Here is a 56,593-nt window from a genome sequence, read left to right as displayed (position 1 = left end):
GCCAGGAGGGCGATGGGGCGGAGCACGGCGATGTGCGGGAAGACGGCCGCGAGGAACCCCGGGACGAAATCCGTGACAACCTCGGCGATGACGAAGGCTGGTTTGCCGAGGGCAGCTACCCTTCCGCCTCCCGGGACGAGGAAGAGGATTCCGACTTCCAGGAAGTCCAGGCCGCCACCACTTCCCTGCGGGAACACCTGAACTGGCAGCTGGGCCTCATCCAGTTGTCCGAGCGGGACCGCCAGCTGGTCAGCTTCCTCATCGAAGCCCTGGACGAGGACGGCTACCTGACCCAGTCCCTGGAAGAGTTGCAGGAAGCCCTGCCGGAAGAACTGGAAATCGAACTGGATGACCTGCAGATTGCCCTGCGCCACCTGCAGAACTTCGACCCCACCGGGGTCGGCGCCCGTACTCCCGGAGAATGCCTGGCCCTGCAACTGGCCGCCCTGCCGGTCGACGAAATTCGTAACCAGGCCCTGACCCTGGTGCGTCAACACCTGGAACTGCTGGCCGGCCGGGATTTTGCCAAGCTGAAGAAGCTGCTGGGTTGCGACGACGAACGCCTGCGGGCCGTCACCAACCTGGTGCGCAGCCTTAATCCCCGCCCTGGCGCCCAATATGCCCCCCTGGATGCCCGCTACATCACCCCGGACGTGGTGGTGAAGAAGATTCGCAACCAGTGGACCGCCAGCATCAACCCGGACGCCTATCCCCGCCTGCGCATCAACCGGCTCTATGCCGAGATTCTTTCCAAGCAGCGCGGCTCCAGCCTCTCCGGCCAGCTGCAGGAAGCCCGCTGGCTGATCAAGAACGTGCAGCAGCGTTTCGATACCATCCTGCGGGTTTCCCAGGCCATCCTGGATCGCCAGCGCCAGTTCTTCGAACACGGCGAAGTCGCCATGCGCCCCCTGGTGCTGCGGGAAATCGCCGAAACCCTGGGCCTGCATGAATCCACGGTCTCCCGCGTGACCACCCAGAAATACATGGCCACGCCCCGGGGTATTTTCGAACTGAAGTATTTCTTCGGCAGTCATGTGGCCACGGATACCGGCGGAGCCTGTTCGGCCACCGCCATCCGGGCCCTGATCAAGCAGCTGGTGGCTGCCGAAGACGCCAAAAAACCTCTTTCGGACAGTCAGATTTCCGAAATTCTCGGCCAGCAGGGCATTGTTGTGGCGCGTCGAACCATTGCAAAATACAGAGAAGCGCTCAATATCCCGCCAGCCAACCTACGCAAGTCCATCTAAAAAAGGAGCGAGCCATGAACCTGCACATCACCGGCCACCATCTGGAAGTCACCCCGGCGATCCGCGACTACGTTACGAGCAAGCTGGAGCGTGTGACGCGCCATTTCGACAGCGTTATCGACGTCAACGTCATCCTCACCGTGGAGAAGCTGAAGCAGAAGGCCGAAGTTACCGTGCGCGTGCCGGGCAAGGACATCCACGTGGACGCTGAAGACAACGACCTGTACGCCGCTGTGGACAGCCTGATCGACAAGCTGGATCGTCAGGTGCAGAAGTACAAGCAGAAGGCCCAGGACCACCACCACGACACCATCAAGAACCACGTCAGCGAGTAATCCGAACCCCCTCTTTTGAGTCGGATGAAAGTCATAGGCGGCGGGGTCGATTTCCGTTATGATCCCGCCACTTTTCTTTCGCCATCCTGCCTGAATTCCCCTGCCTGAACGCCTGTCGCCCACCGGCACTGGTATTCAGTCACCATCCCGCTGCATCGGGGAAGGTCATTGCCCCATGGATCTCATCGCCAAACTTCTGCCTCCCGCCCATATCGTGTTGGGCCTTGATGCCAGCAGCAAAAAGCGGGCATTCGAGCAGGCCGGCCTGCTCTTCGAGAATCATCTGGGCATTGCCCGGGCCACGGTTTTCGACAGCCTGTTTGCCCGGGAGAAGCTGGGTTCCACCGGCCTGGGTCAGGGTGTGGCCATTCCCCATGGCCGCATCAAGGGGCTGAAGGATGCCGCCGGCGCTTTCCTGCGCCTGGCCGCTCCCGTACCTTTCGACTCGCCCGATGGCAAGCCTGTCGGGTTGATGTTTGTCCTGCTGGTGCCGGAGCAGGCCACCGAGCAGCATCTACAGATTCTTTCCGAACTGGCCCAGCGTTTCTCCGACCGGGCCTTCCGCGAGGCTTTGGGCGCCTGCGAGAGTACCGACGACGCTCACCGCCTGTTCACCGATTGGGGGAACCATGCGGCAAATCTCCATCACCCAGCTGTTTGAGGACCACCAGGACAAACTGTCCCTGACCTGGGTTGCCGCCCAGGGTGCCGAGCGTTCCATCGAGATTCGCGAGCGCGGCAACTATGGCGCCGATGTGGTCGGCCACCTCAACATCATTCACCCCGAACGTCTTCAGGTCATCGGCAGCGCCGAGCACCAATGGCTCAGCCGGGTCTCCCAGGAAAAGCTGAAGACCCAGATGAACGACATCTTCGCGGCCCAACCTCCGGCCGTGATCGTCGCTGAGGGGCTGACCCCCCTGCCGGCTGTGCTGGAAGCCTGCGAGGCCACCGGCACGCCGCTGTTCACCACCGCCAAGCCGTGTTCGGCCGTCATCGACCTGCTGCGCATCTACCTTTCCCGCCGCCTGGCCGACACCGTGTCGGTACACGGCGTCTTCATGGACGTGCTGGGCATGGGCGTCCTGATCACCGGGGATTCCGGTGTTGGCAAATCCGAACTCGCCCTGGAGCTGATTTCCCGGGGCCATGGCCTGGTGGCTGACGACGTGGTGGAACTGGCCCGCATCGCCCCTACCACCATCGAGGGGCGCTGCCCTGGCATGTTGCGCGACTACCTGGAAGTGCGGGGCCTGGGGCTGCTCAACATTCGTACCATCTTCGGCGAAACCGCCTCCCGGCGGAAAATGAAGCTCAAGCTCATCGTGCACCTGCAAAAGCCCCTGGCCGGTGTCGATGCGCCCCGTTTGCCCCTCGATGCCCAGACCCAGGAGCTGCTCGGTGTGCCCATCCGCAAGGTGGTGGTGCCCGTGGCCGCCGGCCGCAACCTGGCCGTGCTGCTGGAGGCCGCCGTGCGCAACTCCATCCTGCAGCTGCGGGGCATCGACAACATGCAGGAATTCATCACCCGGCAACAGAAACTGTTGCTCGACGACGACGCTTGACGCCCCACCGGGGCCGCCCCCATAGTGGCATTCCGTATTCAACCTGACGGAGACTCCCTATGCAGAAAATCCTGGTAGCCCTCATTTCCCTGGCTTGTGTCGGCCTGAGCCTGCCCGCCTCCGCCGCCGAGGGCAAGCAGCCCACCGCTCAGCAGGAGCGCATGAAGTCCTGCAACAAGGAGGCCGCCGACAAGAGCCTCAAGGGCGACGAGCGCAAAGCTTTCATGAAGTCCTGTCTTTCCGGCAAGACGGCGGAAGCCCCCGCGGCTCCTAATGCCGAATGCCAGGCCAAGGCCGCAGAGAAAAAGCTGGCCGGTGCCGCCAAGGGCAGCTTCATCAAGAAGTGCGAAGCTGACACCAAGGCAGCCCAGTAAGTCTTCGCCAGACTTTGCCAAAAAAATGCCAGCCGATTGAAGGCTGGCATTTTTTTTGACAGAATGACCCGCCGTTCCTCATTACCCATGTCGCGCCGAAAGCTCCGGCGTCTCTCAGGAATTCCCGGTCATGAAGTCTATTCCAGCGTTATTGCTTTGCTTTTCCGGGCTGTTGTCGGTGCCGGCGGCCCAGGCCTTCAGCTTTGACGATGACGAGCGGCAAGGGGCGGCCGAAGGCGCGGCGCTGCGTGCCAAGACCAGCCAGCAGCTGGCCACCCCCTGCAAGAGTGCCATCAAGGACAAGGGCATCCTGGTGGCCTTTGCCGACCAGACCGCCAATGGCTACCAGTTGCAGACCAGCAAATATGGCCGCCATACCGAGGTGATCAACCAGAAGCTGAAAGCCCTGGGCCTCAAGACCTATACCCCGGAAGAGCAGAAGGCACGGATCGCCCAGGCCGAGATGGAAGCCTATTTCCGCAACGATCCTGATGCCGCCCTGGCGGCCTCAAGCAAGATGGGCGCGGCCTTCATCCTCAAGGGCGGCATTTCCACCCGTACTGCCTACAACCAGATCGTGCGCCTGCCCGAGGTGTATGTAACCCTCAACTTCACCCTGGCTGCTGCCGATGGCCGCACCATCTCCAGCGCTTCGGCCAAGGCCGAGTCCTACTCCGGCAACGATACCGCCGGCATGGCCCTGGAGCTGATCAACGAGCAGGCCGATGGGGTGGTGGCCAAGCTCTACGCTGACTATTGCCGTGCCGCCGGCAGCAAGAAATAACCTTCGGAGTCTTCCCATGCGCCATCTTTCCCTGACGCTCGCCCTGGCCCTGGGGCTCTCCGCCCCCGTGCTGGCCCAGCCGGTCTTCGACAATCCGTCACCAACGGCAGGCAGCAGCACGTCCCAGCAGGCCAACGACATGGCCGACAAGGGCATGTACAAGGCTGTCGAATATGCCAATGCGGCAAAGAAGGGGCCGGCCCTGGTGGTTATCCCGGGGGAGGTGAAATCCAACAATGCCAGCTTCACCCAGAAGTTCGGCCCCAACAATATCGCCGACTTTGCCGAACTGGAGCTGGGCAAGGCCAACTTCAAGGTGCTGGAGCGTAGCGACCTTGGCCCGCTGCTCAATGAATTCACCCTGGCCTATTCCCTCGGCGATCCGGGGGAGGCCCGCAAGTTCCTGCAGAAGGGCAAGCTGAAGAGCACCAAGTGGGTGGTGAAATTCGACATTCTCAAGGCCGAGCAGGTGGCCCAGGCCCAGCAGGGCTTCGACGGGCGTTCCGTGGGCAAGCTGCTGGGGGTCTTCGGCGCCTTCTCCGGTTCCATGGGCGGTGCCCAGGCCGGCGCGGTGGGGGAAACCGTGGTGGGTTCGGTGCAGACCCAGGAGAACACCGGGGTGTGGATCATCGGCATGCGCTACAAGATCATCGACGCCAGCACCACCGAGCAGGTGGCCACCGGCTATACCGAAGAGAAAATGGAACTGGGCGCCAAGGGCACCTCCGTCATGGGTGTCTCGTCCGGCGCTTCCGGCGGCCTGACCCTGGATGGCATGGTGCAGCGCCTAGTGCAGAAGAATGTCTGGGAAATCGACAGCAAGTACAAATAGGCGATTCCCTCCGACCGCGCCGTAAGCCGGCCTCGCAGCCGGAACTCCGAGAAACCCAAAATAATCCTTACACAAGGGAGCATCACATGTCCGCCACTCGTCTCTTTGCCCTGTCTGCCATGGTCCTGGGGTTGGTTGCCTGCCAGAGCAACCCCTCCAAGTGCGATCCCAACAACCCGTCTCCCACCTGTGGCGGCTCCACCTCCGACCAGGCCAATGCCATGGCTGACAAGGCCATGTACAAGCCCATCGAGTACGTCAATGCGGAGAAAAAGGGGCCCCAGATCATCGTCATCCCCGGGGAGATCAAGAGCAACAACGCCAGCTTCACCCAGAAATTCGGTCCCAACAACATTGCCGACTATGCCGAGCTGGAGCTGGGTAAGGCCAATTTCAAGGTGCTGGAACGGGCCGACCTGGGTCCCCTGCTCAACGAATTCACCCTGGCCTACACCATGGGTGACCCCTCCAAGGCCCGCAAGGTGCTGCAGAAGGGCAAGTTCAAAACCACCAAGTGGATTCTCAAGTTCGACATCCTCAAGGCCGAGCAGGTGGCCCAGGCCAACCAGGGCTTCGATGGCCGCGCCCTCGGCAATGTGGTGGCCATTGCTGCCGGCAGCCGCGGTGGCGCCGTGGCCGGTGAAGTGGTGGGCTCCGTGAAGACCGAAGAAGCGACCGGGGTGTGGATCATTGGCATGCGCTACAAGCTGATCAACGCCAACACCACCGAGCAGGTGGCCACCGGCTACACCGAAGAAAAGATGGAGCTGGGCTCCAAGGGCTCTTCCGTCATGGGCTTCTCTTCCGGCCAGTCCGGCGGCCTGACCCTGGATTCCCTGGTGCAGCGTCTGGTGCAGAAGAACGTGTACGAGATCGATAGCAAGTACAAGAAATAATCACCAAGGAGTCGGCCATGGCTGAAGCAATGCCGCAAAAGCTGGGCAAGTACGAGGTCCGCCGGGAACTGGGCCGGGGCGCCATGGGCGTGGTCTACGAGGGCTTCGATCCGGGCATCGCCCGGCGCGTTGCCCTGAAGACCGTGCGCAAGGACCAGTTGGAGAAGGATGAAGCCCTCGAACTGCTCAGCCGCTTTCGCCGCGAAGCCCAGGCCGCAGGCCGACTCAATCACCCCAACATCGTCGCCATCTACGAATACGGCGAGGATGAAGGGACCGCCTTCATCGCCATGGAATTCGTCGAAGGTCGGGAATTGAAGGATTACTTCGACCACGCCGAGCGTTTTCCCCTGGCCGAAGTCTCTCGCCTCATGGGGGAGCTGCTGGGGGCCCTGGAGCATGCCCACGGCAACGGCATCGTGCACCGGGACATCAAGCCGGCCAACATCTTCCTGCTCAAGGACGGCCGCCTCAAGGTGGGGGATTTCGGCATCGCCCGCATCGAATCCTCCAACCTCACCCAAGCCGGCTCCGTGCTGGGCACGCCAGCCTACATGTCGCCGGAACAGTTCATGGGCCAGACGGTGGACGGCCGCTCCGACCTGTTTTCTGCCGGGGTACTGCTGTACCAGTTCCTCACCGGGGAGAAGCCCTTCACCGGCCAGCTCACCACCATCATGCACAAAGTGCTGAAGGAAGAGCCGATTGCGCCTTCCGAGCTGAATGTGCAGGTGCCACGGCCTTTCGATGCCGTGGTGCGCAAGGCCCTGGCCAAGCGGCCCGATGAACGCTTCCAGAGCGCTGGCGAGTTTGCCCGGGCCCTCCAGGCAGCCGTTTCCTCTAGCCCCGTGGATGAGGAGGCGACTCTCTGCAATACCGCCGAAGACGCCACCGTCCTTTCCGGCAACGCCGATGCCACCCTGCTTTCCGGGGCAGAGCAGACCCTGGTGTCGGCGGGGGCAAGTACCGCGGCCCGCCATGCCGCCGAAGCGACAAAGATTTCCACGCCGTCCGGCGGTGCCTCTGGGGGGGCTACAGGAGCCGCAACCCAGGCCGCGACAACAGCCGCAGGGGGCGGCGCCCTACCGGCCAAGCGCCGGAATCTTGCCTTGGCGGCCGGTGTGGCTGCCCTGGCGGCGGTGGGGCTTGGCGTCTACCTGCTCAAGCCCGGCAGCGGTACCCCATCGGAGACACCGGTTGCTGCCGCTGCGGCTGCCCGGGCTGTCGATAACGGCACCATCGTCATTTCCGCCGTCGGCATGGCGGACCCCAGCGATGCCCGCCTGGCGGGGGATCCCGGCCTGCTGCAGGCCGCCCTGCGGGAAGATGCCCGGCGCCAGCTGGTGGAAAAGGCCGTGGCCCTGAACATCCAGTCCGCTTCCTTCTCCCAGCACTACGATCTGGTATCCGCCAAGCTGCTCTCCCGCAGCGGTGACTTCATCGAATCCGTGTTGCAGGAAGATGCACCCCAGAAGGGGGCCAGCGGCGTGGCTACCCTGACGACCCGGGCGGTGGTCAAGGTGCGGGAGGTGCAGAAGAGCCTCAACCAGATGTCGGAAGATGAGCGGGTGGAATTCATCCGCAACAACGGTGATCCGGGCATCTCCGTCACCATCACCACCCGGGGTGAAAGCGGTGAGGCCCAGCGTTCGCCCATCGCCGAGAACATTCTCAAGGAACGTGTGCAATCCTTCGGTTTCCGCACCTGGGGCGAAGCCCCGGCCAAGGGCCAGAAGGGGGCCGATTTCGCCATCGAGGGCGAGGCCCGTTTCAAGAAGCTTTCCGCCACCCTGCCGGCCTCCGGGCTGACCATCGAGAAGTACGTCATCACTTCCTGGACGGTGAAGTGCATCGACAAGGCCACCGGCGAGGAAATCTACTTCAACACCACCTTGCCCCAGAATGGCAGCTGGGCCACCGAGGAGGCGGCCCTCAAGGATGTGGGCCGGTTGGTGGGCGAGGAGTTTTCCAAGACCTTCTTCCTGCAGCACTTTCGTTTTGCCGGCCAGAAGGTGCGCCTGAAGTTCGGCGGCCTGCCTGACAAGTCCGTACTGCCGCGCCTGCAGCGGGAGCTGACGGGCCTGCGGGCGGTCTTGGGTACCCGCCAGGATGGGGATGTGCTGGAAGCCGAGCTCTCCGGCAGCAGTCCGGCCTTGGGCGAACTGGTCCAAGGCACCGTGTTGCAGCCCCTCAACCGCAAGCTGGGCAAGAACTGCCTGTCCGTGGTGGGGGCGACCGCCCAGGAGGTGACGGTGGGCTTGGCCGCCAACTGCACCGATACGGCCACCCTGTCCCGCCTCGAGGACATTCCGCCGGCCGCCCTGTTCGAGGCGCCGGCAGGGCGCCGGGCCGAAGTGGTGAAGAACCCGGCAGTGCTGCGCAAGCTGGAAATCTAGCGGGCTGCCCTGGCCGTGCGGCCAGGGTGAATCCGTCACCGCAGAAACCGGAAGCCTCGCGCTTCCGGTTTTTTTTCGACATCAGGCGCCGGCCGGCTGGGCCTGGGCATTCTGGATATAGCGGCTGAACTCCGCCGCCGGCAAGGGGCGGGCGAAGTGGTAGCCCTGGGCTTCGTCGCAGGCCATGGTCCGCAACAGTGCCAGGATTTCCGCCGTTTCCACCCCTTCGGCAATGGTCTTCAGGCCCAGGCTATGGGCCATCTGGATGATGGCGCGGACGATGGCCGCATCTTCCGGGTCGCTGGCCAGGTCGCGGACGAAAGACTGGTCGATCTTCAGCTTGTCCACAGCGAAGCGCTTCAGGTAGGAGAGGCTGGAATAGCCGGTGCCGAAGTCGTCGATGGACATCTGCACGCCAATGGCGTGGAGCCGCTGTACCGTGGCAAGGATGTTCTCCTCCCCCTGGATGAGGATGGATTCGGTCAGTTCCAGCTCCAGGTGACGGGGTTCCAGGCCCGAGCCGGCCAAGGCCGAGGCAATGGTGCCCACCAGGTCGCCGCGCATGAACTGCACGGCGGAAAGGTTCACCGCGATGACTAGCTCCCGAGCACCGGCGGCCTGCCATTCCACGGCCTGGCGGCAGGCGGTGCGGATGGCCCATTCGCTGATGGGCACGATGAGGCCGGTTTCCTCGGCGATGCCGATGAAACGCCCGGGCGGCACCATGCCCAGCTCCGGGTGTTGCCAGCGGATGAGGGCTTCGGCGCCGATCACCCGGCCGCTGGCCAGGTCGATCTGGGGCTGGTAGTGGAGCAGGAACTCGCCCCGTTCGAGGGCCGGCCGCAGGTCGTTGCGCAGGCGGAGGCGGGCGTCGGCGTCCTTGACCATGTCCTGGTCGAAGAAGCAGTGGCCATTGCGCCCCGCCGCCTTGGCGCGGTACATGGCCGTATCCGCCTTGCGCAGCAGGGTCTCGAAATCCTGGCCATCATCCGGATAAACCGCCACGCCGATGGAGACCGAGGTGGACAGGTCATGGCCGCCGATGGCGAAGGGAATCTGCATCTGCTCCAGGATCAGGGCCAGGCGTGCTTCGATGGCAAGCCGCCCGGCCGGGACCGGCAGCACGACGAGGAACTCGTCGCCCCCCTGGCGGCCGATGGTTTCCTGGGGCGCCAGCTGTTCCCGAAGGCGGGCACCGATGGCCTGGAGCAACTGGTTGCCCATGCTGTGACCGAGGGAATCGTTGATGGTCTTGAAGTTGTCCAAATCCAGATAAGCCAGGGCCACCTGGCCATCGTGTTCCCGGGCCTCTTCCCGGGCCGCCTCGAAGCGTTCCCGGGTCAGCAGCCGGTTGGGCAGGGTGGTTACCGGATCATGGTAGGCGAGGAACTGGATGCGCGCTTCGGCCACCTGGCGCTCGTCGATTTCCTGGGCCAGGCGCTGGTAAGGCTCCCGGATGCTGGCCACGAACACTGCCCGGTAGATGCAGAAGTAGGCGATGACCTTGTAGGTGTGGCCGACCAGGGAAAAGATGTCGTTGACGTTGGAATAGAGGGTGAAGCACAGCTCCGACAGGGTGGTGATGAGGGTGGCCGTGAACAGGTTGGCCGCGTCGAAGGTCTGGGGGGTCTGGGTCTGGCGGTAGAGCAGCCAGGCGGTGAGGCCGAGGATGGCGATGATGCCGTATTCGGCGGCGATCTTCAGGCCGCTCAGGCCTTCGCCGGGAATGAACATCACCGGCCAGACTTCCGGAGTCAGCAGCTGGAGGCCGTAGATCAGTGCGCTCAGGGCAAGGCTGCCGGCCATCAGGCGGTAGCGGGTGCCGGGAGTGGCGAAGGGGGTCCAGGGCCGCAGGGCGACGATGAGCAGGGTGGCGGCGGCGACGTAGCGGGCGGCCAGCCAGAAGACGATGGCCTTTTGCGGCGAGGCTGGCGTGACGAAATCCGGCATGCCCCGGTAGGAGAGCATGTGGGCAAAATCCAGGAGTCCGACGGCGAGGAAGCCGCAGGCAATGATGCTGATGTTGCCGGAGCGGGTACGGTCGTAGGTATGCCAGGAAATGGCAAAGACCAGGATGGAGACGATGACGGCGAAGCTTTCCTCGATGGTGTGCAGGGTCAGGGGAAAGATGCTGGTGCTGTGCTTCAGCATATCCAGGGGCGGGAATTGCCAGAAGCCGAGAAAGATCACCGATAGCACGACGATCAGCCCCCAGGGAATGGGGCGCAGCCGGGGTGTCGGGGCGCCGTGGGCGGCGGTCACCGGCAGGGGCGGCGCCATGTCGTTTTTCCGGGCGAGCATCATGGTGAACTTTCTGGATGAGTTCCTTTGGCGGGGAGCTATCGCCATCGTGTTCGGAATTGTCCTGGATCAAGATTGCAGTATTGGAACAATAGCGCATTTTTGTGGCGTTTCGCTTGCAAAACCCCGCCCAGAGCCACTCTTGCCGCGATGGCCGTTCTTTTCGGGAAAACATTGCCACACGTCCTGTGGGGCCTTTTTTGTGCTTTTGATTTGCATCATAAACCCCGTTTCTGCTGGGGGAATAGAGTGCTTTGACATTGATTCGGCGCCGTTTTTCAGGAGCGCCGGACATTCCTCTGGGGGAGTCTCCGTGAATATTTCCAGCATTCTGGTCAACGCCGGGCCGCAGCAGATTTCCGTGGTCGAGGCGGGGCTGGCCACTCTGGCCGGCGTCGAAGTTCATGCCGTATCCGACGAAGGCCGCATGATCGTCACCATCGAGAGCGACGGCGACCGGGAAACCACCCAAACCTACGAGGCGATACAGCAACTGCCGGGCGTCATGTCCCTGGCCATGGTGTATCACCACTTCGAACCTGATCCCGAGAAGGAGTCCTGAGATGAGCCTGACCCGTCGCGACTTTATCAAGAGCAGCGCTGTCGCTGCCGCCGCCAACGCTGCCGGCATGGCCGTGCCCGGCGTATCCGAAGCCCTGGCCCAGCAGAAGAATGATGGCATCCGCTGGGACAAGGGCACCTGTCGCTTCTGCGGCACCGGCTGCGGCGTCCTCATCGGCACCAAGGATGGTCGCGTCGTGGCCACCCAGGGCGACCCGGAAGCACCGGTCAACCGGGGCCTCAACTGCATCAAAGGCTACTTCCTCTCCAAGATCATGTACGGCAAGGACCGCCTGACCCAGCCCCTGCTGCGCATGAAGAACGGCCAGTACGACAAGAACGGCGAGTTCACCCCCATTTCCTGGGACCAGGCCTACGACATCATGGCCGACAAGTGCAAGGCGGCCTTGAAGGCCGGCGGCCCGCGCAACATCGCCATGTACGGCTCCGGCCAGTGGACCATCTGGGAAGGCTACGCCGCCGCCAAGCTGTGGAAGGCCGGCTTCCGCTCCAACAACCTGGACCCCAACGCCCGCCACTGTATGGCTTCGGCCGTCACCGGCTTCATGCGCACCTTCGGCATCGACGAGCCCATGGGCTGCTACGACGACATGGAGCACGCCGACGCCTTCGCCCTGTGGGGCTCCAACATGGCGGAGATGCACCCCATTCTGTGGTCCCGCATCACCGATCGCCGCCTCAATGCCAAGCACGTGAAGATTCACGTGCTGTCCACCTTCTCTCACCGCTCCTGTGAGCTGGCTGACAACGAACTGATCTTCAAGCCCCAGTCCGACCTGGCCATTCTCAACTACATCGCAAACTACATCATCCAGAACGGCGCGGTGAACCAGGAGTTCGTTAAGAACCACGTCAAGTTCAAGAAGGGCGTCACCGATATCGGCTACGGCCTGCGTCCCAACCATCCCCTGGAGCAGGCTGCCGGCAACAACGGCTACCCCGGCCCCGACGGTAAACCCAAGGGCGACCCCAACAAGGCCACCGACATTTCTTTCGAGGAATTCAAGGCTTTCGTCGCCGAATACACCCTGGACAAGGCCCACGAGATTTCCGGCGTGCCCAAGGAAAACCTGGAAGCCCTGGCCAAGATCTACGCCGACCCCAAGACCAAGGTGATGTCCCTGTGGACCATGGGCTTCAACCAGCACACCCGGGGCACCTGGGTGAACAACATGATCTACAACGTGCACCTGCTGGTGGGCAAGATCTCCGAGCCGGGCAATGGCCCCTTCTCCCTCACCGGCCAGCCCTCCGCTTGCGGTACGGCCCGGGAAGTGGGCACCTTTGCCCACCGCCTGCCCGCCGACATGATGGTAGCCAATCCCAAGCACCGGGAAATCGCCGAAAAGGTATGGAAGCTGCCCGCCGGCACCATTCCCGACTGGATCGGTCTCCATGCCGTGGCCCAGAGCCGCGCCCTGAAGGATGGCAAGCTGGGCTTCTTCTGGTCCACCACCACCAACAACATGCAGGCCGGCCCCAACATCAACGGTGAAATCTACCCGGGCTGGCGCAACCCGGCGGTGTTCGTAGTGCATTCCGATGTGTACCCCACCGTCTCCGCTCTGGCCGCCGACCTCATCCTGCCCTCTGCCATGTGGACGGAAAAGGAAGGCGCCTACGGCAACGCCGAGCGTCGTACCCAGTTCTGGCGTCAGCAGGTCAAGCCCCAGGGCCAGGCCCGCTCCGACCTGCTGCAGTACGCCGAATTCGCCAAGCGCTTCAAGATGGAAGAAGTGTGGCCCGCCGAGCTGCTGGACAAGGCCCCGGAATACAAGGGCAAGACTCTGTATGACATGCTCTACGCCAACGGCGAAGTGAACAAGTTCCCGGTCAGCGAGCAGATGAAGGGCTTCGAGAACGAAGAAGGCAAGGCTCTCGGTTTCTACCTGCAGAAGGGCCTGTTCGAGGAATATGCCGCCTTCGGCCGCGGCCATGGCCATGACCTCGCCGCCTTCGATGTCTATCACAAGGCCCGCGGCCTGCGTTGGCCGGTGGTGGATAACAAGGAAACCCTGTGGCGCTTCCGCGAAGGCTACGACCCCTACGTCAAGGCCGGTGAAAAGGTGCGTTTCTACGGCCACCCCGACGGCAAGGCCGTGATCTTCGCCCTGCCGTACCAGCCTGCTGCCGAGCAGCCGGATAACGACTATGACCTGTGGTTGTGCACCGGCCGCGTGCTGGAGCACTGGCACACCGGTTCCATGACCCGCCGTGTGCCCGAGCTGTACAAGGCCATGCCCGATGCCTGGATTTACATGCATCCGGAAGACGCCAAGAAGCGCGGCCTGCAACGTGGCGACACTGTCAAGGTACAGACCCGGCGCGGCGAGATTTCCACCCGGGTGGAAACCCGCGGCCGCAACAAGCCGCCCCTCGGGCTGGTCTTCGTGCCCTTCTTCGACGAGCACCGGCTGGTGAACAAGCTGACCCTGGACGCCACTTGCCCCATCTCCAAGGAGACGGACTTCAAGAAGTGCGCCTGCAAGGTGGTCAAGGCCTAGGCACCCGCCCAGGACCGGATAAGGCATCAGGGAGAAGGACAGGACGGAGGGGGCGCCAGCCCCCTCCGATCCCGGTCCGCACTCTGGCCGGCCGGCTTTCGCCATGAGCGATCTTCAACCTTCCTCCTCCGCCAAGCCGGACAAGGCCGCGGCCGCCCGTCGGCAGTTCTTTGCCGATGCCGGACGCCTGGCCTGCGGTGCCGGCCTGCTGGGACTCGGCCTGGGGCTTTACGCCAAGCAGGCCCGGGCCCTGCCGCCGGCTGCCCTGCGTCCGCCCGGTGCCGGAGGGGAATCTGACTTTCTCGGCGCCTGCATCCGCTGCGGCCTGTGTGTGCGCGACTGCCCCTATGGCACCCTCTCCCTGGCCAGGCCGGAAGAGCCGATCGCCACGGGCACCCCCTATTTCCTCGCTCGGCAGGTGCCCTGCGAAATGTGCGAGGACATCCCTTGCGTCAAGGCCTGCCCCACCGGCGCCCTGGACCACGGGCTGACCGATATCAACGAAGCCCGCATGGGGCTGGCGGTGCTGCTGGACCAGGAAACCTGCCTCAACTTCCTCGGGCTGCGCTGCGACGTCTGTTACCGGGTCTGCCCGGTCATCGACAAGGCCATCACCCTGGAACTGCGGCCCAACACCCGCACCGGCCGCCACACCATGTTCATTCCCACGGTGCATTCGGATCACTGCACCGGCTGCGGCAAATGCGAGCGCTCCTGCGTGCTGGAGACTGCCGCCATCAAGGTGCTGCCCATCGCCCTGGCCAAGGGCCAGCTGGGTCAGCATTACCGCGTGGGCTGGGAAGAGCAGCGCAAGGCCGGTCACTCCCTGGTGGAGGACAAGGGGCTGGGCGACCTGCCGGACCGCATCCCCGAAAGCGCCCCGCTGGAGGGGCATTACGACCCGGCCAGCCAGGGCGGTCCGTCCCTGGCCCCCGGCAAGGCCGCCACCCCGGACAGCGGTGTCGATAGCCTGTCGCCGCGCCTGCCCGGTGCCGATGCCCATAGCGCGGGCCTTCCCGCCATGCCCCAGAACATTCCCGGCGGTGGCCTGCCCAACCGCCTTTCCGACGAGGCCGCGCGATGAGTGGCTTCCTCGCCCCCCGTTTTGCCGAAGCCCGGGCCGCCAAGGGCTGGCTCGGCGCCCACCGCTGGCTATTGCTGCGGCGGCTCTCCCAGCTTGGCATCCTGGCCCTGTTCCTGCTCGGGCCCCTGGCCGGCCTGTGGCTGGTCAAGGGCAATCTCAGCTACAGCCTGACCCTGGATGTCCTGCCTCTGACCGACCCGCTGCTGGCCTTGCAGGTGCTGCTGTCCGGCCATCGCCCGGAGCGCCTGGCCTTGCTTGGCGCCGCCATCGTCCTGGTCTTCTACGCCCTGGTCGGTGGGCGGGTCTATTGCGCCTGGGTCTGCCCCATGAATCTGGTCACCGACCTGGCCGGCTGGCTGCGGGAGCGCCTCGGTCTCAAGGGCAGCGCCCACATCAGCCGGCGCGCCCGCTACTGGATTCTCGCCTTGACCCTGTTGCTGCCCCTGGCCGGCGCCGGCCTTGCCTGGGAGCTGGTCAATCCGGTTTCCCTGCTGCACCGGGGGCTGATCTTCGGTCTGGGCACGGCCTGGACCGTGGTGCTCGGCATCTTCCTGCTCGACCTGCTGGTGATGAGTCGCGGCTGGTGCGGCCACCTCTGCCCCATGGGCGCCTTCTACGGCCTCTTGGGCCGGGGCAGCCTGCTGCGGGTCAGTGCCCGCCGGCGCAGCAACTGTAACGATTGCATGGACTGCTTTGCCGTCTGCCCCGAGCCCCAGGTCATCCGCCCCGCCCTGAAGGGGGAAGGCGCCGGTGTCGGGCCTGTCATTCTCGCCTCCGCCTGCACCAACTGCGGACGCTGCATCGATGTTTGCGCCAAGGACGTTTTCGTCTTCGGCAACCGTTTCAATCAACACACCCCAAGCAACGACCCGGCAGGGAAGGCCGGGCGCTAATAGACCATCCATTGAGGAGCCGACCATGAAGCGTTTGCATAAACTGACCCTGGCCATTCTGGCTGCCGCCTTCACCTGCCTGGCCCAGGCGGCCGATGCCCCGAAGACCATGCGCGGCGCCGAGATTCCCGCTGCCGACGGGGCCCCCGACGTCAAGGCCTACGCCGGCAAGAAGCCGGGCCTGCAGCAGCCCATCGCCCGCACCTACAAGGAACAGCCCCCGGTGATTCCCCATGCGGTGGATAACTTCGACGAAATCACCCTGGAGGAAAATCAGTGCCTGAGCTGCCACGGGCCTGAGAAGTACAAGGAAAAGAAGGCCCCGAAGATCGGTGATAGCCACTTCATCGACCGGGAAGGCAAGCAGCACGCCGAGGTTACCCACCTGCGCCATAACTGCACCCAGTGCCACGTGCCCCAGATCGATGCGCCGCCCCTGGTGGAAAACACCTTTGTCGGCAACCTGGCCGCCGGCAAGGAGGCGAAGGACGCCAAGGCCAAGAAGAAGTAAAGCAGACCGGTGCGCCGCTTCCCGGCAGCACCGGCAGGGTGGCATCCGCGGGCGGAATAGCCGGCGGCAGAGAGAAGCGGAGTTCCTGCGGCGGCGGGGCTCCGCTGTTTTTTTGCGGCGAGTTGCTCGGCAGAGCAGCGCCACAAGCTTGGCACCAATCCGTGGAGAACGTTACAGGATGCCCGGAGAGGCAATAGGGACGCCATTCTTCCTTATGCCTGCCAGCAGAGGCAGGAAGGGCGCCATTCTTCAGGCATGTCCGCGTCCTGTCTTGGGTTCCAGGGAGATGACGACAACGTGAGCCTGCTGTTGTACTTGGTACAAGGAGAGAAGAATCTGGCCAGCAGCAGGGCTGACCACCAGACTACCAAGCCACGGCGAGACCAAGGGTCCGTGCGCCCTTTCGGGGCGGTGGGCTTCTTGCGCGGCTTCCCGCTCTTCGGCGGGTGGCCGATTGCTGCGTCCCCTACGCCAAAGCTCCGTTACCGCCTCGTTTCCAAACCCCGGGTAGCGGCGCCATTACGGGCCGGGGGTGAAGCGATTGCCGCCCTCCTAATCTGCCAGGTGGCTGCCCCGGGAAGCGCGGCGGTCTGTATAATTATGTATTTTTAATTCCTTGATTTTCAGGAGCCTTCCCATGTCCCAGCGTCCCTTCAAAGTTCTCGGCATTCAGCAGATCGCCATCGGCGGCCCTTCCAAGGACAAGCTGAAAACCCTGTGGGTGGACATGCTGGGCCTGGAAGTCACTGGCAACTTCGTCTCCGAGCGGGAAAACGTGGATGAGGACATCTGCGCCATGGGCAAGGGCCCCTTCAAGGTGGAAGTGGACCTGATGCAGCCCCTGGACCCGGAGAAGAAGCCCGCCGTGCACACCACTCCCCTCAACCATGTGGGCCTGTGGATCGACGATCTGCCCAAGGCGGTGGAATGGCTCAGCGCCAACGGCGTGCGCTTCGCCCCCGGTGGCATCCGCAAGGGCGCAGCCGGTTTCGACATCTGCTTCCTGCACCCCAAGGGCAATGAGGAATCCCCCATCGGCGGCGAAGGCGTGCTGATCGAGCTGGTGCAGGCTCCGGTGGAAGTGGTGGAGGCCTTTGCCAAGTTGGCCGGCTAAGGCATCACCGACGCACCTAAAAGGCCGCCTGCGGGCGGCCTTTTGTTTTGCTGGGGAATGGGGCTGCAAGACGGCCTAAGAGGTGTGCCGGGGCGGGCAGTTGCCGCGGCGAGATCAAGCCCTGATGGGGCAGAGCGTCTAGGCGCCGGCTTCCCGGAAGGTGTTGCGGCCGGCTCGCTTGGCCTGGTACATGGCTTCGTCGGCGCGCCGCAGCAGGGTCTGGGCATCGTCGCCGTCGTCTGGGTAGAAGGCCAGTCCGGCGCTGGCGGAAACCAGTAGTTCCCGGCCTTCCAGTACTACCGGCCGGCTCATTTCCGCCACCACCTTGGCCGCCACCAGGCGCGCGTCTTCAATGGCCGGCAAGTCTTCCAGTACCAACACGAATTCGTCGCCACCCAGTCGCGCCACGGTATCCACCGCCCGCACCGAACGTTGCAGACGATCCGCCAGCACCACCAGTAACTGGTCGCCGATGGCGTGACCGTGGGCGTCGTTCACCGGCTTGAAGCCGTCCAGGTCGATCAGCAACAGGGCCAGCCGGGTACCGTTGCGTCGGCCCACGGCCAGGCCGTGGCTGATGCGGTCATCGAGCAGCAAGCGGTTGGCCAGGCCGGTCAGCGGGTCGTGGCGGGCCATGCGCTGCAACTGCTGTTCATTGGCCAGCAGGCGGTCATTGGCCGCCGCCAGGGCCTGGGTGCGTTCTGCCACCCGGGCTTCGAGCAACTGCTCATTGCTGCGCAGGGCATCCACCAGGGCCTGCTTGCTTTGCAGGGTTTCGCCCTGGGCCTGCTCCCGGGCCTGGCGTTCCTGCTGGATGCGATCGGCCAGGGCGAAGGAGAGCAGCAGCATTTCCAGGGCCGAGCCGATCTGCATACCGTAGGAGGTGAACAGGTTGGTGGGCAGCCAGCCCAGGTTGCGCAGGGCCATCATGGCGACGCCCAGCAACAGCAGCGACCAGGCCAGAAGGAAATAGCGGGCCCCCGGGTGGCGGCGCAGCTGGGCACGGATGCCCACCGCCACCGCCACGGCGGAAAAGGCGGCGCCCAGCAGGGAGGTGAGAATGGCGGACCAGCGGTAAGGCAGCAGGGCTGGGCCCAGGGCGGCGAGGGCGAAGCCCGCGGCCAAGAGCAGGATCAGCCGGTCGGCCCGGGGTTGGGCTTGCCGGGTATTGAGGAACAGACGGGTGAATATGGCGCCGAAAAAGCCGGTGGCGGCGAAGCCCGAGGGCAGGGCCACATTGCCCCAGGCGGGGAAGTCGGACCAGATGTACTCGTTGCCCAGACCGTTGAGGGAGAGCTGGCCCACTGCCATGCTGGTGACGAAGGCCACGTAGCAGAGGTAGATACGTTCCCGCAGGGCGAAGTACAGCAGCAGGTTGTACAGGCCCAGGGCCAGCAACATGCCGTAGTAGAGGGAAAAGCCGGCGTAGGCGTGTTGGTTGTGCAGACGGAAGTCGTCCGGTGCCCACAGGGTCAGGGGCAAGGTCAGGCTGCCTTCGGAGGCTACCCGCAGATACAGCACCAGGGGCTCCCCGGCCGGCAGGCTCAGGGGCAGTACCAGATTGCGATTGGGGTAGGGGCGCTCGGCAAAGGGTAGGCGATCCCCTGTCAGGCGGTGCTCGGCATTGCCGCTCCCCGGAGGCAGGAACAGCTCGACCCGGTCCAGGGAGGGGAAGGCGATTTCCAGCAGCCAGTCGCTGGGTCGGGCCAAACGGGATTCGAGGGGAATGCGCAGCCAGAAGGCAGAAGCGGAATAGCCGAAGTTCACCTCGCCCAGAGCACCGGCCGGGGTGAAGCGTCCCTGGGCCGCTGCCTGCCGCACCGCATCCAGATCGAGCTTGCCCGCGGGATCTTCGAGGACTTCCACATGGGGTGCCAGGGCGTAATGGCCCCGGTTCTGCTCCAGCACCAGGGGATGGGCTCGGGCCGACGTGCCGGCCAGGCCAAGGCAGAGGGCGAGCAGCAGGGGGAGGAAGAAGTGCAGCCGCCAGGGGCGACCATCTCCGGGGGCGGATTGGGGGCGCGACACGAAGGCCTCCGCGGGTCATCAAGGGGGCATTCTAACCAGAAGGGCCGCCGCCCAGAGGAGTAAAATGCGCCCACCTCTGTTCCCCTCATCCACCATGAGCGATGCGCCGTCCCCCCCTACCCAGCGTCAGGCCCGCAGCCGTTATCAACGTGGCATGCTGGCTTGGCTGCAAGTGCCGGGCGACCCGGCGGGCCTGCCCGAGATGCGGGCAGCCCTGCGCACCATGGAGGCCCGAGGTGAGGGGGATTTCATCAATTTCTGGCGCACGGCGGAAACCTATCTGCGTGCCATCTCCGACGGCACCCTTGCCGTGGACGCTGAATCCCGCCGCCTCTGTGCCCGCATCGACCTGCAGATGCGCGCCGCTCTGGGAGGCGCAGTGCTGCCGGAGGAGGGCCTGGCGGACGAGCTGCGCCAACGCATCCTGAAAGGTGCGGGCCAGCTGCCGCCGGTGGCTGAACTGATTTCCCTGCGCCCCGCCGATGAGGCGCCGCCCCTGGATGCGGCGGCTGTTTCCGCCTGGCTGGCCGCATCCACCCGTCTGGCCGTGGCCTGGCCGGAGCGGGGTAGCGCCGGCATCGGCGATTTTCGCCGGGGCCTGATCGACCTCTGTGGTGCCGCCATCGCCCTGAATCTGCCGGAAGCCCTGCACCTGGCCGAAGCCCTGGCCGGCGTCGGCGACCTGCTGGACGATCCCGCCATGGTGGAAGTGCCGGTGGTGCGGGCAGCCGTGGCGGCAGCCCTGGAAATCGTCGGCGATGTCGATGCCCTCGGCTTGCCGGTCTTCGCCCAGCGGGTAGCCCACGTGGTACAGCGCCTGGAACAATGCCGGGAGGCCGAGCAGCCCCCTGTATCGCCAACCCTGCTGCGTCTTTTCGCCGTGGAAATTCGCGAGCAGACCGGCCTGATGCGGGAAGAGCTGGCCTGCCTGGCGCCTGATGCCGGGGTCCTGGTGGCCGGTGCCCTGGAACTGGCTGACCATGCCGGCCACCTGGAACTGGAGGGGCCGCAGCAACTGGCGGCCGCCCTGGCCCGGGCGGCGGAGCGGGCGGCAGCAGGAGCGATGGGGATGGCGGGATCCGCGGAGGCCGGGGAGGGCCTGGATCACCCGGAGGTGCGGGAGCTTCTGGAGATGGCGCTGGCCGAACTGGAAACCATGGCGGATTTCATGGCAGCGGAGCGTCTGCCTCTGGCGAGCGACGATATTCTACATATGCTCGCCCAGGATTAACTCATTCGACATTTTTATTTGACCCTGAAATCTGCCCCCGCTTAAATGGCCCTACCGACTTAATGGTTAAAAGGGGTTAGCCATGGAAGCACAACAACTGAGGGCTTTCGTACGGGGGGATCTGGCCCCCGCACTGGACAAGCTGTTCCGTCGCAATCTTTCACTCTTCGTCGTGGTTTGCAGTCTGCTGGGCAGTTTTCTGCTCTACGGCGCAGTGCAGGCGGCCAGCGGGCCGGACCTGGGACAAAGAGGGGCGTCCAGCGCCCAGCAATAAAAAAAGAGGGCCGGAAACGGCCCTCTTTCTTGGGGGCTGCCGCCCGGGAGGGGCGGCAGCAGGTGAGGCAAGCCTGAGGCTCTGACGCTTATTCGAACTCGATGATGATTTCGTCCACCGACAGGCTGGCGCCGGCGGCGACGGAAATCTTCTTCACCTTGCAATCCTGCTCGGCCTTGAGGATGTTTTCCATCTTCATGGCTTCGATGATGGCCAGCTTCTCGCCGGCCTTCACTTCCTGACCCACGGCGACGGAGACTTCGCGCAGCAGGCCCGGCATGGGGGAGAGCAGGAACTTGGAGAGGTCGGGCGCGGCCTTTTCCGGCATGAGGGCCAGCAGTTCGGCGGCACGGGCGGACATCACCATCATGTCGGCGCGGGTGCCCCAGTGGAACAGCTGGTAGGTCATGCGGTGGCGTTCCACCTGCAGGGTGAATTCTTCGCCGTTGCAGGTGCCGTTGAACAGGGACTGCCCCTGGCGCCAGTCGGAGAGGATCTCGTACTTCTCGCCGTTGTAGGTCACCAGATAGCCGCCTTCGATAGGCTTGGCTACCACCGGGTGACGTTCACCGTTGCGGATCACCACCCACTCGTCGCCCACCTTGCGCTCGTGGCCCGGCAGCTGGCCGGAAACCTGGGCGGCGCGGTCGATGTAGCGGCGATGCACGAAGGCGGCGACGCCGATCAGCAGGGCCGGATCATCGTGGGGCACCATGGAGGCGTCGAAGCCCTTGGGGTATTCCTTGGCGATGAAGCTGGTGTCGAAGATGCCGGACTGGAAGCGGGCGTGCTGCATCAGGGCGGCCTGGAACGGGATGTTCGAGGAGATGCCGCGGATGACAAAGCCGTTGAGGGCATCACGCATACGGGCGATGGCCTGCTCGCGGGAAGCGCCGTGCACGATCAGCTTGGCGATCATGGAGTCGTAGTACATGGAGATTTCACCGCCATCGTAGACGCCGGTATCCACACGCACCTGGCCAGCCACTTCAGCGGGCGGCTGGAACTTCACCAGACGGCCGGTGGAGGGCAGGAAGCCGCGGAAGGGGTCTTCCGCGTTGATCCGGCATTCCATGGCCCAACCGTTGATGGTCACGTCGGACTGGGCGATGGGCAGCTTTTCGCCGTAGGCGACGCGGATCATCTGTTCCACCAGGTCGAGGCCGGTGATCAGTTCGGTGACGGGGTGCTCAACCTGCAGACGGGTGTTCATCTCCAGGAAGTAGAACTCCTTGGTGGCACCGGAAACCACGAATTCCACCGTACCGGCGGATTCGTAATTCACGGCCCGGGCCAGAGCCACGGCCTGCTCGCCCATGGCCTTGCGCATCTCGGGATCAACGAAGGGGCTCGGGGCCTCTTCGATGACCTTCTGGTGACGGCGCTGGATGGAGCAGTCACGCTCGTTCAGGTACACGTAGTTGCCGTGGGAATCGCCCAGCACCTGGATTTCGATGTGGCGGGGTTCCAGCACGTACTTTTCGATGAAGACCCGGTCGTCACCGAAGGAGTTGCGGGCTTCATTGACGCAGGAGGAGAAGCCTTCGTGGGCTTCGGCGTCGTTGTAGGCCACGCGCAGGCCCTTGCCGCCGCCGCCGGCGGAGGCCTTGATCATCACCGGGTAGCCAATCTTCTTGGCGATTTCCACGGCGGCGTCGGGGCCGTCGATGGCATCGTTGTAGCCGGGGATGGTGTTGACCTTGGCTTCGATGGCCAGCTTCTTGGACTCGATCTTGTCGCCCATCTTGGCGATGGAGTAGTGCTTCGGACCGATGAACTTGATGCCTTCTTCTTCCAGACGACGGGAGAATTCAGCGTTCTCGGAGAGGAAGCCGTAGCCGGGGTGCACCGCTTCAGCACCGGTCTGCTTGCAGGCGGCGATGATCTTGTCGGCGACCAGATAGGATTCCTTGGAGGCGGCCGGGCCGATGCAGACGGCTTCGTCAGCCATCTCCACGAACAGGGCGTCCTTGTCGGCCTCGGAGTAGACGGCGACGGTCTTGATGCCCATCTTGCGGGCGGTCTTGATGACGCGGCAGGCGATTTCACCGCGGTTGGCAATCAGGATTTTCTTAAACATGTTTTAGTCCTTCCCGTCGCTTACAGCGGAATGTTGCCGTGCTTGCGCCACGGGTTGTCGAGTTTCTTGTCACGCAGCATGGCCAGGGAACGGCAGATCCGCTTGCGGGTCTCGTTGGGCATGATGACGTCGTCGATGAAGCCACGGGCGCCGGCCACGAAGGGGTTGGCGAACTTGGCCTTGTATTCGGCTTCGCGCTCGGCCAGCTTGGCGGGGTCGTTCTTCTCTTCGCGGAAGATGATTTCCACGGCGCCCTTGGGGCCCATCACGGCGATTTCAGCGCTGGGCCAGGCCAGGTTAACGTCGCCGCGCAGGTGCTTGGAGGACATCACGTCGTAAGCGCCACCGTAGGCCTTACGGGTGATCAGGGTGACCTTCGGCACGGTGCACTCGGCGTAGGCGTAGAGCAGCTTGGCGCCGTGCTTGATGATGCCGCCGTATTCCTGGGTGGTACCGGGCATGAAGCCGGGCACGTCCACCAGGGTCACCACGGGGATGTTGAAGGCGTCGCAGAAGCGCACGAAGCGGGCAGCCTTGATGGAGGACTTGATGTCCAGGCAGCCGGCCAGCACCAGGGGCTGGTTGGCGACGATGCCGACGGGGTGGCCATCCATGCGGGCGAAGCCGGTGATGATGTTCTTGGCGTAGTCGGGCTGGATCTCGAAGAAGTCACAATCATCAACCATCTTGATGATCAGTTCCTTCATGTCGTAGGGCTTGTTGGCGTTGTCCGGCACCAGGGTGTCGAGGGAGAAGTCCAGACGCTCGGCGGGATCGTTGGTCTTCTGCACCGGGGGCTTCTCCCGGTTGTTGGCGGGCAGGAAGTTCACCAGGCGACGCAGGTAGTTGAGGGCTTCCACGTCGTTTTCGAAGGCCAGATCAGCCACACCGGACTTGGTGGTATGGGTCACGGCGCCGCCCAGTTCCTCGGCGGTCACTTCCTCGTGGGTCACGGTCTTTACCACTTCGGGACCGGTGACGAACATGTAGGAGGAATCCTTCACCATGAAGATGAAGTCGGTCATGGCGGGGGAGTACACGGCGCCGCCGGCACAGGGGCCCATGATCATGGAGATCTGGGGGATCACGCCGGAAGCCATGACGTTACGCTGGAACACGTCGGCGTAGCCACCCAGGGAGGCAACGCCTTCCTGAATACGGGCACCGCCGGAGTCATTCAGGCCGATGACGGGAGCACCGACCTTCATGGCGTGGTCCATGACCTTGCAGATCTTCTCGGCGTGGGTTTCGGAGAGGGAGCCGCCGAAGACGGTGAAGTCCTGGGAGAATACGAACACCAGACGGCCGTTGATGGTGCCGTAGCCGGTGACGACGCCGTCACCCGGGTTCTTGGTTTCGGCCATACCGAAATCGGTGCAGCGGTGCTCCTTGAACATATCCCATTCCTCGAAGGAATCGGGATCGAGCAGCAGCTCGAGGCGTTCGCGGGCGGTCAGCTTGCCCTTGGCGTGCTGGCTGTCGATGCGCTTTTGGCCACCGCCGAGGCGGGCAGCTTCGCGCTTTTTCTCCAGCTGGTGAATGATGTCGTGCATGTGGACTTCTCCCAATGGGTCAGACGGGTCGAAAGGTGAAAACGTTATTCGGATGAAAAGCTGGTTCGCAGGTCGTCCAGCAGCCGGTAGGCCGCCGCGGCCGGCGTGGTGCGGCCCGCCGTCACCGCATCGGTGAGGCCGGGCAGGTCCCGGCGCACCGCCGGGTGGTTACGGAAATACTGGCGCAGGCCGGAGTCGATCAGGCTCCACATCCAGTCGATGGACTGACGCTGGCGCCGGGCGGCAAATTCACCGCTGGGGGTAAGGGCGTCCCGGTATTGCAGGACCTTCTCCCAGAATTCGCTGATGCCTTCCTTCTGCAGGGCCGACAGGGTGATGACCGGCGGCGCCCAGTTGGGGCTGGCATGGCGCAGGAAATGCAGGGCATTGTTCCACTGGGCCCGCACCACCTGGGCCGCCCGGGGATCAATGTCGGCCTTGTTGATGACCACCATGTCGGCGATCTCGACGATGCCCTTCTTGATGGCCTGCAGGTCGTCGCCGGCATTGGGCAGTTGCAGCAGGCAGAACATATCCACCATGCCCGCTACCGTGGTTTCGGACTGGCCGACACCGACGGTTTCGACAATGATCACGTCGAAGCCGGCGGCTTCGCAGAGCAGCATGGCTTCCCGGGTCTTTTCCGCCACACCGCCCAGGCTACCGGCGGAAGGGCTGGGCCGGATAAAGGCTTCTTCCCGCTGGCACAGGGTTTCCATGCGGGTTTTGTCGCCCAGGATGGAACCGCCGGTGACGGAGGAGGACGGGTCGACGGCCAGCACCGCCAGGCGATGGCCCCGGTCGATGAGGTGGGTGCCCAGGGCTTCGATGAAGGTTGACTTGCCGGCGCCCGGTACGCCGGAAATACCGATACGGATGGCTTTCCCGGTATGGGGCAGCAGGGTGGTCAGCACCTGCCGGGCCCGTTCCTGATGGTCGGGCCGGCTGGATTCAATGAGGGTGATGGCCTTGGCCAGGGCCCGGCGCTGACGCGCCAGGACCCCATTGGCCAGGGCCTGGTCGGCCTCCGAGAGGAGGCACTGCTCCACGGTGGTCGCTTCCGACATCTGCATGGACAACGGCTTGACGACGGATCTTAGCCGCGGGCCTTGCGGATCTCTTCGAGCACCCGCTTGGCGGAATCCTCGATGCGGGTGCCCGGGCCGAAGATGGCCTTGGCGCCAGCGGCGTAGAGGGCATCGTAGTCCTGGGCCGGGATGACGCCGCCGGCGAAGACGATGATGTCATCGGCGCCCTGGGCCTTGAGGGAGTTCACCAGGGCCGGCAGCAGGGTTTTGTGGCCAGCGGCCAGGGAGGAAACGCCCACGGCGTGCACGTCGTTTTCCAGAGCCTGGCGAGCGGCTTCTTCCGGCGTCTGGAAGAGGGGGCCCATGTCGATATCGAAGCCCAGGTCAGCGAAGGCGGTGGCCACTACTTTGGCGCCCCGGTCATGACCATCCTGACCCAGCTTGGCGATCATGATGCGGGGGCGGCGGCCTTCTTCTTCAGCAAACTTGGCCACGTCGGCCTTGATGGATTCCCAGCTGTCCTGTCCTTCCACGACGCCTCCATAAACACCGGAAATGGTCTGATTGTTGGCCCGGAAACGGCCGAAGATCTTTTCCAGGGCGTCGGAGACTTCGCCCACGGTGGCGCGCAGGCGGATGGCCTTGACGGCCAGGTCCAGCAGGTTGCCCTGGCCGCTCTCGGCGGACTGGGTGAGGGCTTCCAGGGCGGCCTGCACGGCAGCGCCGTCGCGGGTTTCGCGAATATTCTTGAGGCGGGCGATCTGGGCTTCACGGACGGCGTGGTTGTCGATGTCCAGAATGTCGATCGGATCTTCCTTGGCCAGCTTGTACTTGTTCACGCCGACGATTACGTCCTTGCCGGAGTCGATGCGTGCCTGTTTGTCGGCGGCACAGGTTTCCACCTGCATCTTGGCCCAACCGGATTCCACGGCCTTGGTCATGCCGCCCATGGTTTCGATTTCCTGGATGATGCCCCAGGCCTTGTCCACCATGTCGTTGGTCAGCTTTTCCATCATGTAGGAACCGGCCCACGGATCCACCACATTGGTGATGTGGGTTTCTTCCTGGATGATCAGCTGGGTGTTGCGGGCGATGCGGGCGGAGAACTCGGTGGGCAGAGCGATCGCTTCGTCCAGGGCATTGGTGTGCAGGGACTGGGTGCCGCCGAAGACGGCCGCCATGGCTTCAATGGTGGTGCGCACCACGTTGTTGTAGGGGTCCTGCTCGGTGAGGGACCAGCCGGAAGTCTGGCTGTGGGTCCGCAGCATCATGGACTTGGGGTTCTTGGGATTGAACTGGCTCATGATGCGGTGCCAGAGAATCCGGCCAGCGCGCATCTTGGCGATTTCCAGGTAGAAGTTCATACCCACCGCCCAGAAGAAGGAGAGACGGCCGGCGAAGGCGTCCACGTCCAGGCCGGAGGCGATACCGGTGCGCACGTACTCCATGCCGTCAGCCAGGGTGAAGGCCAGTTCGATGGCCTGGTTGGCCCCGGCTTCCTGGATGTGATAACCCGAGATGGAAATCGAGTTGAACTTGGGCATGTGCTGCGCGGTGTAGCCGAAGATGTCGGAGATGATCTTCATCGACGGCTTGGGCGGGTAGATGTAGGTGTTACGGACCATGAACTCCTTCAGGATGTCGTTCTGGATGGTGCCAGACAGCTTGTCCTGGGAGACGCCCTGCTCTTCGGCGGCGACGATGTAGCCGGCCAGAATGGGCAGCACGGCGCCGTTCATGGTCATGGAGACGGAAATCTTGTCGAGGGGGATGCCGTCGAAGAGGATCTTCATGTCTTCCACGGAATCGATGGCCACGCCGGCCTTGCCCACGTCACCGACGACGCGGGGATTGTCGGAGTCGTAACCGCGGTGGGTGGCCAGGTCGAAGGCCACGGAGACACCCTGGCCGCCGGCCGCCAGGGCCTTGCGGTAGAAAGCGTTGGATTCTTCGGCGGTGGAAAAGCCGGCGTACTGGCGGATGGTCCAGGGCTTTACGGCATACATGGTGGCCTGAGGGCCGCGGGCGTAGGGGGCGAAGCCGGGCAGGGTGTCGGCGTAGGGCAGGCCTTCCACGTCCTTCTTGGTGTACAGCGGCTTGACGGTCAGGCCTTCCGGGGTCTTCCAGTTGAGTGCGCCCACATCGCCGCCGGGGGCGGATTTGGCAGCGGCCTTTTCCCAGGCGTCCAGGTTGTCGGAATTGGGGAATTGGGAGTGGGTGACGTCGGCAGACATGTTGGACCTTTCTCGATTCTCACACCGCGCAGTAGCTGGCGCGACAGCTCAATTTTTCGATTTTACGCCGCGTTGGAGCTGACGGCGCATGACGTAGGCAAGCAGGCGCCGGTGGGTGTTGTCCGACTTTTTGCCTAGCTTGACATCCGCAACCTTGAATAATACTGTATCCATAATTATGAATGCAAGCTTGCCAACCTGGGCTATAATTGCTCTCCATTTAGGTGCGCATAACCCGTGGCTTATTTCGTAATAAGCGGTTGGCGTGCCGGTTTCCATGGATGCCTCATGGACGCTTTCTGGCAGCGGGGCGCTGTGTCTGACCTGATGGCGCCGCCCCGAACTGACCGTATGAAGTTCCCACCGTGATATCGCCTGTCTTGTTGGACCCTCGTTCATGAATGCCATTCGTATCGCCCAGCCCGCCCTCTATGAAGAAGTGGCCGAGCGCTTGCGCCAGCGCATCTTTTCCCACGAGTTGCCGCCGGGAACCTGGATTGACGAACAGGCCCTGGCCGAGGATTACGGTATTTCCCGCACCCCTTTGCGGGAAGCGCTGAAAGTGCTGGCCTCCGAAGGTCTGGTGACTCTCAAGCCGCGGCGTGGCTGTTATGTGACCGAGCTTTCCGGTGGCGATATCCAGGAAATCTTTCCTATCATTGCCATGCTTGAAGGCCGTTGTGCCTACGAGGCCACCCAGAAGGCCAGTGGTGCTGATGTGGCGCGCCTGGAAAGTATTCAGGACACCCTCGAAAAGGCCGCTGCTACCAGCGACATTCCCGCCTACTTTGAAGCCAATCAGCAATTTCACCAGGAACTCTGGCAGATGACCGGTAACCGCTGGTTGCTGCAGGTGATCCAGGACCTGCGCAAGGTGCTGAAGCTGACCCGATACCAATCCTTGTCGGTGGATGGGCGGCTGAAGAAGTCCATGGAAGAGCACCGGGAGCTGCTCGCCGCCATCAAGGCCAAACAGCCGGAATTGGCCGAGCAGGTCATGAAGCAGCACTTGATCGCGGGCAGTGAGGCCATGGCCAAGGCCACGACCCGCTGAGCGCGGTCCGCTACAATCGCAGGGCTGCCTTGGCAGCCCTTTTTATTTGTCGGCCCCATTTTTCTCCAACACCCCATAAAAGCCAGGATAGAACAGCCATGACCGGACGCATCCTCGTCAGCCGCGACGGCGACATCGCCACCGTCGCCCTTGCCAACCCCGACAAGCTCAACGCCGTCAATTACGCCATGTGGTGCGATCTGGCCGAAGCCATGGCCCGGCTGTCTGCCGATGAGAGCCTGCGTTGCGTGGTGTTGCGGGGTGAGGGGGAAGCCTTCGCCGCCGGTGGCGATATCGAGGAATTCCTGATCAAGCGCCGCAACCTGGAGCAGGCCCTGCACTATCACGAGAAAGTCGGGGCCGCCCTGGATGCGGTGCGGGATTGTCGCCATCCGACCGTGGCCCTGATCCGCGGTGCCTGTATCGGCGGTGGCCTGGAAATCGCCGGCAACTGCGACCTGCGTATCGCCGGGGAGGGGGCAAAATTTGGCGCTCCCATCAACAAGCTGGGGTTTTCCATGTATCCGGGAGAAATGTCCGGCCTGTTGGCCCTGGCCGGCCCGGCCGTAATGTCCGAGATTCTCCTGGAAGGGCGCATCCTTGGCGCAGCCGAAGCCTTTGCCAAGGGACTGCTGACCCGGGTGGTGGCTGATGCCCAACTGGAGGACGAGGTCAGCGCCACGGCGCGCCGTATTGCGGCTGGTGCGCCCCTGGTGGCTCGCTGGCACAAGCAGTGGATGCGCCGTCTGGCTTCCGGTGCGCCCCTTGCTCAGGAAGAGAAGGCGGCTTCCTTCGCCTTCCTTGACACCGCCGATTACCAGGAAGGGCTTGATGCTTTCCTGGCCAAGCGAAAGCCCGTATTCAAGGCCTGCTGAAGCAGGGTATTCCGTCGGCAAAACGACAAGTCGAAAAGAAAAAGCCCCGGGGAAATCCCGGGGCTTTTTTGTTGCGCTGACGCAGCAGCTGGCGCTTAGTGGTTGCTGGCGCCGGCGGCACCCAGACCAGTCTGGGCACGCACGTACTGGTCGTCAAAGGCAGCGATTTCCTGCTGGGCTTGGGCGCTGTTATCCAGCTTGGAGACCACAAAGGCCACCAGGAACGCCAGGGGCATGGAGAACAGGGCCGGCTGGTCGTAGGGGAAGATCGCCTGGGCCTTGCCCAGCACGGTCACCCACACGGCCTTGGACAGCACCACGAACACCACGGCGGCAGTCAGTCCGCAGATGGTGCCGGCGATGGCGCCCTTGGTGGTCAGGCCCTTCCAGTACATGGAGAGGATCAGCACCGGGAAGTTGGCGGAAGCCGCGATACCGAAGGCCAGACCCACCATGAAGGCCAGGTTTTGCTTCTCGAACAAGATACCCAGGCCGATGGCCGCGATGCCAATGAAGATGGAGGCAATCTTGGACACCTTCAACTCGGAACCACCCTGGGGGCGGCCCTTGCAGATCACGTTGGCGTAGATGTCGTGGGAGATGGCGGAGGCACCGGCCAGAGCCAGGCCGGAAACCACGGCCAGGATGGTGGCGAAGGCCACGGCAGAAAGGAAGCCGAGGAAGATGTTGCCGCCGACGAACTTGGCCAGGTGCATGGCGACCATGTTGCCGCCGCCGATCATCTTGCCGCCGACGTTGCCGCCTTCGTAGAAGTCAGGGTTGGTACCCACCAGGACGATGGCGGTCATACCCAGCAGCACCACGACCAGGAAGAAGAAGCCGATGAAGCCGGTGGCCACGAATACGGACTTCCGTGCCTCCTTGGCATCCGGCACGGTGAAGAAGCGCATCAGGATGTGGGGCAGGCCGGCGGTACCGAACATCAGGCCCAGGGACAGGGACACGGCGTTCACCGGGTCGGCCAGCAGGGAGCCGGGGCCCATGATCTTGGTGCCGTCCTTGTGCACTTCAGTGGCCTTGGTCACCAGGTTTTCGAAGTTGAAACCAAAGTGAGACATAGCCAGCAGCATCATCAGGGTGCCGCCGCCGAGCAGCAGACAGGCCTTGATGATTTGCACCCAGGTGGTGGCGATCATGCCGCCGAAGGTCACGTACACCATCATCAGGATCCCGACGACGATCACGGCCACTTCGTAGTCCAGACCGAAGAGCAGCTTGATCAGCTGGCCGGCACCGACCATCTGGGTGATCAGATAGAACAGCACCACGGTCAGGGAGGAGATGGCAGCCACCGTCCGTACCTTGCTCTGGTCGAGGCGGTAGGAGGTGATGTCGGCGAAGGTGAAGCGGCCCAGGTTACGCAGGCGCTCAGCCATCAGGAACAGGATGATGGGCCAGCCGACGAAGAAGCCGACGATGTACACGAAACCATCGTAGCCCTTGGCAAACACCATGGAGGTGAGACCCAATAGGGTGGCGGCAGACATGTAGTCGCCGGCGATGGCCAGGCCATTCTGGAAGCCGGTGATGCCGCCGCCGGCGGTATAGAAGTCGGCGGTGGACTTGGTCCGGCTGGCGGCCCAGTAGGTGATGCCCAGGGTGGACAGCACGAATGCGACGAACATGGCAATGGCCGCCACGTTGAGGGGCTGCTTCTCAGCCTCGCCCACGGTGCCAGGGCCGGCAACAGCGGCGCCGGCGGCCAGCAGCAGGCCCAGCAGGGGCAGGAAGCGGGTCAGGTTACGCAGCATTATTGGCCCTCCTTGGAAGCTTCCTTGATCAGCTCGGCATTGATCTGGTCGAACTGGCCGTTGGCACGATAGACGTACAGGCCGGTCATCACCCAGAACAGCACCATCATGCAGGCGGCAATGGGCCAGCCGATGGTGGCGATGCGGCCTTCGCCCAGGGGCGACGCCAGCAGGGTGGGATTGAAGGCCACAATGGACATGAAGCCGTAGTACAGCACCAGGACCACAGCGGACAGGGTCCAGGCAAAGCGGCTGCGGGTGGCAACCAGTTTGTCGAACTTCGGATTCTGGCGAATCCGTTCGTAGGCAGCACTGCTCACGAGCGTTCTCCTCAAGTTTGATAGTTGTTTGGCCGGCTTGAGATGCGCCGACTCCCCCTCTTCCCTATGGTGGTAACCCCGTATTGCGTGGTTGCCACCATATGGATTACGCAATGATATAACAGTTACGGGATTCCATACCAGCCCGTATGTCCTCGTGCACAAAACAAAAAGGGGCAAACGCCCCTTTGTTATTTAAATCAATGAATTGATGGGTTTGACTACATCACGCCGTGCAGCATTTTGGCTGCCAGCAAAACCAGGATTCCGGCAAAGGCGCGCTTCAGGGTCGCCACGGGGAGGCGGTGGGCCAGGCGGGCACCGAAGGGGGCGGCCACCACGCTGCCGGCCATGACCCAGGCGACCGCCGGCAGATAAACATAGCCCAGGCTGAACGCGGGCAGGGCCGGGTTGTCCCAGCCGTTCCAGATGTAGCCCAGGGTGCCGAAGAAGGCGATGGGTAGTCCCAGGGCGGCGGAGGTGCCAATGGCCCGGTGCACCGGTACGTTACACCAGCTCAAGTAAGGCACCGTGAGGGAGCCGCCGCCGATGGCGACCAGAGCAGAGAGTATGCCGATGACTCCGCCGGCTGCCCCCAGGCCGGCACGGCCCGGCAATTCCCGATGCGGCTTGGGTTTCAGGTTGAGGGCCATCTGCACGGCAACGCAGGCAATGAACACGGCGAAGAAAATGGCCAGGCCCCGGGTCGGAATGCGGGCGGCAATCAGGGTGCCCAGGGCCGTACCCACCAGCACGCCGGGGGTGAAGGCGAGGAGGGTATCCCACAGCACCGCGCCATGCTGGTGATGGGCGCGCAGGCTGGAACTGGCGGTAAAAATGATGATGGCCATGGAGGTGCCCAGGGCCAGGTGGATAACCTGCTCGTGGGGGAAGGCCTGGGCGCTGAAGATCATGGCCAGTAGCGGCACCATCACGGCACCGCCGCCAATGCCCAGCATGCCGGCCAACAGTCCGGCAAAGAGACCGAGGAGGATGTAGGCCAGCCACCACAGATCAAAAGACATCATGCAACTCCATCAAGTTACGGGTAATGAACTGCCATTCCGCCGCAGTAACCGGGGTAATGGAAAGACGACTGCCCTTTTGCAGGATGCCCATGCCGGCCAGGGCCGGTGACTGGCGCAAGATGGCGAGGGGGATCAGGGGCGTGGTGGCGACATGGGCCACATCTACATTCACCCATCGGGGCCTGTCCGGGGTGCTTTGGGCGTCGAAATAAGGGCTGGCCGGGTTGAACTGGGTGGCATCCGGGTAGGGGAGACTGGCCACCCGGGCCAGCCCGGCAATGCCCGGGGTGGCGCAACTGGAGTGGTAGAACAGCACGCCGTCGCCGACCTGCATGGCGTCCCGCATGAAATTCCGGGCCTGGTAATTGCGCACACCGAACCAGGGTACCTGCCCAAGGCGGGCCAGGTCGTTGATGGACACCTCGTCCGGCTCCGACTTCATCAACCAATAGGACATTGGCTACATCCGGCTATCGGAAATGAAAACAGCGCGGTGGATTGCTCGCACCGCGCTGCTGAATAAGGCCCCCGCCTGTGCCGTTAGGCCGGCATCCTGAACCTGAGTTCAGAGTGGTCGCTTGCCGTCTGCATCAGGTGCACCCGACGAAGGGCGCGCACAACAGCAGAGTAGTGGTTCGCGGCCGATGCCAATTAGCATTGGTTCAAGGAATATATGACCTTGACGAACACCGCAGGGGACAATCGGCGGAAACTGCGTTGGACTTTCCGGAACCTCCTTAGAACAAGGGTTCCTGGCCCTTCAGGGCGATGTCCAACTGTGTTTCCATGGCTTGGATTCTACGCCGAAAGTCAGCGTCGTCAACGCCGGTCTGGCCGGTCGTCGCAGACGCCGCCGGAGTGTCGGCGGAGAGAAGTTCGTGGGCAATATTGAGGGCTGCCATTACCGCCACGCGCTCGGCCGCGGCGGTCTTGCTCTTGGCAGCGATCTCTTGCATTTTGCCGTCTACATAAGCAACGGCGGAAAGCAGGGCAGTCTGTTCGCCGGGGGGGCAGGCCACCCGGTACTCGCGGCCAAGGATGGCCACGTCGAGAAAGTTGGGCTCGGTGGATTGACCGCTCACGGCTTGCCTTCTTCCGGTAGTTGCTGGGCCAGGGCCTCAAGGCGGAGACGGGCCGCCTCCATGCGCTGGGCCAGTTGCAGGCGCTCCCCTTCCACGCTGGCCAGACGGGCACGCAGTTCCAGGTTTTCCGCCCGCAGGGTCTGGCAGAGGCCGGCCACCTGGGCCACCTTGCTTTCGAGGGCGTCCAATTGCTTATTCATAGGCGCGAACTATAGAGGCGAAAAACACGTAAGGTCAAGGATTAAGCACTCATTTTGAAGGTATTTTGTGCTGCCAAGGCCTGGTGCGAGCCTCGCCATTCCCTGGTTGATCGGTTACCATCCGCCCCGTCGCTCCCCTGAGGGGCGGCACACCGTGCCAGGTGCCACCAAGGAGTTCTCCAGCGTGGATAAACGGGAAACAGGTGCGCGGCTCCCCACCGCAATGCCTGTGCTGCCCCCGCAACGGTAAGGAAGTGTGGATCCATCCATCGATGCCACTGGGCCATCGCCCGGGAAGGCGATGGATCAAGACTTCCGAGCCCGGATACCGGCCTGCACGAATCCAGTGGATGCGCTGCGGGGTTGCGGCCGGCCAAAGCTGCCCGCCCCCCTGCTCATCCGTTTCGTCATTGATCCGGCGGTGCGGGGACGCTCGCCGGACACGCGGGAGTTCCTTTCTCATGCATCCTCGTCTTTCCCCCCTGGCGGCCGCCCTTGGCCTGTTGTTTGCGGCCCATGCCGGTGCCCAGAGTGCTGAACTCGATCCCATCAAGGTCACGGCAACCCGGGTGGCCTACCCGGAAGCCGATGCCACCTATGCTTCCGAAGTCCACACCCGGAACATGATCGACAAGTCCGGCGCCCAAAGCCTGTTCGATTACCTGGCCCAGCACAGCTCGGTCAATATTGCCCCCAATTTCGGCAACCGCTTCACCCCCTCCATGGACATGCGCGGCTACGGGACTGAAGTCGGCTACCAGAACATCGTGGTGACCCTGGACGGCCAGCGTCTGAATAACATCGATATGACGCCCCAACTGCTCGGTGCCATTCCCCTGAGCGCCGTGGACCGTATCGAAATCACCAAGGGCAGCGGCTCCGTGATTCACGGTGACGGCGCCATGGCCGGCACCATCCAGATTCACACCCGCCCCTATTCCGGCGTGTCCGTCGGTGCCTACACCGGTACTCAGGGGGTCCTCGGCCTCAATGCCGCCGCCGGCGTGCAGGGTGAAAACTACGGTGTCTCCGTTAGTGCCGACCATGCCAAGCACGGCGGCTACAGCCAGGCCGACGCCAGCGGCCACCGGGATGCCTCGGAAATGCGCAACGAGCGGGCCTCCCTCAAGTTCCGCCCGGTGCGGGATCTGTGGCTGAACCTGGATGCCTCCAGCACCCGCATCGATACCCGCTACGCCAATTCCCTCTCCCAGGCCCAGTACAACGCCGACCCCTCCCTGCCCGGCTTCGGCAACTACACCCACCAGCTTTTTGCCACCGACCAGTGGCGCCTGGGGGCCGAGTGGTCCCTCAGCGACGCCACCAAGCTGACGGTCTCCCACAACCGGGAAGACAAGCGCTCCGATTATGTCGGCATGTTCAAGGCGGATTACGACAACGAGACCAACGACGTGGCCCTGGTGCACAACGGCCAGTCCTTCGACCTGACCGCCGGCTACCAGAGCCAGGATGGTGCCCGCATCGGCGCCTGGGACCAGACCCGCAAGAACAGCCGTGCCTATTACGCCCAGGGCGCCTACCGCCTGGGTGACACCACCCTGTCCGCCGGCCTGCGGCGCGAGAACGTGCGTTACGAATACGCTCCCAACGGTGGCAGCCAGCTGTCCCGGGAGCGGGATCTGGATGCCTGGGACCTGGGCATCAACCAGCGCCTGAATGACCTCTATTCCGTCTTCGCCAACCTCAACCAGTCCTTCCAGGCGCCGGATATCGACCGCTTCTTCGTAGGCGGCGCCTTCAACGCCTTCATCGAACCGGCCAAGGCCCGCACCCTGACTGCCGGCCTCAACCGCATGGCGCCGGGTAACCGCTTCAAGCTGGCCGTCTTCCGCGCCAACCTGGACAACGAGATTTACTACTACAACACCGGCAACTGGCTCACCAGCTTCAACACCAACATCGACAAGTCCCACAAGTACGGGGTCGAAGTACAGCAGTTCTGGCAGGCCACCCGCCAGCTCTCCCTCAATGCCAACTACGCCTACACCCGGGCCTTCATCGACAATGAGAACCAGGGCGGTGGTGCCTTCAATGGCCGCGAACTGCCCGGCGTGCCGCATCACAACCTGATCCTCTCCGGCAGCTATGCCCTGACCGAGCGTTCGGAAGTGAGCCTGAGCCAGAACTGGCGCAGCAGCAGCTACGCCATTGGCGATTTCGCCAACAACCGCAGCCAGCGCCAGTCCGCCTACAGCCTGACCAACCTGGCCTACCGCTACCGCCTCAATGGTTGGGAACTGTTTGCCACCGTGCAGAACCTCTTCGATCGCAAGAACGGCATCTGGACGGCCAACGACAGCATCTACCCGATGAACTTCAGCCGTAGTGCCCTGGTGGGCTTCAAGGCCAAGTTCTAAACGCCGATGCCTTCCCGCCGCCGCGCCGTCGCCGTGCTCCTGCTGCTGGCCTTGCTGGCCGGCGGCAGCCTGGTGACGGCGCTGATGGCGGGGAGCATTTCCGTCAGCCTGCCCGATGCCCTGGCGGCCTTGGCCGGAGATACCACCCTGGCCCAGGGCGAGGTGGTGCGTAGCCTGCGCCTGCCCCGGGCCCTGGCGGCCTTTGCCTGCGGCGGCCTGCTGGCGGTGGCTGGTGCGTTGATGCAGGTGCTACTGCGCAACCCCCTGGCCGATCCTTATGTACTGGGCATCTCCGGCGGCGCCGGGGTGGGTGCCCTGGGCGCCATCCTGCTTGGCCTGCCGGTGCTGGGGGTTAATCTGCTGGCCTTTTCCGGCGCCCTGGGCGCCATTCTCCTGGTCTTCGGCCTGGCCCACGGCGATGGTTCGTGGACCCAGACCCGGCTGCTCCTTACCGGGGTCATCGTCGCTGCCGGTTGCGGTGCCCTGGTGGCCCTGATGCTATCCCTGGCACCGGAGAGCAAGCTGCAGAACATGCTGTACTGGCTCATGGGGGATCTTTCCCAGGCAGCCGACCCGTGGCCTTCGCTGCTGGCCCTGGGACTGGCCCTGGCCCTGGCCGCCCCCTTTGCCCGGGAAATGAACCTCCTGGCTCGTGGCCTGGCGGCGGCCCAGGCCCTGGGCGTCGCCGTATTCGGCCTGCGCCGCCTGATCTACGCCATCGCCGCCCTGGCTACCGCCACTGCCGTGACCACCGCCGGAGCCGTTGGCTTCATCGGCCTGATCGTGCCCCATCTGATGCGCCTGGCGGTGGGCAACGACCAGCGCCTGCTGCTGCCGGCGGCCGCCCTGGCCGGCGGCACCCTGCTGACCCTGGCCGATACCCTGGCCCGTACCGTGGTCAGCCCCCTGCAATTGCCGGTGGGGGTGCTCACCGCCCTGATCGGGGTGCCGGTCTTCCTCTTCCTGCTGTCGAGGCATCCACGATGACGGCCCTGCTGGAAGCGCGGCAGCTGACGGTGGGCATCGGTGGGCGGGAGGTCTGCCGCCGGCTCGATCTCTGCCTGGCCCCGGGCGAAAGGCTGGCCATTCTCGGCCGCAACGGTGCCGGCAAATCCACCCTGCTCAGCACCCTGGCCGGGCTGCGACCGGCCCAGGATGGCGAGGTGCTGCTGGCCGGGCGCACCTATGCCAGCTGGGGCGCCCGGGCGGCGGCGCAGCAGCGGGGCTGGATGGCCCAGAGCCAGGCCGACCCGTTTTCTTCCACGGTGCTGGAAACCGCCATGACCGGCCGCCACCCCCATCTGGGTCGCTGGGACTGGGAAAGCCAGGCGGATGCCGACCTGGCCCGGGCAGCCCTGGCCGAAGTCGGGCTGGCCGGCATGGAACAGCGGGAGACGCCTTCCCTCTCCGGCGGCGAGCGCCAGCGCCTCTCCCTGGCCACCCTGCTGACCCAGGCGCCCCAGCTTTACCTGCTTGACGAGCCCCTGGCCCATCTTGATCTTTCGCACCAGATCGCCGTTCTGGAAATCCTTGCCCGCCGCGCCCGGGAAGGGGCTGCCGGGCTGGCCATGGTGCTGCACGAGCCGGGCCTTGCCGCCCGCTATTGCGACCAGGCCCTGTTGCTCTACGGCGATGGCAGTTGGGAGGCCGGACCTGTCGCCGAGGTGCTCACCGCCCCCCGTCTGTCGCAGCTCTACGGCCACCCCCTGAAGGTCGTGGCCGACGGCGCCGAGCGCTGGTTCATCCCCGCCTGACGCACGACTGGCGCGGAGTTTTGGTCATTGGCCCAGCGCCAATTACAATATCGCCCTTTCGCAATACCCTCCCGTGCATCCTGCCGCCCCGGGCGTCGGATTGCCCCGATGATTACCAAAGGAATTCCATGAGCCTCAAATGCGGCATCGTCGGCCTGCCCAACGTGGGCAAGTCCACCCTCTTCAATGCCCTGACCAAGGCCGGCATCGAAGCAGCCAACTACCCCTTCTGCACCATCGAGCCCAATGTGGGCATCGTCGAAGTGCCCGATCCCCGCCTGGCGGCCCTCTCCGAGATCGTCAAACCCCAGAAGATCCAGCCGGCCATCGTCGAATTCGTGGACATCGCCGGTCTGGTGGCCGGGGCTTCCAAGGGTGAAGGCCTGGGCAACCAGTTCCTGGCCAACATCCGGGAGACCGACGCCATTGTGAACGTGGTGCGCTGCTTCGACGACCCCAACGTGGTGCACGTCTCCGGCCGCGTGGACCCCATCGCCGACATCGAAACCATCGTCACCGAACTGGCCCTGGCCGACCTGGCCGTGGTGGAACGCACCCTATCCCGGGATGGCAAGAAGGCCAAGGCCGGCGACAAGGAGGCCCAGAAGCTGGTCCCGGTGCTGGAAAAGCTGCTGCCCCACCTCAACGAAGGCAAGCCCGCCCGCACCGCTGGTCTCTCCGACGACGACAAGGCCATCGTCAAGCCCCTCTGCCTGCTCACCATCAAGCCCGCCATGTACGTGGGCAACGTCATGGAAGATGGCTTCGAGAACAACGCCCACCTGGATCGCCTGCGCGAGCACGCCGCCAAGGAAGGCGCCCCGGTAGTGGCCGTCTGCGCCAAGATCGAGGAAGAACTGGCCGACCTGGAAGACGAAGACAAGGCCGCCTTCCTGGCCGACCTGGGCCTCGAAGAGCCCGGTCTCAACCGTCTCATCCGCGCCGGTTATGACCTGCTCGGCCTGCAGACCTACTTCACCGCCGGGGTGAAGGAAGTGCGCGCCTGGACCATCCACAAGGGCGACACCGCCCCCCAGGCGGCCGGTGTCATCCACACCGACTTCGAGCGCGGCTTCATTCGTGCCCAGACCATCGCCTTCGCCGACTTCGTCGCCTTCAAGGGCGAGCAGGGCGCCAAGGAAGCCGGCAAAATGCGCTCTGAAGGCAAGGAATACGTGGTGCAGGACGGCGACGTGATGAACTTCCTGTTCAACGTCTGACTTATCCGCCTGAACCTCACTGAACCATGGTGAACAACCAACAAGCCGCAGCCCATGATTTTCCTAGGCTGCACAATGGATTGAGAGATGCCATGTTGCTCATGGTGGTTCAGTGGTGGTTCAGTAGAGTTCATGGAATTCCAGAAAAACATGGGGTAGGATTCGGGGTATGTGATGTTATGAGTGGGGGTATCCCGCTCGTTAGCAGGATACCCAGATGCCCAAAGACCTTCTCTCTGACGCCAAGATCAGGACAGCCAAGCCCGCAGCCAACCGATACAAACTCGGCGATGGCGGCGGGCTTTTTCTCTCCGTCGAAAAGACGGGTAGCAAGCTCTGGCGCTGGAAGTTCCGACTCGACGGGAAAGAGAACCTTTTTGCCATTGGCTCCTACCCCGAAGTAAGCCTTGCTGAAGCCAGAGCGGCCCGAGATGCAGCCCGCGAACTCGTCAAGCAAGGAATCAATCCCTCTCAGCACCGGAAAGATGAACGGCAGCGGAACATCAAAGCCGCAGCAGCGCGAAAGCATGCAGAGGCACTGGCTCAGGAGTTGTCCTTCGCCAAGGTGTCAGCAGCCTATCTGGCCAAGGTGAAGCCCGACTACACCCCCGGCTCCTATCGGTCGAAGGAATCACGGATCAGAAAGTACCTGTCCCCCAAGCTCGACACGCTCCCGATCACCGAGATCGGTCCCAAGGAAATCCGCCCGATCTTAGAAGCGTGCGAAGACCACGGGGCGTGGGCAGGCATCCACGTCAAAGGCGACCTATCGGCTATTTTCCAGTATGCGGTTATCCGCGGATTGGTCGATTCCAACCCGATTCCGGGACTTCGCGGCCTGCTGAAAATTCCGGTCAGCAAAAGCAAAGCCGTACTGACCGCTGATCAAATCCGCGCCTTCTACCGAGCTCTTCGCGCCTATCGCGGCTATCCCGAGACCGCTATATGCCTGCGCCTGATCGCATTCACAGCTTGCCGCCCCGGAGAAGCTGCCGATGCTGAGTGGAGCGAGTTCGACATCGAGGCGAAGCTCTGGCGACGGCCTGCGGCCAAGATGAAAGCACGCCGCGACCACGTGTCACCGCTGTCAGAGCAGGCTTTGGAACTGCTGGAAACCCTGCGACCAATCACAGGGGCTGGACGCTACCTCTTCCCTCATCGCAGCGGGGAAGGGTTCACGACGCCGAATAGGCTCACTTACGCCATGCGTGACATGAAGCTCGGAGAGCGCACAACACCTCACTGCTGGCGTACCACTTTCTCGACGTGGGCCAATGAACAGGGGTTCAGGCCAGATGCCATTGAACGCCAGCTCGCCCACGTCGAAAGCAACAAGGTGCGAGCTACTTACAACAAGGCCCTGCTGCTGAATGAGCGGCGCGAGATCATGCAGGCATGGGCCGATTATCTGAGAGCTGCTGATGACATCAAGAGCGCAGACGATGATGGGAAATGACGACGCGCGGTTCCTTGAGGGCTTGCGCTATGGGCAGGCCCTATTGAACGAAGGCCGTAGCCGACTGCACAAAAGCGTACCCGGAGCGCTGGTTGCCGAAGTTCTTCGACATATCGAGAATTCGATGGCGGGAACTTCTCAGTATGAGTTGGAGCGAATGTTGCTAGGGAGCGACCACGCAGGTGCAGAATGGCGCGCTTACGTGGCTCACCGACATCGCAGCGTCACGGAGAAAAGGCTGTGGCGAACATGGTACGGAAGACATGGAAAGAAAGACACCATCCCTCCAAGACCGGTAGAAGATGCTTTCGGCATTCAGGCTCCGCCGCTGCCACCGACGGAAGCCGCGCCACCAATGCCGCCCCCCTCCGAGCCAAATCGACCGTTGATGAAGGCACTGCCCCATGATGGCCGAGCCATGAGCTTTGGATTATTGCGGGAAATAGTAAAGCGCTGGTCTGCGATACTCATTCAAAAGGCACTTGAAGACGCAGCAAGAATCAATGACGAGCAGAATCGTGGCCGACAACTCGTCAGGGCCTTGCTAAGACATGAAATGGTCTTGATGCCGCTTTGGTCGCAGGTCAACGCGTGGGAGGCTTTCTGTGAGGTTTTGCCGTCTGGGAAGTGCTTTGCCTTGCTCGATGCAGCCAAACAGAGCTTCTTCTCTGCACTGGAAGCAATTGAGCAGCGTGAACATGCGAAGTTGATGGCTTCATACGCCACCCTGAGAAAGCGCTACCCAGAGCTGGAAATCAGCCTTGGGCAGGCGTAATTTATACCAGCTTGGGGATCGGAGGCGGCGAAGGAAACAGCAGAATCCCGCCCGTAACCTGACTGATTCTCGCCTTGGGATAGACAGCCAAAACAGAAACAAGCGCCTTCAAAAACTTCGTCTTGAAGTTCTTCTTTCCATTGGCGTCGGCCGCATATTCCTGCCCGAACTGCTCACGCAAATTTGCCCAATTCAACCTCACGGGTCTGCCTCCTGATATTCTGTGCAGCCTTTCCGCGAGCATGACATAGATATCCATCGCTAGCGCGGAGCCTGACAGCGCGTGAAAAGCTCGAATGTCGATAGGGACGGCGTGCTGATCAGTTACCAGAGCGTCAAAGTATTCTGGCGATAGGATGATTTTTTTTGGCCATAACCTGTTTTGGCAGCCATCATTCGATGCCCACGCCTGAAACTCATTTATCGGTTTCGCATAGCGTGTAGTAGGAGTATTCCCCGCATTGAATCCCAGAGTCATCTTGCAGGCAGCCAGCGCAGTCATCTGCTTCTTGAACTCGGTGTAGCTGCCTCTTTTTCCCCCATTTGCTTGAACTCCAAGCATCTTGAGAAATGCCGACGCACTTTTCCCCACATCGATTTCCCTCGTTCGATGGCGAACTGCATAGGTATTCAAGTAGGCAAGTATGAGCCGGGGTTTTGCGCCATACGGAACCGGCTGCTGCACAAATTTTTCGCCATCCCACAGTTTCCCAGCCTCGATAAGGAGTGCCGCCCCTCCAGATCGCCGCTCAAATGAAGTGCCATCAACAGCACGGCGCGGCAAGCCAACTTGGCAGAGAACTGTGTGCATGAACACCGCGTTCTCAGACGTTGAGCCGAGAGCAATGTCGGCGGCAGAGTCAAGCAGCTTGCGGTCACGAATCGAGAGGACGCACTCCTTGCTGCATCCAGAAGGCACAATCCTCGCTACTTGACCACTGGGATTCGGATAAACAATCCGTCGTAGCTCTGCCAGCGCAAGACGAGCACTGTTGGAGGATGGGTTCGGCATACGGAAACAACTCAACCCCGAACGACAATCGAGCGGAGGCTGGTCTTCTCGCGCAGCCAAGTCGTGATCTCCGACTCAATCCACCCGACAGCCCGCTTCCCCAGTCGTACAGGGCGAGGAAAGTCCCCTTCCCGGATTAGAAAATAGATGCCTGATTTGGTAAGGCCGGTTCTCTTCTCAACCTGCGGCCTGCGAAGAATGGCAACCTCTTGCCCTTGCTGATCGTCCATCGTGCTCCCCACTGAACCTGAATAACCAATGAGGCGACAGTAGTGGCGGGAGACGAAAATCAGAGAGAACGAGTTTTGAAAAATACCTGCACGACAACGTGGCCGCGCAGTAAAGGTTGTGAGCAAGGAGCCAGATATGCCTGTGGATAACGCACTTATTCATGCCGATTCGGCACCCCTGTCGCGTGCTGAATCGGAACCCCAAGCCCCCCAGAAAGCGTGCCGAATCGGAACCCTGCACCATGCTGAATCGGCACCCCCCAAAACCTGTAGTTCTTGCCTTTAGTACTTTTCCTTTAAATGAGTAGCCTATAAAAGCCTTGCATTCTGTGGAAAAACCGGAATCTGGGACGCATCAACCACCTGCAGTCAGCGATTGGCAAGACGACTCCACCTCCACGCACTCACGGTGCTACACCATGTGGCCTGAGGAGACAACTATCTGGCATCGTAACGCTACGATGTTAGGGTGCAGGTTCCTGTCCAGCCGCCGGTGCCTCCAGCAGCACTGAAGGCTCCACCCCCAGCGCCTCGGCCAGCTTGAAGATGTTGAGTAAGGCGATGTTGCGTTGCCCACGCTCAACACCCCCCAGATAGCTGCGCGCCAAGCCACTTTCCAGTGCCAGGCGTTCTTGCGACCACCCTCTGGTCTTTCTGATTTCTATCAGCTTCAGGCCGAAGCGTAGTCGGGGATCAAGGGCCATATTTCTCTCTTCTTAAAGAGAAATGACTCTATGAGTACCCCCTCTATAGGGCTACGCCCGATAAGTACCCGCACTATAAGTGACAATTGAATGCAAGCGCCATAGAATGACCTCTATGAGTAACAACATGGAGGTGATGACGTATGGCAAGCGTCTGGAAGACTGCTGGGATGGGAGCGGCTGCGGGGCTGGCTGTTCCGGTGGCTGGGCTTTCAGGGCTCGCTGCCGCTGGTTTTGCACTGATTCTTGTACTGGCGATGTTCGGCGTGGGGCCTGCGCGCCTGTCACAGACATCGCTGTGGGGGCTGTTGACCGGTGAGTTGATGCTCTATCTGCTGATTTCGCTGGCGATCTTCACGCTGTCCTTCCGCTTTCTGGCACGTTTGCAGGCTCGCTGTCAGGCCCTTGTCGCCAAAATCAACGCCCAGCAGGGCCTGTCATTCGATGCTGGACAACTCTTGGGCTACCCCGCGCCGGCCTTTCTGGTGTTTGACCGGCAGCATCGCAAACTGGCTGTCTGTTCAATCGTGGATGAAACCTGGCGAATCCACGACTTCTCCTGGCTGCTTGGTTGGCGGATGACCTGGCGCGAGGTCGAGAGCATGGAGATGAACGGCGGCAGCCGTCAGGTCAACGCCAGCGGCATGAGCGTGCCGACCTTCGAGCGCACGGTACGCGCCAAAAACTTCGCCATCGAGCTGCAAACCGCCGATCCGCAACGACCAGTGCTCAGTTTCCCCATGAGCCGTCGGGCGGCGGAAACCTGGTGTGCCCGGCTCAATGCCATCTTCAACGGATAAGCTCGCGAGGAACTGCGATGAAACACTACCGGAGCTTGCTGCTTCTGCCTTTTGTATTGACGGGCTGCGCCACAACCGACATGCAGGGGGCGTTGGATTCCCTGAACGGACTGGGACAATCCATTGGAACCAGTCTGGCGCAAGCGGCTACGCCCGCAAGCGGGGCAAGCCGCAACAGCTTGCTGGGCACTCCACTGCATAACGCCTTGCGCCACAATCTTTCTACCGACGGTCGCGCCCCGGAGTGGCCCAAGGTGGTGATCAGCAATCTGCAAATTCCGGCTGATCAGATGACGCTGACCCGCAGCCTCACGCTCAAAGCCAGTGATTGCATTCGCTTTGACGCAGTGCTCTGGCACGACGCCAAGCGCTCCGAGCGCTTCAGCAATCTGTCGCTTTGCGCGCCGGAGCTGCCGAAACAGTCAAATAACTTCGTGTTGACCTGGAAGAGCTTTTCCATCTCCGGCAAAACCAGCGGCCAGGTTCGCAGCGATGGGCCGATCCCACCGTACAGCAAGCTGCCCAGCGACCCGGCGATGGAGCGCTGGCTGATGAATCAGTTCGGCCTTTACTATGTCGGCTCGTTGCTGACGCTGGTCGGCTATGACCCCAACTTCACGGTCGATGACCGTCGCTTCTGGATCAGGAATATCAAGGGATGAAAGCGTTGCTACTGGCAGCCATGCCGGTGGTGCTGATGGATGGCACTGCCCCAGACCTCAACCACTGGTTGCGGATCGAGCCAGCCATCGTAGCCGCCGTGGAATGCCGTCAAGCCTTGCCGTTGCACGTACTGGACGGCATTGCGCCCAATGCTCCCGGCAGTTGGTCGCTGACGCCGGCGCGCAGCTTCACGGCATTCGGCCTGCCGGTGAAGCGGATCGAGCTGTTCATCGACCCGGATGGTGAATTGGGTGCGAGCTATACCGCAGTGATCGAAAAGCGCAGCCTGGAACAGGTGCGCAAGCAACTGAAGCTTGCCAGCCAGCGCGGGCGCATCGGCCAGCTCTCGGCAGATCAGCCCAGCGCAGAGGTTCAAGTGACTTGCACGGTCGCCGCAACGGAGCAAGGGTGAGCATTCAGCGCATCCTCTCCGGCGGCCAGACCGGCGTAGACCGGGCTGCGCTGGATTTCGCCATTGCCCGGCAGATTCCGCACGGCGGTTGGTGCCCGGCAGGCCGACGGGCCGCTGATGGCGTACTGGATGCTCGCTACCAGTTGATGGAGACCGAATCCAGCGGTTATCGCCAGCGCACCAAACGCAATGTGCTGGACGCTGATGCCACACTGATCATTTACCGGGACAGGATCGAAGGTGGCAGCCTGCTCACTCGCGATCTGGCGACGGGACACGGCAAGCCGCTACTGCTGTGCGATTTGCATGACCCTGCAGAAGAGCTGTTGGCGGCATGGCAAGACTGGTTGCTTAGCCATCCCGTCGCTATTCTCAACATTGCTGGCCCGAGTGAAGCACGCAACCCCGGTATCTACCTGCAGGCGAGCGCGCTACTGGAGCTTTTTTGGAGCAAGGAACATGAGCCGATCTGATGCCCGCTGCGCGACACCCTATATCTACTCGGGTGAGTTGCAGATTCGCCCCGAAGTGGATGCCGCGCTGGCTGCGCTGAAAGACAAACCTTACACCGCCATCCCTAGCTGGAAAAATGACGGAACCTGGGAGCTGTGGACGGTGGAAGGCGACGGCGAAACCCAGCCCTGCATCATCAGCGGCCCATCGACCACTTACCCCAGCGAGGCCGATGCACTGGCCGCCGGTGCGGCCTGGCTATCCGGACAACGCTGAGCAACCTCAATTCCAGCGCTCGCTGACAAAGCCAACGCCACGGCGGTTGATCTCGACCGGCGGCCTGATGTCTTGCACTTGGACAACACCCCGGCCATCACGAGCTGCCGAGCCCAAGGCCCGCTGCAGAATCAGGCGCACACTGCGCGGCGGCAAGGCTTGCAGACGGGACAGGACATCATCACCCAGTCGATCGGCAAAGGCGTTGCCCCAGCTCGACTCGTCGCGGAGCCGGTTGTAGATCGACTGCGCAATGCTTCTGACCTGCTCCGGCTTGGGTGCTTGAATGTGCAGCACTGTCAGCCGTGAGCGCAGCGGCCCCGGAATCGCCTCCAGCTCATTCGCGGTCGCCATCCAATTGACATGACTGGCGTCGATGGAGAAATCACGGATCGACAGGTCGATGAAATCACGCGCACTGCGTGGTTCCAGAAGCGTATAGAGCGCGGCCAGCGGATCGTATTGCGGTCGCCCGTTGCTGGCTTTATCCAGCTCATCGAGCACCACCACCGGGTTGGCCAGTGGCTGGTAGGCCAACAGCTCAAAGAGCTGGCCTGGCTCGGAATTGCTCCAAAATGATTCGGAACCGGCGAGCGGCGAACTTGATTGCGTACTCGCTATGTCGAAGACCCGGAACGGTAGCACGAGCTGATCGGCAAGCCAGCGTGCCGCCTCGGTTTTGCCGATGCCCGCCGGGCCGACCAGCAACACGGCAGGCCAGGACACCCGGCCATCGCCGAGACTGGACAAGGCGAAGTGATCACGCAGCAGCTCGGCCAGTTCATGGAAGTTTGGAAAAGCCAGCGCGAACTCATCCAGAAGGGTTTTCCAGTCCGAGGGCAGCAGGCCCAGCTGGCGGCTACCATGTCCCGCTCGCTTTATCCGCTCCGCCATCGCCTGCGCGCGCTTGAACTTGTCGTCGCCTTTCGGTCGGTGGCGATCCACGAACGCCTCCAGGCCAGCTTCATCGAGAAAGACGATGCTCGGCAAGGGCACTGATTTAGCGGTTTCTGTCGGCTGCTTCTGAACCTGCTCCGGTTTGGTTTCGCTCGGGACGGGCTCATCTTCAACCGCCATGGCGGCGCGTACATCTTCGGTCGTCACCTTGCCCAGATCGTGCACTACCTGCTGTACCCCTTGTTCGACGATGAACTGGCGACTGCGGCGCACTTCTTCGGCAAACAATCCTTGGCTGCCGTCATGTTGTGGGCAGCGCTGCGGATGGATGCCGTCCCCGACAACCTGTACACCGCAAACGGGGCATTTTTGCAGCGAAAGGTGCTTGGTCTGGGCAATCAGATCGAACACGGCTGCTGCGCGTTCGCTGTGGTGTCGCGGTGGCTGGTAATGAATGGCCAGGCGATCCCGGTTGCAGCTCACCGACAGTGAGCCCTTGCGTGCGAGCACTGCGGGTGGCAGCAGGTATTCCAGCTGAGCAAACAGATGTGCCACCACGGCCAAATGCCCCGGCGCGGGTTCGACGATTTGCCGGGCAAGCCAGGGATGCTGCGCCTTGAGTGCAGCAATGGCTGCTTCGTATTCCCGCAGGCGCAACGGACGGGCTTGCTTTGGCTTACGCATGATGGCCTCTCAAATAGCCTAACTATAAATTACTATAACAGCGGTTTGCGCGAATCGCCAAACTCCGCACGCTCGTCTTGTCGGCCAATAAGTCTTATAGTGATTTACAGTGAATTCACAGAGCCCGACATGCCAACCCTTGCCAACGAACAATTGCCAGGCTTTGCCGCCGCCTTGATACGACTGCGCGGGGAAACGCTGGGGCGGATCGCTGAAGCCACCGGTATCCGCACTGCCAACCTCTCGGTCTGGCTACGTGGCAAGGAGCAGGTGATCTCCGCCAAACGACTAGTCGGCCTGTTGCACCACCTCGGTGTGGAAGGCGGGCGCCTGCGTACCGACGTGTTGCACCAGTGGCAGGATCGTGGGGCACTGGATGACAGCAAGCTCGTGCTAGGCAAGCTGCTGGCCGACAAGCAGTCGGTGTGGTTGTTTCAGGATGAGCAGCCGGGGCTTATCAAGACCCGCTTTCTGTTGGCTGGCGATGTGCTGATCCGCATGGAGATCGAGCCGGGCGTCGATCAGGCCCTTGATCTGGCGACAGTCGTCAGGGTGGATCGTGTCATCACTACGCCTACGGCATTGGCCGGGGTGCCAATCGACTCGTTGGCATCTGCGCGCAACGTCCTCTTGGCACTAGCGGAGCAGACCGCATCGGACGTGGGTGACGAAGAGCTGCTGGAAGGGCTGATGTTCCGTCTGACCGAAACGGTTGGCAGCAATGTCGCGTCATCACGGGGGTGGCAGCAGCTGGAACAAGCGCTGTGCCTTGCGCTCAAGACAGGAGCCCAGCCTGCCGACATCGCCAAGCTGGTTGATAGCCATTTCCGCAGCAGCGGAAAAGCGGACATGCCGCCAACTGAGTAAGCAAAAAATGCGCTGTTTCCATCCGTTGGGTTTTCAAATCGTGCTGCGCTGATCGCATGACTTTTAGCTGGTCACATGCCCCGTTACTCCCTATCTGGCACTACGTTGTTTCCAACAAGGCGCAACGTTCTTTCCAATGCTCTGTTGTTCGGGCACATGATCAGGCAGCGAAAAGCTAATTTCCGGCCACGTACATTCCAAAGTTGTACAACGTACATTCCAAATCCCTCGACTGTTATTGCTTATCTTGTGCCCAGGTTAGTGAGTAACGTGGCAAGAGCCTTTGTGACCAGCAAAAAATATCTGTGCGATCAGATCGGGCTGCCGGCCGACTGTGTAAACAGTGTGGCGGCATGTTGGCAACAACGTGGCAATCTTGTGCGAACAATGTGTTGAAAGAGTGGCAAGGATGGTGGCGACAATGTGGTCACCTTGTGGTGGCAGCGTGTCACCATGGTGGTGACAGTGCGGCACTGCGCCCCTTGTTACCACATTCAACTCACAAGGGCAGTAGCCAAGAACAATCTTGCTGCTTCCGCAGCATTCAAATGATAGACTCCAAACGACTTAAGACGACTTTCAACTGCAACCTTCGAGCGCCATCGACATGAGCACAGAACCGTGGGTTACCGCCGATCACGTCGCCCAGCACTTGGGCGTGGCCAAGGACACCGTGTACCGCTGGCGCGAGCGCAAGGGTCTGCCCGCACACCGCGTGGGGCGGCTGTGGAAGTTCCAGCTCTCCGAGGTGGATGAATGGGTGCGTGCAGGCGGCGCAGATGAAGATGTCGGTGAGCCGGGGAGTCGGCATACATGAGCTCCATGGCATTCCCCCCGCCAGAACAACGGCGGCAGTAAACCGTTTGGGTCTTTGAGGCAAGGTTCATGACGACCACAGAACAACAAATCGAACTCGATCTGATCGCCAAGCTCGGCGACCTCAAGTACACCTATCGCCCCGACATTCGCGACCGCGCCGCGCTCGAAGCCAACTTCCGAGCCAAGTTCGAAGCGCTGAACCGCGTGCATCTGACTGACAGCGAGTTTCAACGCTTGCTCGACGGCATCATCACGCCCGATGTCTACGGCGCTGCCCAGCGGCTTCGCAACATCAACAGCTTCGAGCGCGACGATGGTACGCCGCTGAACTACACCCTGGTGAACATCCGGGACTGGTGCAAGAACGACTTTGAGGTCGTCAACCAGTTGCGCATGAACACTGACAACAGCCATCACCGCTACGACGTGATGCTGCTCATCAACGGCGTACCGGTGGTGCAAATCGAGCTGAAGACCTTGGCGGTCAGCCCGCGCCGGGCCATGCAGCAGATCGTTGATTACAAGACTGACCCCGGCAATGGCTATAGCAAGACACTGCTGTGCTTCCTGCAGCTCTTCATCGTCAGCAACCGCACTGACACTTGGTATTTCGCCAACAACAACGCACGGCACTTCAGCTTCAACGCAGATGAGCGCTTCTTGCCGGTTTACCAGTTTGCCAGCGAAGACAACAAGAAAATCACGCTGCTCGATAGTTTTGCCGAGAAGTTCCTAGCCAAGTGCACTCTAGGGCAAATGATCAGCCGCTACATGGTGCTGGTGGCCAGCGAGCAGAAGCTGCTGATGATGCGGCCATACCAAATCTATGCCGTCAAAGCCATCGTGGAGTGCATCCACCAGAATTGCGGCAACGGCTACATCTGGCACACCACCGGCTCAGGCAAGACGCTGACTTCGTTCAAGGCGTCCACCCTGCTCAAAGACAATCCGGACATCGACAAGTGTCTGTTTGTGGTGGATCGCAAAGACCTGGATCGCCAGACTCGCGAGGAATTCAACCGCTTTCAGGAAGGCTGTGTCGAAGAGAACACCAACACCGAGACCCTGGTGCGCCGCCTACTGTCCGACGACTACGCCGATAAAGTCATCGTCACCACCATTCAGAAGCTGGGCCTGGCGCTGGATGGGGCCAACAAGCGCAACTACAAGGAACGGCTGGAGCCATTACGCAACCAGCGCATGGTGTTTATCTTTGATGAATGCCACCGCTCACAATTTGGCGACAACCACAAAGCCATCAAGGAGTTCTTCCCCAACGCCCAGCTTTTTGGCTTTACCGGCACACCCATCTTCGAGAAGAACGCCAGCTACCAGCAGATCGAAGGTCAGCAGGCCAGTTACCGCACGACCGACGACCTCTTCCAGCGTTGCCTGCATCAATACACCATCACCCACGCCATCGAGGATCGCAACGTCCTGCGCTTTCACGTGGATTACTTCAAGCCCGAAGGCAAGAATCCTCCCAAGCCTGGTGAAGGTGTGGCCAAGCCCAAGGTCATTGAAACCATTCTCGCCAAGCACGATGCAGCGACCAATGGCCGCAAGTTCAACGCGGTGTTGGCAACGGCCAGCATCAACGATGCCATCGAGTATTTCGAACTGTTCGCGGAGATTCAAAAACAAAAGACCGAGCAAGATCCTGAGTTCCGTCCGCTGAACATTGCCTGCGTATTCTCTCCACCTGCCGAGGGAAATAAGGACGTACAACAGATTCAGGAAGACCTGCCGCAAGAGAAAGAAGATAACCAGCAAGACCCCGAGGGCAAGAAGGCTGCGCTCACGCGCATCGTGGCCGACTACAACGCCCGCTTCGGTACCAACCACCGCATTGGCGAGTTCGACCTGTACTACCAGGATGTGCAAAAGCGCATCAAGGATCAGCAGTATCCCAACAGCGATCTCCCCGCCGCGCAAAAGATCGACATCACCATCGTGGTGGACATGCTGCTCACCGGTTTCGACTCCAAGTACCTCAATACCCTATACGTGGATAAGAACCTCAAGCATCACGGCTTGATCCAGGCGTTTTCGCGCACCAATCGCGTGCTGAACGACAGCAAGCCCTATGGCAACATCCTCGACTTCCGTCAGCAGCAAAGGCCGGTCGAAGAGGCGATTGCACTGTTCTCTGGCGAGAAGATCGACAACCCGCGTGAAATCTGGCTGGTAGACCCTGCGCCCAAGGTCATCGATAACCTGCAAACCGCCACCCAGAGGCTGGCCGACTTCATGCAGTCGCAAGGCGTGGGCAATGCGCCGGAAGAAGTGGCCAACCTGAAAGGCGATGCCGCACGGGCGCAGTTCGTCAATCTGTTCAAGGAAGTACAGCGCCTCAAGACCCAGCTCGATCAATATACCGATCTCTCGGATGAGCAGAAGGCGCAGATCACCCAGATTGCGCCACCCGATCAGATGCAGGGCTTCAAAGGTGTGTACCTCGAAACGGCCAAGCGCTTGAAGGAACAGCAGGATCGCGACCAGACCCCGCCAGAAGTGCAGCAGCTTGATTTCGAATTCGTGCTCTTCGCCTCAAGCGTGATCGACTACGACTACATCATGAGCCTCATCGCCAAGCTGACCCAGCAGAAGCCCGGCAAGCTCACCATGAACCGTGAGCAGCTCATCGGCCTGATCCAGTCCGATGCCAAGTTCATCGACGAGCGTGAGGACATTGCCGAGTACATCCGGGGCTTACCGGTCAACGAAGCATTGGATGAAAAGCAAATCCGCAGCGGATTCGACCGCTTCAAGGCAGAGAAAAAAACACGGGAACTCACCGATCTCGCCAACCGCCACACACTGGACGCATCAGCGCTGCAAGCCTTTGTCGATGACATTTTGCGCCGCCGCATTTTCGATGGCGAACGCCTCTCCGAGTTGATGGCCCCGCTGGAACTTGGCTGGAAAGCCCGCACGCAGAAAGAGTTGGCCCTGATGGAAGAGCTGACACCACTGCTGCACAAGCTCGCCCAGGGTCGAGAGATTGCTGGTTTGGCTGCCTATGAGGAGGGGCGATGATGGGAACCGTCTTTACACAGGGGGCGCAGTGGGTTCGTGCGGACTTCCATCTGCACACCCGCGCAGATCGTGAGTTCAAGTACACAGGCGATGACAACTTCTACAACAGCAATTATGTGAACGCGCTGGAGAAAGCAGGTATCCAGCTGGGCGTCATCACCAATCACAACAAGTTCGATTTTGAGGAGTTCAAAGCGCTGCGCAAGACAGCGCAGAAGAAGGATATTGCGCTGTTGCCCGGCGTCGAGCTGTCGGTCAATGACGGGGCCAATGGCATCCACACCTTGGTTGTTTTTTCCGACGACTGGTTGGCCGATGGTCATGACCATATCAACCCCTTCCTGGGCGTTGCGTTTGAAGGAAAAATCCCTGCCCAGTACGAGCAGGAAAACGGGCGTTCCTCTCTGTCACTGTTGGAAACCATCAAGAAGCTGGAAAGCTATCACCGCGACTTTTTCCTTGTCTTTGCCCATGTCGAAGCACCGAGCGGACTGTGGGCCGAATTGGACGGGGGGCGTCTTGCCGAACTGGGCCAGAACGAATTCTTCCGCCGTCGCACGTTGGGCTTCCAAAAGGTACGCACGTACAACAAGCTGCAAGAGAAAAGCAAACCCTGCCGGACTAAAACGCAGCAGCATCTAGGTGGCTGGTACCCCGCCGAACTGGAAGGCTGCGACGCCAAATGCATCGAAGAGATTGGTCAGGGCAAAGCCTGTTACCTCAAATTGGGTGAACTGTCCTTTGAGGCGGTCAAGTTTGCTCTGAGCGATTCTGCTTCGCGGGTCGCCACGGAGCCGCCCAAGCATCTCGCATCGCACATCCGCAGCATTCACTTTGATGGGGGCATCCTTGACGGGAAAACGCTGCATTTCTCGCCTGAACTGAACACGTTGATCGGCATCCGGGGCAGCGGCAAGTCTTCCATTCTGGAAGCAGTGCGCTACGCTCTCGATATTCCTCGCGGGGAGAAAGCGCAGGACACCAAGTACAAGGATGAACTGATCCGCCACACTCTGGGCAGCGGCGGCAAGGTGACGCTGACGGCCTGTGACGTATACGGACAGGTATTCACCATCTCCCGCATTTTTCGCGAAGCGCCGAACGTCTATCTGGACGGCAAATTGCAGCCCGGTGTATCGATCCGGGAAACTGTGCTGCGCCGTCCGATCTACTTCGGGCAGAAAGACCTTTCCAGCACCGGCGAAGGTTTCGAGACCGATCTAGTGGAAAAGCTGGTGGGCGAAAAGCTCCGCACACTGCGAGACGAAATCGAAACCCAACGCCAGCATGTGCGTGATGCTGCGCAGCGCTGGCTCAAGCTCAGCAATACTGCCGAACTCAGGCGTGATTACCAGTCCCAGCTCACCGATGCCAACTTCCGACTGAAGAAATTTGAAGAGTACGGGGTTGCCGATAAGCTGCAAAAGCGCCTTGGCTTCCAGCAGGATGCCAGTGCACTGGCACGCATGAAGGAGCGGGCAGACAGCTTCGTGCTCGCCTTGGGGCAATTGATCGCCGAGCACGAAGACGATCTGCGTAATGCCACGAGCTACGTCTCCAAGCAGAACCCCGATTTCTTCACGGCTTATTACGCCGAATTTGCCAATCTCGTTGCCAAAGTCGATCAGCTCAAGCAAATCGAGCAGGAGGCCCGCGCTGTTACCTCCCGGCTTCAATTCAAACAAGGCGAGTTCGATGCCGCGCGCCTGAGTCTTCAGGAAGAGTTTGCCCAGGTCGAACGTCAGCTGGCTCAGGAACTCAAGCAGACCGGCATGACGGCCATCCAGCCGGATGACTTCCTGACCCAACAGCAGCGTAAAACCAAGGCGGAGCAAATGCTGGAGGCGCTCGCCAAGCAGGAAAGCCAGCAAAGCAGTATCCGCGACGCACTGTTTGCCGAGATCGACAAGCTCAACGGCCTGTGGCTGCGCGAGTTCAACGCCATCAAGGCCGAACTGGATCGGGTGAACGCTGGCCATACCGCCTTGCAGATCGAAGCCGACTTCAAAGGCGACAAGGAAGCCGCCATCGGCTTCATGCAGCAGCTCTTCAAGGGCAGCAACATCCGCGAAACCACCCTGCGCGCCGTGATGGAGGACTATGCCGATTTCGGCGGCCTGCTGCGTGATTTGCCAAACGCCTTGAAAAAAGCGGGCAGCACGCCGGAGGTGTTCGAAAAGACCTTTATGCAGAACCTGACGGAGTTCGTCACCTGGCAGGTGCCCAACCGTTTCGTCATTCGCTATCGCGGCAAGGAACTCAAGCACCACTCGCTCGGGCAGCGTGCTTCCGCGTTGCTGCTATATGTGCTCAGCCAGCGCCAGAACGACGTGATCATCATTGACCAGCCGGAAGACGATCTGGACAACCAGACCATCTACGACGACGTGATCAAGCTGCTGCGCGAGATGAAGCCTCACGCCCAATTCATCTTCGCTACCCACAACGCCAACTTTCCGGTGCTGGGTGATGCGGAGCAAGTGCATGCCTGCCGCTATCAGGATGAGCAAGTCACCGTACAAAGCGGCAGCATCGACGCTCGTCCGGTGCAGGACGCCATCATCAACATCATGGAAGGAGGCCAGGAAGCCTTCAACCGACGCAAAGAGGTTTACAACCTATGGAAACCACAGAACTGATCGACTGCTTGAGCCGTGGCGAAGACAGCCGCCATCAGTTCAAAGAGAACTTCACCAATGCCGACGCGCTGGCGGCGGAGATCGTGGCCTTCGCCAACACCGCTGGCGGGCGGATTTTCATTGGCGTGCATAACGACGGCACGGTGCTGGGCTTGTCTCACGCGGACATTGACCGCCTGAACCAGCTCATCTCCAACAGCGCCTCGCAAAATGTGCGGCCTGCGGTGAACCCGCTCACCGAAAATGTGCCGCACCCCAACGGCACCGTGATGGTGGTCACCGTTGTGGAAGGCGTCAGCAAACCCTACATGGACAAGAACGGAGCCATCTGGGTGAAGAACGGCTCGGACAAGCGCCGCGCCACCTCGCGTGAAGAAATCCAGCGCCTGTTCCAGCAAGCAGGGCTGGTGCATGCGGATGAGACGCCTGTGGCGGGCTTGAGCGCGGGCGATGTGGACCTGCCCTATTTCGAAACTTTCTTCGAACAGCAATTCGGCGAACCGCTCGCCCAGCACAACCAGCCGCTGCCGCAGCTCTTGACCAACATGAACCTGATGAACCAGGGGCAGCTCAATGTGGCGGGCAGCCTGCTGTTTGCCAAAGCGCCGCAGTACGCACTGCCTGCCTTCATCGTCAAGGCGGTGGCTTTTGTCAGCACCGAGATCGAAGACCAGCGCTATATCGACAGCCGCGACATCACCGGCAAGCTAGCCGATGTGTTCCAGCAGTCGCTGGGTTTCATCATCGCCAACACGCGCGCCACTCAGGGCGAGCAGGGCTTTAACTCACAAGGCCAATCGGAGATTCCCCGCATCGTCTGGGAGGAACTGGTCGCCAACGCGCTCATCCACCGCGACTACTTCATCAGCGCGCCGGTGCGCGTGCTGGTGTTTGCCGATCGGGTCGAGATCATCAGCCCTGGCCATCTGCCCAATAACCTGACCATCGAAAACATCAAGGCGGGTAACTCCAATATGCGCAACCCGATTCTGGCGTCCTTTGCCGCCAAGCTGCTGCCGTATCGCGGACTGGGCAGCGGCCTGCTGCGCGCCTTGCGGGCCTGGCCGCAGATTGAACTCATTGACGACCGGGCTGGGAACCTGTTCAAGGCCATCGTGAAACGGCCGCAGGAGCAAGCGGCATGAGTGAGAATAAAAAACAGCAGTTGGTGCCACGGCTGCGGTTCCCCGAGTTTTGTGATGACCAGTCCTGGAGCTTTCAGTCACTCGGGAGACTTGCAAGACGCTCAACCAAAAAAAATACCGAGGGCGATATTACCCGTGTTTTGACCAATTCTGCTGAATATGGCGTGATTGACCAGCGCGACTTCTTCGACAA

The 56,593-nt window shown here is 62.0% G+C and carries 53 protein-coding genes, 1 other RNA gene and 1 riboswitch (2 of these 55 only partly in view); of the genes, 36 read left to right on the top strand and 18 right to left on the bottom strand.

Annotated elements, in window-relative coordinates:
- The 9 genes from AZSI13_RS07330 to AZSI13_RS07290 form a co-directional block, all read left to right on the top strand.
- Positions 1-1,247, top strand: the 3' portion of a protein-coding gene (locus tag AZSI13_RS07330) for an RNA polymerase factor sigma-54 (protein ID WP_109040520.1). 232 nt of this gene lie to the left of the window's left edge; the window shows 1,247 of its 1,479 coding nt (coding positions 233-1,479); the start codon falls outside the window, past its left edge; the stop codon is at positions 1,245-1,247.
- A gap of 14 nt (positions 1,248-1,261) precedes the next feature.
- Entirely contained in the window at positions 1,262-1,582 is a 321-nt protein-coding gene (raiA, locus tag AZSI13_RS07325) for a ribosome-associated translation inhibitor RaiA (RefSeq protein ID WP_109040519.1), read from the top strand.
- A 175-nt stretch (positions 1,583-1,757) separates the two neighbouring features.
- Entirely contained in the window at positions 1,758-2,243 is a 486-nt protein-coding gene (gene ptsN, locus AZSI13_RS07320; RefSeq protein WP_109040518.1) for a PTS IIA-like nitrogen regulatory protein PtsN, read from the top strand.
- Positions 2,212-3,147: an HPr(Ser) kinase/phosphatase gene (hprK, locus tag AZSI13_RS07315; protein ID WP_109040517.1), complete on the top strand. Its 936-nt coding sequence runs from the start codon at positions 2,212-2,214 to the stop codon at positions 3,145-3,147. Before ptsN ends, hprK begins: the two co-directional genes overlap by 32 nt.
- 59 nt (positions 3,148-3,206) lie before the next feature.
- Positions 3,207-3,521 (top strand): PsiF family protein, encoded by a 315-nt coding sequence (locus AZSI13_RS07310; protein WP_109040516.1) that lies wholly within the window; start codon positions 3,207-3,209, stop codon positions 3,519-3,521.
- 130 nt (positions 3,522-3,651) lie between these two features.
- The gene (locus AZSI13_RS07305; protein WP_133247281.1) at positions 3,652-4,305 is read left to right on the top strand and encodes a hypothetical protein; all 654 of its coding nucleotides are present in this window, start codon (positions 3,652-3,654) and stop codon (positions 4,303-4,305) included.
- A 16-nt stretch (positions 4,306-4,321) separates the two neighbouring features.
- On the top strand, positions 4,322-5,137 hold the full coding sequence (locus AZSI13_RS07300) for a hypothetical protein (RefSeq protein WP_109040514.1): 816 nt from the start codon (positions 4,322-4,324) through the stop codon (positions 5,135-5,137).
- Between the two features lie 86 nt (positions 5,138-5,223).
- A complete protein-coding gene (locus tag AZSI13_RS07295; RefSeq protein WP_109040513.1) occupies positions 5,224-6,033 on the top strand; it encodes a hypothetical protein in 810 nt (269 codons plus the stop codon).
- A gap of 17 nt (positions 6,034-6,050) precedes the next feature.
- The gene (locus AZSI13_RS07290; RefSeq protein ID WP_109040512.1) at positions 6,051-8,429 is read left to right on the top strand and encodes a serine/threonine-protein kinase; all 2,379 of its coding nucleotides are present in this window, start codon (positions 6,051-6,053) and stop codon (positions 8,427-8,429) included.
- Positions 8,430-8,510: 81 nt separating this feature from the next.
- Here the strand turns inward: AZSI13_RS07290 and AZSI13_RS07285 are convergent, their stop codons facing one another.
- Positions 8,511-10,733, bottom strand: coding sequence for a bifunctional diguanylate cyclase/phosphodiesterase (locus AZSI13_RS07285; protein ID WP_165833383.1), 2,223 nt, complete (start codon positions 10,731-10,733; stop codon positions 8,511-8,513).
- A 310-nt stretch (positions 10,734-11,043) separates the two neighbouring features.
- On the opposite strand from AZSI13_RS07285, the gene AZSI13_RS07280 reads away from it, so the two are divergent.
- The 6 genes from AZSI13_RS07280 (at position 11,044) to AZSI13_RS07250 (ending at position 17,418) form a co-directional block, all read left to right on the top strand.
- Complete coding sequence (locus AZSI13_RS07280; protein ID WP_109040510.1) at positions 11,044-11,292, top strand: chaperone NapD; 249 nt, start codon at positions 11,044-11,046, stop codon at positions 11,290-11,292.
- A 1-nt stretch (position 11,293) separates the two neighbouring features.
- Positions 11,294-13,816, top strand: a complete 2,523-nt coding sequence (gene napA, locus AZSI13_RS07275; RefSeq protein ID WP_109040509.1) for a nitrate reductase catalytic subunit NapA — start codon at positions 11,294-11,296, stop codon at positions 13,814-13,816.
- Between the two features lie 103 nt (positions 13,817-13,919).
- Positions 13,920-14,900, top strand: coding sequence for a ferredoxin-type protein NapG (gene napG / locus AZSI13_RS07270; protein WP_109040508.1), 981 nt, complete (start codon positions 13,920-13,922; stop codon positions 14,898-14,900).
- Positions 14,897-15,793 carry a quinol dehydrogenase ferredoxin subunit NapH gene (gene napH, locus AZSI13_RS07265; RefSeq protein ID WP_109040507.1) on the top strand — a complete coding sequence of 299 codons (897 nt, stop codon included), beginning with the start codon at positions 14,897-14,899 and terminating at the stop codon, positions 15,791-15,793. Before napG ends, napH begins: the two co-directional genes overlap by 4 nt.
- 25 nt (positions 15,794-15,818) lie before the next feature.
- Positions 15,819-16,304: a nitrate reductase cytochrome c-type subunit gene (locus tag AZSI13_RS07260; RefSeq protein ID WP_109040506.1), complete on the top strand. Its 486-nt coding sequence runs from the start codon at positions 15,819-15,821 to the stop codon at positions 16,302-16,304.
- Positions 16,305-16,941: 637 nt separating this feature from the next.
- A complete protein-coding gene (locus AZSI13_RS07250) occupies positions 16,942-17,418 on the top strand; it encodes a VOC family protein (protein ID WP_109040504.1) in 477 nt (158 codons plus the stop codon).
- 138 nt (positions 17,419-17,556) lie between these two features.
- Here the strand turns inward: AZSI13_RS07250 and AZSI13_RS07245 are convergent, their stop codons facing one another.
- Positions 17,557-19,446, bottom strand: a complete 1,890-nt coding sequence (locus tag AZSI13_RS07245) for a diguanylate cyclase (RefSeq protein ID WP_109040503.1) — start codon at positions 19,444-19,446, stop codon at positions 17,557-17,559.
- Between the two features lie 64 nt (positions 19,447-19,510).
- On the opposite strand from AZSI13_RS07245, the gene AZSI13_RS07240 reads away from it, so the two are divergent.
- Complete coding sequence (locus AZSI13_RS07240; RefSeq protein ID WP_133247280.1) at positions 19,511-20,677, top strand: hypothetical protein; 1,167 nt, start codon at positions 19,511-19,513, stop codon at positions 20,675-20,677.
- Between the two features lie 82 nt (positions 20,678-20,759).
- Positions 20,760-20,951: a hypothetical protein gene (locus AZSI13_RS07235; RefSeq protein WP_109040501.1), complete on the top strand. Its 192-nt coding sequence runs from the start codon at positions 20,760-20,762 to the stop codon at positions 20,949-20,951.
- Positions 20,952-21,039: 88 nt separating this feature from the next.
- On the opposite strand, the gene accC is transcribed toward AZSI13_RS07235, so the two are convergent.
- The 5 genes from accC to AZSI13_RS17250 are packed head-to-tail and all read right to left on the bottom strand — an operon-like array spanning position 21,040 to position 28,125.
- On the bottom strand, positions 21,040-23,031 hold the full coding sequence (gene accC, locus AZSI13_RS07230) for an acetyl-CoA carboxylase biotin carboxylase subunit (RefSeq protein WP_109040500.1): 1,992 nt from the start codon (positions 23,029-23,031) through the stop codon (positions 21,040-21,042).
- Between the two features lie 20 nt (positions 23,032-23,051).
- Complete coding sequence (locus AZSI13_RS07225) at positions 23,052-24,584, bottom strand: acyl-CoA carboxylase subunit beta (protein ID WP_109040499.1); 1,533 nt, start codon at positions 24,582-24,584, stop codon at positions 23,052-23,054.
- A gap of 44 nt (positions 24,585-24,628) precedes the next feature.
- Positions 24,629-25,657: a methylmalonyl Co-A mutase-associated GTPase MeaB gene (gene meaB, locus AZSI13_RS07220; protein ID WP_109040498.1), complete on the bottom strand. Its 1,029-nt coding sequence runs from the start codon at positions 25,655-25,657 to the stop codon at positions 24,629-24,631.
- A 23-nt stretch (positions 25,658-25,680) separates the two neighbouring features.
- A complete protein-coding gene (scpA, locus tag AZSI13_RS07215; RefSeq protein WP_109040497.1) occupies positions 25,681-27,846 on the bottom strand; it encodes a methylmalonyl-CoA mutase in 2,166 nt (721 codons plus the stop codon).
- Between the two features lie 48 nt (positions 27,847-27,894).
- Complete coding sequence (locus AZSI13_RS17250) at positions 27,895-28,125, bottom strand: hypothetical protein (RefSeq protein ID WP_133247279.1); 231 nt, start codon at positions 28,123-28,125, stop codon at positions 27,895-27,897.
- Between the two features lie 118 nt (positions 28,126-28,243).
- Between AZSI13_RS17250 and AZSI13_RS07210 the strand changes: the two genes are divergently transcribed.
- Positions 28,244-28,900, top strand: coding sequence for a GntR family transcriptional regulator (locus tag AZSI13_RS07210; protein ID WP_109040496.1), 657 nt, complete (start codon positions 28,244-28,246; stop codon positions 28,898-28,900).
- 98 nt (positions 28,901-28,998) lie between these two features.
- Positions 28,999-29,775: an enoyl-CoA hydratase/isomerase family protein gene (locus AZSI13_RS07205; protein ID WP_109040495.1), complete on the top strand. Its 777-nt coding sequence runs from the start codon at positions 28,999-29,001 to the stop codon at positions 29,773-29,775.
- Between the two features lie 95 nt (positions 29,776-29,870).
- On the opposite strand, the gene AZSI13_RS07200 is transcribed toward AZSI13_RS07205, so the two are convergent.
- From AZSI13_RS07200 to AZSI13_RS07170, 7 genes are all read right to left on the bottom strand, one after another.
- Positions 29,871-31,547 carry a cation acetate symporter gene (locus AZSI13_RS07200; protein WP_109040494.1) on the bottom strand — a complete coding sequence of 559 codons (1,677 nt, stop codon included), beginning with the start codon at positions 31,545-31,547 and terminating at the stop codon, positions 29,871-29,873.
- Positions 31,547-31,867 (bottom strand): DUF485 domain-containing protein, encoded by a 321-nt coding sequence (locus tag AZSI13_RS07195; protein WP_109040493.1) that lies wholly within the window; start codon positions 31,865-31,867, stop codon positions 31,547-31,549. Before AZSI13_RS07195 ends, AZSI13_RS07200 begins: the two co-directional genes overlap by 1 nt.
- Before the next feature lie 221 nt (positions 31,868-32,088).
- On the bottom strand, positions 32,089-32,892 hold the full coding sequence (locus AZSI13_RS07190) for a sulfite exporter TauE/SafE family protein (protein ID WP_109040492.1): 804 nt from the start codon (positions 32,890-32,892) through the stop codon (positions 32,089-32,091).
- On the bottom strand, positions 32,882-33,352 hold the full coding sequence (locus AZSI13_RS07185; RefSeq protein ID WP_109040491.1) for an EVE domain-containing protein: 471 nt from the start codon (positions 33,350-33,352) through the stop codon (positions 32,882-32,884). Before AZSI13_RS07185 ends, AZSI13_RS07190 begins: the two co-directional genes overlap by 11 nt.
- 64 nt (positions 33,353-33,416) lie before the next feature.
- A non-coding RNA gene (ssrS, locus tag AZSI13_RS07180) (6S RNA) lies at positions 33,417-33,596 on the bottom strand.
- A 36-nt stretch (positions 33,597-33,632) separates the two neighbouring features.
- Positions 33,633-33,977, bottom strand: a complete 345-nt coding sequence (locus AZSI13_RS07175; protein ID WP_109040490.1) for a cell division protein ZapA — start codon at positions 33,975-33,977, stop codon at positions 33,633-33,635.
- Complete coding sequence (locus tag AZSI13_RS07170; protein ID WP_235609705.1) at positions 33,974-34,165, bottom strand: hypothetical protein; 192 nt, start codon at positions 34,163-34,165, stop codon at positions 33,974-33,976. Before AZSI13_RS07170 ends, AZSI13_RS07175 begins: the two co-directional genes overlap by 4 nt.
- A gap of 154 nt (positions 34,166-34,319) precedes the next feature.
- Positions 34,320-34,529: riboswitch (cobalamin riboswitch) on the top strand.
- A 109-nt stretch (positions 34,530-34,638) separates the two neighbouring features.
- On the opposite strand from AZSI13_RS07170, the gene AZSI13_RS07165 reads away from it, so the two are divergent.
- From AZSI13_RS07165 to AZSI13_RS17245, 6 genes are all read left to right on the top strand, one after another.
- Positions 34,639-36,555, top strand: coding sequence for a TonB-dependent receptor (locus tag AZSI13_RS07165; RefSeq protein ID WP_109040488.1), 1,917 nt, complete (start codon positions 34,639-34,641; stop codon positions 36,553-36,555).
- A 6-nt stretch (positions 36,556-36,561) separates the two neighbouring features.
- On the top strand, positions 36,562-37,542 hold the full coding sequence (locus AZSI13_RS07160) for an iron ABC transporter permease (protein WP_109040487.1): 981 nt from the start codon (positions 36,562-36,564) through the stop codon (positions 37,540-37,542).
- Entirely contained in the window at positions 37,539-38,309 is a 771-nt protein-coding gene (locus AZSI13_RS07155) for an ABC transporter ATP-binding protein (RefSeq protein WP_109040486.1), read from the top strand. The genes AZSI13_RS07160 and AZSI13_RS07155 overlap by 4 nt, the downstream gene beginning before the upstream one ends.
- A 128-nt stretch (positions 38,310-38,437) precedes the next feature.
- Positions 38,438-39,529, top strand: a complete 1,092-nt coding sequence (ychF, locus tag AZSI13_RS07150) for a redox-regulated ATPase YchF (protein WP_109040485.1) — start codon at positions 38,438-38,440, stop codon at positions 39,527-39,529.
- Between the two features lie 217 nt (positions 39,530-39,746).
- The gene (locus AZSI13_RS07145; protein WP_104455504.1) at positions 39,747-40,985 is read left to right on the top strand and encodes an integrase arm-type DNA-binding domain-containing protein; all 1,239 of its coding nucleotides are present in this window, start codon (positions 39,747-39,749) and stop codon (positions 40,983-40,985) included.
- A complete protein-coding gene (locus tag AZSI13_RS17245; RefSeq protein WP_133247278.1) occupies positions 40,951-41,760 on the top strand; it encodes a hypothetical protein in 810 nt (269 codons plus the stop codon). Before AZSI13_RS07145 ends, AZSI13_RS17245 begins: the two co-directional genes overlap by 35 nt.
- Before the next feature lies 1 nt (position 41,761).
- Here the strand turns inward: AZSI13_RS17245 and AZSI13_RS07135 are convergent, their stop codons facing one another.
- From AZSI13_RS07135 to AZSI13_RS07125, 3 genes are all read right to left on the bottom strand, one after another.
- Positions 41,762-42,832 carry a replication protein RepA gene (locus tag AZSI13_RS07135; protein ID WP_235609704.1) on the bottom strand — a complete coding sequence of 357 codons (1,071 nt, stop codon included), beginning with the start codon at positions 42,830-42,832 and terminating at the stop codon, positions 41,762-41,764.
- Positions 42,784-43,002 (bottom strand): AlpA family phage regulatory protein, encoded by a 219-nt coding sequence (locus AZSI13_RS07130; protein ID WP_069953367.1) that lies wholly within the window; start codon positions 43,000-43,002, stop codon positions 42,784-42,786. The genes AZSI13_RS07135 and AZSI13_RS07130 overlap by 49 nt, the downstream gene beginning before the upstream one ends.
- A 464-nt stretch (positions 43,003-43,466) precedes the next feature.
- The gene (locus AZSI13_RS07125; protein WP_011806687.1) at positions 43,467-43,706 is read right to left on the bottom strand and encodes a helix-turn-helix domain-containing protein; all 240 of its coding nucleotides are present in this window, start codon (positions 43,704-43,706) and stop codon (positions 43,467-43,469) included.
- Positions 43,707-43,849: 143 nt separating this feature from the next.
- On the opposite strand from AZSI13_RS07125, the gene AZSI13_RS07120 reads away from it, so the two are divergent.
- From AZSI13_RS07120 to AZSI13_RS07100, 5 genes are read left to right on the top strand one after another with little or no spacing between them, the layout of a single operon-like run.
- Complete coding sequence (locus AZSI13_RS07120) at positions 43,850-44,506, top strand: hypothetical protein (protein ID WP_109040483.1); 657 nt, start codon at positions 43,850-43,852, stop codon at positions 44,504-44,506.
- Positions 44,507-44,523: 17 nt separating this feature from the next.
- The gene (locus tag AZSI13_RS07115; RefSeq protein WP_109040482.1) at positions 44,524-45,168 is read left to right on the top strand and encodes a hypothetical protein; all 645 of its coding nucleotides are present in this window, start codon (positions 44,524-44,526) and stop codon (positions 45,166-45,168) included.
- Complete coding sequence (locus AZSI13_RS07110) at positions 45,165-45,581, top strand: hypothetical protein (RefSeq protein ID WP_109040481.1); 417 nt, start codon at positions 45,165-45,167, stop codon at positions 45,579-45,581. Before AZSI13_RS07115 ends, AZSI13_RS07110 begins: the two co-directional genes overlap by 4 nt.
- Positions 45,578-46,054, top strand: coding sequence for a putative molybdenum carrier protein (locus tag AZSI13_RS07105; protein WP_023446985.1), 477 nt, complete (start codon positions 45,578-45,580; stop codon positions 46,052-46,054). Before AZSI13_RS07110 ends, AZSI13_RS07105 begins: the two co-directional genes overlap by 4 nt.
- Positions 46,041-46,310, top strand: coding sequence for a hypothetical protein (locus AZSI13_RS07100; protein WP_066918456.1), 270 nt, complete (start codon positions 46,041-46,043; stop codon positions 46,308-46,310). Before AZSI13_RS07105 ends, AZSI13_RS07100 begins: the two co-directional genes overlap by 14 nt.
- Positions 46,311-46,316: 6 nt before the next feature.
- Here the strand turns inward: AZSI13_RS07100 and AZSI13_RS07095 are convergent, their stop codons facing one another.
- Positions 46,317-47,891, bottom strand: coding sequence for an AAA family ATPase (locus AZSI13_RS07095; protein WP_109040480.1), 1,575 nt, complete (start codon positions 47,889-47,891; stop codon positions 46,317-46,319).
- A gap of 129 nt (positions 47,892-48,020) precedes the next feature.
- Between AZSI13_RS07095 and AZSI13_RS07090 the strand changes: the two genes are divergently transcribed.
- The 6 genes from AZSI13_RS07090 to AZSI13_RS07065 form a co-directional block, all read left to right on the top strand.
- Positions 48,021-48,758, top strand: coding sequence for a hypothetical protein (locus tag AZSI13_RS07090; RefSeq protein ID WP_109040639.1), 738 nt, complete (start codon positions 48,021-48,023; stop codon positions 48,756-48,758).
- Positions 48,759-49,365: 607 nt separating this feature from the next.
- The gene (locus AZSI13_RS07085) at positions 49,366-49,575 is read left to right on the top strand and encodes a helix-turn-helix domain-containing protein (RefSeq protein WP_023109365.1); all 210 of its coding nucleotides are present in this window, start codon (positions 49,366-49,368) and stop codon (positions 49,573-49,575) included.
- A 68-nt stretch (positions 49,576-49,643) separates the two neighbouring features.
- Entirely contained in the window at positions 49,644-52,616 is a 2,973-nt protein-coding gene (locus AZSI13_RS07080) for a type I restriction endonuclease subunit R (protein ID WP_109040479.1), read from the top strand.
- Positions 52,613-55,255 carry a TrlF family AAA-like ATPase gene (locus AZSI13_RS07075; RefSeq protein WP_109040478.1) on the top strand — a complete coding sequence of 881 codons (2,643 nt, stop codon included), beginning with the start codon at positions 52,613-52,615 and terminating at the stop codon, positions 55,253-55,255. Before AZSI13_RS07080 ends, AZSI13_RS07075 begins: the two co-directional genes overlap by 4 nt.
- Positions 55,237-56,400, top strand: a complete 1,164-nt coding sequence (locus AZSI13_RS07070) for an RNA-binding domain-containing protein (RefSeq protein WP_109040477.1) — start codon at positions 55,237-55,239, stop codon at positions 56,398-56,400. The genes AZSI13_RS07075 and AZSI13_RS07070 overlap by 19 nt, the downstream gene beginning before the upstream one ends.
- A protein-coding gene (locus tag AZSI13_RS07065; protein ID WP_109040476.1) for a restriction endonuclease subunit S crosses the window boundary here: on the top strand, positions 56,397-56,593 show its 5' portion. 1,018 nt of this gene lie beyond the right edge of the window; the window shows 197 of its 1,215 coding nt (coding positions 1-197); its start codon is at positions 56,397-56,399; the stop codon falls past the right edge of the window. The genes AZSI13_RS07070 and AZSI13_RS07065 overlap by 4 nt, the downstream gene beginning before the upstream one ends.

The sequence above is a fragment of the Azospira sp. I13 genome, assembly GCF_003112695.1.
GTDB lineage: Bacteria > Pseudomonadota > Gammaproteobacteria > Burkholderiales > Rhodocyclaceae > Azospira.
Note: the sequence above shows the minus strand (reverse complement) of the source record. Positions and strands in the feature narration are given on the sequence as shown.

Coding starts and splice junctions, on each gene's coding strand:
- raiA (WP_109040519.1), top strand. CDS start 1,262: ATGAACCTGCACATCACCGGCCACCATCTGGAAGTCACCCCGGCGATC.
- ptsN (WP_109040518.1), top strand. CDS start 1,758: ATGGATCTCATCGCCAAACTTCTGCCTCCCGCCCATATCGTGTTGGGC.
- hprK (WP_109040517.1), top strand. CDS start 2,212: ATGCGGCAAATCTCCATCACCCAGCTGTTTGAGGACCACCAGGACAAA.
- AZSI13_RS07310 (WP_109040516.1), top strand. CDS start 3,207: ATGCAGAAAATCCTGGTAGCCCTCATTTCCCTGGCTTGTGTCGGCCTG.
- AZSI13_RS07305 (WP_133247281.1), top strand. CDS start 3,652: ATGAAGTCTATTCCAGCGTTATTGCTTTGCTTTTCCGGGCTGTTGTCG.
- AZSI13_RS07300 (WP_109040514.1), top strand. CDS start 4,322: ATGCGCCATCTTTCCCTGACGCTCGCCCTGGCCCTGGGGCTCTCCGCC.
- AZSI13_RS07295 (WP_109040513.1), top strand. CDS start 5,224: ATGTCCGCCACTCGTCTCTTTGCCCTGTCTGCCATGGTCCTGGGGTTG.
- AZSI13_RS07290 (WP_109040512.1), top strand. CDS start 6,051: ATGGCTGAAGCAATGCCGCAAAAGCTGGGCAAGTACGAGGTCCGCCGG.
- AZSI13_RS07285 (WP_165833383.1), bottom strand. CDS start 10,733: ATGATGCTCGCCCGGAAAAACGACATGGCGCCGCCCCTGCCGGTGACC.
- napA (WP_109040509.1), top strand. CDS start 11,294: ATGAGCCTGACCCGTCGCGACTTTATCAAGAGCAGCGCTGTCGCTGCC.
- napG (WP_109040508.1), top strand. CDS start 13,920: ATGAGCGATCTTCAACCTTCCTCCTCCGCCAAGCCGGACAAGGCCGCG.
- napH (WP_109040507.1), top strand. CDS start 14,897: ATGAGTGGCTTCCTCGCCCCCCGTTTTGCCGAAGCCCGGGCCGCCAAG.
- AZSI13_RS07260 (WP_109040506.1), top strand. CDS start 15,819: ATGAAGCGTTTGCATAAACTGACCCTGGCCATTCTGGCTGCCGCCTTC.
- AZSI13_RS07250 (WP_109040504.1), top strand. CDS start 16,942: ATGTCCCAGCGTCCCTTCAAAGTTCTCGGCATTCAGCAGATCGCCATC.
- AZSI13_RS07240 (WP_133247280.1), top strand. CDS start 19,511: ATGCGCCCACCTCTGTTCCCCTCATCCACCATGAGCGATGCGCCGTCC.
- AZSI13_RS07235 (WP_109040501.1), top strand. CDS start 20,760: ATGGAAGCACAACAACTGAGGGCTTTCGTACGGGGGGATCTGGCCCCC.
- accC (WP_109040500.1), bottom strand. CDS start 23,031: ATGTTTAAGAAAATCCTGATTGCCAACCGCGGTGAAATCGCCTGCCGC.
- AZSI13_RS07225 (WP_109040499.1), bottom strand. CDS start 24,584: ATGCACGACATCATTCACCAGCTGGAGAAAAAGCGCGAAGCTGCCCGC.
- meaB (WP_109040498.1), bottom strand. CDS start 25,657: ATGCAGATGTCGGAAGCGACCACCGTGGAGCAGTGCCTCCTCTCGGAG.
- scpA (WP_109040497.1), bottom strand. CDS start 27,846: ATGTCTGCCGACGTCACCCACTCCCAATTCCCCAATTCCGACAACCTG.
- AZSI13_RS17250 (WP_133247279.1), bottom strand. CDS start 28,125: ATGGAAACCGGCACGCCAACCGCTTATTACGAAATAAGCCACGGGTTA.
- AZSI13_RS07210 (WP_109040496.1), top strand. CDS start 28,244: ATGAATGCCATTCGTATCGCCCAGCCCGCCCTCTATGAAGAAGTGGCC.
- AZSI13_RS07205 (WP_109040495.1), top strand. CDS start 28,999: ATGACCGGACGCATCCTCGTCAGCCGCGACGGCGACATCGCCACCGTC.
- AZSI13_RS07200 (WP_109040494.1), bottom strand. CDS start 31,547: ATGCTGCGTAACCTGACCCGCTTCCTGCCCCTGCTGGGCCTGCTGCTG.
- AZSI13_RS07190 (WP_109040492.1), bottom strand. CDS start 32,892: ATGTCTTTTGATCTGTGGTGGCTGGCCTACATCCTCCTCGGTCTCTTT.
- AZSI13_RS07185 (WP_109040491.1), bottom strand. CDS start 33,352: ATGTCCTATTGGTTGATGAAGTCGGAGCCGGACGAGGTGTCCATCAAC.
- AZSI13_RS07165 (WP_109040488.1), top strand. CDS start 34,639: ATGCATCCTCGTCTTTCCCCCCTGGCGGCCGCCCTTGGCCTGTTGTTT.
- AZSI13_RS07160 (WP_109040487.1), top strand. CDS start 36,562: ATGCCTTCCCGCCGCCGCGCCGTCGCCGTGCTCCTGCTGCTGGCCTTG.
- AZSI13_RS07155 (WP_109040486.1), top strand. CDS start 37,539: ATGACGGCCCTGCTGGAAGCGCGGCAGCTGACGGTGGGCATCGGTGGG.
- ychF (WP_109040485.1), top strand. CDS start 38,438: ATGAGCCTCAAATGCGGCATCGTCGGCCTGCCCAACGTGGGCAAGTCC.
- AZSI13_RS07145 (WP_104455504.1), top strand. CDS start 39,747: ATGCCCAAAGACCTTCTCTCTGACGCCAAGATCAGGACAGCCAAGCCC.
- AZSI13_RS17245 (WP_133247278.1), top strand. CDS start 40,951: ATGACATCAAGAGCGCAGACGATGATGGGAAATGACGACGCGCGGTTC.
- AZSI13_RS07130 (WP_069953367.1), bottom strand. CDS start 43,002: ATGGACGATCAGCAAGGGCAAGAGGTTGCCATTCTTCGCAGGCCGCAG.
- AZSI13_RS07125 (WP_011806687.1), bottom strand. CDS start 43,706: ATGGCCCTTGATCCCCGACTACGCTTCGGCCTGAAGCTGATAGAAATC.
- AZSI13_RS07120 (WP_109040483.1), top strand. CDS start 43,850: ATGGCAAGCGTCTGGAAGACTGCTGGGATGGGAGCGGCTGCGGGGCTG.
- AZSI13_RS07115 (WP_109040482.1), top strand. CDS start 44,524: ATGAAACACTACCGGAGCTTGCTGCTTCTGCCTTTTGTATTGACGGGC.
- AZSI13_RS07110 (WP_109040481.1), top strand. CDS start 45,165: ATGAAAGCGTTGCTACTGGCAGCCATGCCGGTGGTGCTGATGGATGGC.
- AZSI13_RS07100 (WP_066918456.1), top strand. CDS start 46,041: ATGAGCCGATCTGATGCCCGCTGCGCGACACCCTATATCTACTCGGGT.
- AZSI13_RS07095 (WP_109040480.1), bottom strand. CDS start 47,891: ATGCGTAAGCCAAAGCAAGCCCGTCCGTTGCGCCTGCGGGAATACGAA.
- AZSI13_RS07090 (WP_109040639.1), top strand. CDS start 48,021: ATGCCAACCCTTGCCAACGAACAATTGCCAGGCTTTGCCGCCGCCTTG.
- AZSI13_RS07085 (WP_023109365.1), top strand. CDS start 49,366: ATGAGCACAGAACCGTGGGTTACCGCCGATCACGTCGCCCAGCACTTG.
- AZSI13_RS07080 (WP_109040479.1), top strand. CDS start 49,644: ATGACGACCACAGAACAACAAATCGAACTCGATCTGATCGCCAAGCTC.
- AZSI13_RS07075 (WP_109040478.1), top strand. CDS start 52,613: ATGATGGGAACCGTCTTTACACAGGGGGCGCAGTGGGTTCGTGCGGAC.
- AZSI13_RS07070 (WP_109040477.1), top strand. CDS start 55,237: ATGGAAACCACAGAACTGATCGACTGCTTGAGCCGTGGCGAAGACAGC.